We start from the raw sequence: 57671 nt of genomic DNA, 5'->3' as shown, positions 1-57671 counted from the left end.
GATGGCTGTGAGCATGAATCCCATGCACTGATTTTTGATTTTTGTCATATTGCTATATATTATTATATGTTTGTGCTTGCAAAGTTATAAAAATAATGATATAATTGATGTTTCGTATGTTCCTTAAATATATAGTTTTGTTACAAGTTTAAATTTGCGATGTTTTTGCAACATATAGAAAGGTGATCTATGTTAATGGTAAGATGGCAGGTCATCATGTTAGCGCTTTAGTCTTAGATGTTGACTTAATTGGGCAGTATTTATCATATTTTTGTTGATGTGGGAATGTACGCCAAAGTGTTTGGAACATGGAGAAAAGTTGTTCTTGGAGCAAAGTTGTACCTTTGCATAAAAAAGGGAATAGGTGGGGCAATCCCCTTCTTCTCTATTTTTCATAATTTCTCTATTTTAATAATATTACAGTATGAAATTTCAAATGAAGATCAACTTTCCATGGTCAAGGCCTCTCTTAGCCTGTTGTTTTGTGATGTTTGCTCTCACTGCAATGGCTGATTCCTTTATCAGCTTCCGACAGCAAGGGGGAGCATTCCCTATTTCCACCGCCTCTCAGATGTCTGGTATCTGTATGGATGCTCACGAAAAACAAGGTGTGAAAAGAGCAGCGGAAGACCTGCGTAAGGATATCTATACCGTGTCGGGTCGTTCACCCAGAGTGTGCTGCCAGGGCGAGGATGTGGTGCGTTATCCCATCCTCATTGGCACATACGGAGTGAGTGAAGCTATTACTCGCCTTGCCAAGAAAGGCATCTTGCCAGAGCGTTCGCTCAAGGGCAAGTGGGAGAGCTTTGTCATCAAGACCATTGATCATCCTGCCAAGGGTATGGAGCGTGCCTTGGTGGTGGCTGGTAGCGATATGCGTGGCACCATCTATGGCATTTACGAGATTTCCCGACAGATGGGGGTGTCGCCTTGGTATTGGTGGGCGGATGCGCCGATAGCCAAGCATGAGGAGGTCTTTGCCAAGCCATGCTCTGTGGAGAGTGGAGAGCCGAAGGTGAAATATCGTGGTTTCTTCATCAATGATGAGTTCCCTTGTATGACCACCTGGGCTAGAAATAAGTTTGGGGGCATGAACAGCCAGATGTATGCCCATGTCTTCGAACTCCTTCTTCGCCTCAAGGCAAACTGCCTCTGGCCTGCCATGTGGGGCTCGTTCAAGGAATACAAGCCTTTGGTACCTATCTTGAAGGATGAGAACGGACTGTATGAGGGCAACTGCTTCAATGAGGATGATTCGGAGAATGCCCGACTGGCTGATGAATATGGCATCGTGATGGGTACCTCGCATCATGAGCCGATGCAACGCTCGCAGCAAGAGTGGATTCGACATAAGAAGAACTATGGCAATGGTGAATGGAACTGGTTGACCAACAAGAATGCCATCAAGCGTTTCTTCCGAGAGGGAATCGAGAATAGCAAGGGTTACGACAAGCTCGTGACCATCGGTATGAGAGGTGACGAAGACCGTCCGATGACCGATGCAGGTAGTAGAGAGGCTAACTTCCAGCTGATGGAACAAATCATTTCGGAACAGCGAAAAATCATAGCTGATGTCACCAGGAAACCAGCCTCCGAGACCCCACAGGTCTGGACACTCTACAGTGAGGTGCTCGATTATTATGACCAGGGACTCAAGGTGCCCGATGATGTCATCGTGATGCTTTGCGATGACAACTTCGGTCATGTGCGCCGACTTCCTGATAGAAAGAAAAATTTCCACAAGGGCGGCTATGGTATGTATTATCACGTGGGCTATTATGGTGCCCCAAGAGCCAGCAAGTGGCTCACCATGTCGCATATCGCCGAGATGTGGGAGCAGTTGCAAGCCACTTATCAACATGGTGTGGATAAACTCTGGATGCTCAATGTCGGTGATATCAAACCCCATGAGTTTGCCATCGACTTTTTTATGAACATGGCATGGAATCCTGATGCCTTCGATGCCAGCAACCTGGAGCAATATGCACAGGAATTCTGTGCCCAGCAGTTTGGTGATAAAGAAGCGAAAGAGGCTGCTCGTCTCTTGATGAGCTATGGAAGATATGCGTCTAGGGTGCAAGCCGAATTGCTGGATGACAAGACATACAATTTGCAGACGGGAGAGTTTAAGGGCGTACGGGATGAATTCCTGGCCTTGGAGGCACGAGCCCTGCGTCAGTATATCACCCTGGATGAAACTGCGAAGGATGCCTATCAAGAGTTGGTTCTCTTCCCAATACAAGGCATGGCAAATCTCTATGATATGTATTACTCTTTGGCGATGAACAAGCAACTCTATCGTGAGGGACGTATTGAGGCTAATTCATGGGCAGATAGGGTGGAGGAATGTTACAAGAGAGACTCCTTGCTCTGCGGTAATTATAATCACCATATCGCCAATGGCAAGTGGAATCACATGATGGATCAAGTGCATATCGGCTATCAAAACTGGCATGCCCCGCAGCATCAAGTTATGCCTATGGTATATCGCATTCAGCAGAGTACCCCTTTTGCCGTTACGCAGCCTAGTACAGGCTACGTGTTCGAGCAAGATGGCGGCATGGTGGTGATGGAGGCAGAGCATCTCTTCTCACTGACACCTGCTGAATCAGAGAAGTCGCAGTGGAGACTCATCCCTGGTTTAGGACGAACGAAGTCGGGTATAGCTCTCTTTCCATATACCCAGCCAACAGCAGGAGCGTATCTTACCTATAAGATGAGATTTAAGGCAGATATGGATTCGGTGGATGTACATCTTATTACCGATGCAGTGATGCCATTTGTGCTGGGCGGTCATTATGTGGCAGTGTCGCTGGATGGTGGCAAGGAAGAGATTGTAGGGCTGAATCAGAATCTGAACTGGGAGCATAAGTACGACTTGATGTATCCTACAGCCGCATCGCGCATCATCGAGAAGAAGGTGAGGATGGCTGTAGGAAACACGGGGAAGGCAGAACATACCTTGAGGCTTCGTCCTATGCAGCCTGGTATTGTATTTGAGAAAATACTCATCAATCTTGGTGGGTATAAACCTACTCATCTAGGAATGCTAGAGAGTCCTTACGTGAAGTAAGGGCGCTTCGGGCAAAACTTGTAGGTAAAGATGTAAAACGGTGTGTTTCTTTTGAAATGCACCGTTTTTTTTCTTACACTATGGTTGATTTGCCAAAGTATTTGTAACATACAGCAAAGTAAAATGTCTGTTTTATTGCTATCTTTGCACTCAAAAATAGAAACTAATAATTTTAGATAAACAATGAACAATAAGTTTTTGCTAGCTTCGGCTTTGTGTATGAGTATGAGCGCAACGATGAATGCGCAGAATCCTATCGTGCAAACACAGTTAACTACCGACCCCGCACCTCTGGTTGTCGGAGACCGTCTCTATGTATATACCGGTCATGATGAAGATAAGGCTGACTTCTTCTGGATGAACGAATGGCGTGTGTATTCCACCAAGGATATGGTGAACTGGACAGACCATGGCTCTCCGCTCGACCTCAGTTCTTTTTCCTGGGCTGACGACCGTGCCTGGGCAGCACAGACTATCGAACGTAATGGTAAGTATTACTGGTATATCTGTGCGCACTCTAAACTGACGGGCGGAATGGCTATCGGCGTAGCTGTGGCTGATTCTCCTACCGGTCCGTTCAAGGATGCGTTGGGCAAACCGCTTTTCGATAATGGAAATTGGGACAATATCGACCCTACCGTCTGGATGGATGAGGATGGTCAGGCTTATCTCTATTGGGGTAATCCGCATCTTTACTATGCCAAACTGAATAAAGATATGATCAGCTTCAAGGGTGGTATAGATGCTAAGGCAGCTGTTGATGAAAAGCGTGAAGTGGGCAGAATCGTGATGACTGAGGAGGGATTCGGTTCGCCTGACGTGGAGAAGCGCGATTCTACCCGAAAATATAAAGATTGCTACACAGAGGGACCTTGGTTCATGAAGCGTGGCAAGAACTATTATATGCTTTATGCTGCAGGTGGAGTGCCTGAGCATATCGCTTATTCCATGAGCAAGAAGCCTTTCGGACCATGGAAGTATATGGGCGAAATCATGCCATTGGAAGATACGGGTTCCTTTACTAACCATTGCGGTGTGACCGACTTCAAGGGCAAGTCTTATTTCTTCTATCATACGGGTAAACTGGGTGGCGGATTCGGACGCAGTGTGGCTGTGGAAGAATTCAAATATAATGCTGACGGTACCTTCCCAATCATCCATCATACCCAGGAAGGAGTGGCTCCTATCGCAACCCTCAATCCTTACAAGCGCCAGGAAGCAGAAACCATCGCTTTCTCTAAGGGAGTGAAGTCGGAGCAGACCGACGAGACGGGTGTTTATATCTCAGAAATTCATACAGGCGATTATATCAAGGTACGCGAGGTGGATTTCGGAAATGAGAGTCCGGATGCATTTGCCATCTCTGCTGCGTGCTCATCGCTCGGCGGTTCATTGGAGGTTCATCTCGATAAGGAAGATGGCGAACTGATAGCTAAACTTGATGTTACCAAGACTGGTGGCTGGGAAAAGTGGAAGACTTTCTCGGCACAAATGCTAAAGAAAGTGACAGGAAAGCATGATATATACTTCGTGTTCAAGGGATTGAAGGGAAGCAAACTCTTCAATTTCGACTGGTGGAAGTTTGAGAAGAATTTCGCCAATCCTGTGGTTTGGGCTGATGTGCCTGATGTGGATGTAATCCGTGTGGGTGACAGCTTCTATATGGTAAGCACCACCATGCATCTGATGCCGGGTGCGCCTATCATGAAATCGAAGGATTTGGTGAACTGGGAAACCGTGAACTATATCTTCCCTAAACTTACTGATTCACCTAAGTATGACATGAAGGAGGGTACGGTGTATGGTCGTGGTCAGTGGGCCACTTCGCTGCAGTATCATCGTGGCAAGTTCTATGCGCTCTTTGCTCCAAACGATAATCCTGGTGGAGAGACTTATATCTGTACAGCCGATGATATTGAGGGCAAATGGACTATCCACAGCCGTTTGCAGCATTTCCATGATGCCGCTCTCTTCTTCGATGACGACGATAAGGCATACGTGGTTTATGGAACGGGAGAGATGGTGCAGCTGAATGCAGACCTGACGGATGTGGTGCCTGGCAGCCATCGTAAACTCTTTGAGCGTGATGCTGATGAAACGGGTTTGCTCGAAGGCTCCCGCATGATCAAGCACAACGGCAAGTATTATCTCCTGATGATTTCGTGGCCTCAGGGACATCCTCGTCGTGAGGTTTGTTATCGTGCAGATCACATTCAGGGCCCTTACGAAAAGAAGGTGATTCTGGAAACGGAGTTTGCCGGATTCAACGGCGTGGGACAAGGTACGATTGTAGATGATAAGTATGGCAACTGGTATGGCATCGTATTCCAAGACCGTGGTGGTGTGGGCAGAGTGCTCACGCTGGAGCCATGTACCTGGAAGGACGGATGGCCTATACTGACCGATGAGAAGGGCAATATTCCTGCCGAGATGCAGAAGCCTGTATTGGGATATGACGGTAAGGGACTCGTGTATAGCGACGATTTCTCGAAGGATAAACTGGAATTGCAGTGGCAGTGGAACCACAATCCTGTGGATAATGCCTGGTCGCTCACAGAGCGCAAGGGCTGGCTCCGCCTGAAGACATCCCGTATTGTTCCTAACATCTTCCTGGCTCCCAATACCATCAGTACCCGTACCGAAGGACCAACCTGCGAGGGAATCATCAAGATGGATGTAAACAAGATGAAGGATGGCGATGTGGCTGGTCTGTCAGCCTTCCAGGGTGATGCAGCCCTGCTTTCTATCGTAAAGGAAGGCAAGAAACTCTTTGTGGTAGGTACCAAGGAGAGTGTAGCTTTGACTGAAAAGGAAAAGGCAGTGACTGATGTGAAACGTGAGGAGGTTTATCGCCAGCCTTTGAATCTGAAGCAGGATAAGGCAACGAAATCAAGCATCATCTATCTGAAGATGAGCTGCGATTTCCGTCTTCATCAGGATCTCGCCTCCTTATTATATAGTATAGACGGCAAGACCTGGATTCCTGCCATCAAGGATTTCAAGATGCAGTATGATTATCGCCGTCTCTTTATGGGAACCCGTATCGCCATCTATAACTATGCCACAAAGGCTGCTGGTGGATATGTGGATATTGATTCTTTTGAATATTTGAAAGAGAAATAAAGTTTAAGATTGTTTTGTTTGTAATTTGACGGCACAAAGTGATGGAAACTTAAAAAGTTTTCTTATCTTTGTGCCGTCTTTTTAAACTAATCGGTAATATTGATTTTATGAACAGAAATAAAATGATTTTGGGAGCAGTGGTGCTGGCACTGTCGCTTCCCTTGCAGATGAGGGCAAAGGCTAGCTGCTCTGATAATAGCACACGACTTTGGTATAATGCCCCAGCCCAGCAGTGGCTGGAGGCTCTGCCTATCGGAAACTCTCATCTGGGAGGTATGGTGTATGGCGGAACCACGGACGAGAATATCCAGTTGAATGAGGAGACTTTCTGGAGTGGCGGTCCTCATAACAACAATAGCAAGAAATCCTTAGAGAATCTGCCAAAGGTGAGGGAACTCATCTTCAATGGCAGGGAAGAGGAGGCAGCGGCTCTCATCAACCAAACCTTCATCCCAGGACCTCATGGCATGCGCTTCCTGCCGATGGCAAATCTGCATATCAGCATGAAGAACCAGGGAAAGACTGAGCTGTTTGTGCGCAACCTGGATTTGAAGAAGGCGATTGCCACGACTTCTTTCGTGATGGATGGCGTAAGATATACCCGTACCACCTTTGCTTCGCTGGCTGATGGCGTCATCGTTTGCCACATTAAGGCGAGTAGAAAGGGTGCCCTGAATATCGATGTTACCCTGGATTCGCCTTTTGAACATCAAGTTCAGAAAACGCCTTCAGGTGTTATGCTGAAGGTGAAGGGACAAGACCAGGAAGGCATCAAGGCGGCTCTCACTGCCGAATGCGTGGCAGATGTAAAGACAGATGGCACCGAGGCAACCATCATTGTGAGTGCTGCCACCAATTTTGTGAACTATCACGATGTGTCGGGCAATGCAGCCCAACGCAATGCCGACTATATAAATAAGGTGAAACTGATGAGCTATGCACAGTTGGAGAAACGCCATGTGGAGGCTTACCAGAAGCAGTTCGCTACTTCTTCTCTGATTTTGCCAACCGATATCAATGCTTCGTTGCCTACTAACCTGCGCCTGGAGAAATTTGCAGGCAGCAAGGATATGGCGATGGTGGCACTGATGTATAACTATGGTCGCTATCTGCTCATTTCCTCTTCCCAGCCTGGTGGACAGGCGGCAAACTTGCAGGGCGTTTGGAATGACAGTAAGAATGCGCCTTGGGACAGCAAATACACAATCAACATCAATACGGAGATGAACTACTGGCCTGCCGAGGTAACGAATCTCGGTAACACCACGGAGCCTCTGTATTCGCTGATTAAGGATTTGAGTGTAACGGGAGCACAGACGGCTAGGGAAATGTATGGTTGTCGTGGCTGGATGGCACATCATAACACCGATATCTGGCGCATAGCAGGTCCGGTGGACGGTGCGCAGTGGGGCATGTTTCCGAATGGCGGAGCCTGGCTCACCACTCATCTCTGGCAGCATTATCTCTATACGGGTGACAAGGCTTTCCTCAAGCAGTGGTATCCGGTAATAAAAGGTGCTGCTGAGTTCTATCTCGACTATATGCAGAAGTTGCCGGGCACCGAATGGAAGGTAACCGTGCCGTCGGTGAGTCCGGAACAGGGACCTAAGGGTAAGAGAACTGCCGTAACGGCTGGTTGCACGATGGATAACCAGATAGCCTTCGATGCCTTGAGCAGTGCTGTGAAGGCTTCTGAAATATTAGGGGTTGATGAGGCTGAGCGCAAGGCGATGCAGCAGCTGATTTCTCAGATTCCGCCGATGCAGATAGGAAAGTACGGACAGTTGCAGGAGTGGCTTGTGGATGCGGATGATCCGAAGAATGAGCATCGCCATATCTCGCATCTCTATGGATTGTATCCATCTAATCAGATTTCTCCTTTCTCTCATCCGGAACTGTTCCATGCCGCAGCCACCACCCTGAAGCATCGTGGCGACCAGGCTACGGGCTGGAGTCTGGGTTGGAAGACGAATTTCTGGGCACGCATGCTCGATGGCAATCATGCTTTCAGAATCATCAGCAATATGCTTCGCCTGTTGCCATCTGATGCCCAGGCAAATGAGTATCCTGAGGGAAGAACCTATCCGAATCTCTTTGATGCCCATCCACCATTCCAAATTGATGGTAACTTCGGAGTAACAGCCGGCATCGCAGAGATGCTCCTGCAGAGTCATGATGGAGCCGTGCATCTCTTGCCAGCCTTGCCTGATGCCTGGAAAGAAGGAAGTGTAAAGGGACTTCGTGCCCGTGGCGGCTTTGTGGTGGATATGGACTGGAAGAATGGAAAACTGAAGCAGGCGAAGATTCGCTCCACCATTGGAGGCATCCTGCGTCTTCGCTCATACGTACCGCTGAAGGCGAAAAAACTGAAGAAGGCAGAAGGAAAATGTCCAAATATCCTTTTTGCATCTGCAGAAGTGAAGCCTGTAATGGAACAGCATCGGATAGCAGAAGGAGTGAAGGTTCCTATTCCTGACGTATATGAATATGACTTGGAAACAGAACCAGGAAAGACTTATCTGATTAAATAATGTCCTATAATCACATTTGTTGCCATAAAAGTATCATTTTGTCCACCTCTGGTTGGATAATTATTCGTACTTTTGTGGCAACATTTTTTATAATAATCTTTTAGACCTATAAATAGAATGAAGAAATTATTATTTGCAACCTGTTGCATTGCTTTTTTGAGCGGTTCTTTGGGAGCTGCGGCGCAGAAAAAATCTGCGGCCAAGAATGTTCTGACACAGACTTTGAAAGGGAAGTTTTGGTCGGCTGATAATGGTAATGGTACCTTTACAAACCCTTTGTTTTATGATGAGTTTTCTGACCCTGATATTATCAGAGTGGGGGAGGATTACTATCTGGCGGGTACCACGATGCACAGTGTTCCGGGACTGGTGGTTCTCCATTCCAAGGATCTCGTAAATTGGGAGTTCTCTTCCTATTGTTTCGACCGCTTTGATGATTCTGATGATTTCAATCTCCGCAATGACAAGGAGGCTTACGGACAGGGTATCTGGGCGCCTGCCATCCGATATCATAACGGCAAGTTCTATATCTTCTCCAATATCAACGGACATGGATTGCAGGTGTATATCTCGGACAGTGCCAAGGGACCTTGGACGCATCATAAAGTTAATGGCGATATCTACGACCTTTCTGTGCTCTTCGATGAGGATGGTAAGATTTATGCCGTGCACAAGTATGGCAACGTGACCGTTACGGAGTTGAAGCCCGATTTGAGCGGTCCGGTAGAGGGCAGCAGCAAGGTGGTGATTCCTGAAGGCAATGCGATGGGTGAGGGACATCATGTTTATAAAATCAATGGTATGTACTACATCCTCTCTGCCGATTATTCGCCGATGGGTCGTATGCAGTGCGCCCGAAGCAAGAGCATTTGGGGACCTTATGAAACTTGCGTAATTAGCGAGCGCGAATCGTATGGTTATGCTGCTGGATGGAGCGTAGGTAACATGGGAATCGGTCGGCCTTTGCCGGAAGATGGTTTTAAATTCCAAAACAACCAACCGAATGGCTTGAACCTGGGCTGTGCTACGATTCATCAGGGTGGCATCGTGCAGGCTCCTGACGGGAAATGGTGGGGCGTTTCGATGCAAGACTTCAATGCCGTGGGCAGAACCGTATGCCTGTCGCCTATCACTTGGGTTGACGGCTGGCCTTATTTCGGATTGGAGAAGAACCTGGGACGTTCGCCTCGCACCTGGTTTAAGCCTAACGATGTGGTGAAGACACCTCAGGCACCATACGAAAGATGTGATGATTTCTCTGGCAAGACCTTCAAACCAGTTTGGCAATGGAATCATAATCCGAACGACAAGATGTGGTCGCTGAATAAGGAGCGAAAGGGATGGCTCCGTTTGCATTCGATGCCTGCCAAGCAACTGCTCTGGGCAAAGAATACATTGACGCAGCGTGCCATCGGACCAGTATCTTATACATCTGTAAAACTGGATGCATCCCGCTTAAAGGTTGGTGATGAGGCTGGTTTGGGTGCCATCAATACGCCATACGCTTCATTGGGCGTTGTCAAGACGGATAAGGGGTTGAACTTGAGATGTTATGACCAGAATACCAACAAGGAAGTGTTGAAACCGTTGGCTAAAAGCAAGGTAGTATGGTTGCGCCTTTGGGGTGATTATGACAAGAGCCAGTTGCAATATTCCTATTCTCTGGATGGCAAGACCTGGGAGAATATCGGCGAGCAGATGCTTTCGCCTTATCAGTTGAAGACCTTCCAGGGGGTACGTGTGGCACTTTATGCTTTCAACAAGAAGGAAGTGAATGGCGGTGTGGCTGAGTTCGATGATTTCATGGTAGTGGAGCCGATGGCTGACAGAACAGCCAATCTGCCTATCGGAAAGACCATAAGATTCTTTAATCTCGCTGATGGTAGTCTGATGGATGCTACCGGACATGGATTGATGCATAGTTCCGGTAACCGAAAGGACATGAGAAATCAGGTGAAGTTTGTTGTGGAGGATAGAGGTAAGGGAAAGATTGCTTTGAAGACGGCTGACGGACGATATGTTTATATAGCTGGTGCTGGTTTATCTGGTGATGTTCGTCTGACTTCCGACTCTTCCAAGGCAGAGGAGTTCTTATGGCAGGATATGCTTTATAACCGCTGCATGCTTCTTTCTCTGAAAACGCAGCGCTATGTGGGCAAGAATCCTGTGGATGGTAGTCCTTATTCTGCTGATTTTCAGGGTGCTGATGCAGGAATGAAAAATGGGTGTGTCTTCTCGCGGGAGATTGTAGAGTAATCTATTATTGGAAATATATAAAAAGAGCTTGACTCGTTTGGGTAGGAGTCAAGCTCTTCTTGTTTATCTTTTGTTTTATTTTTCTTACGTTCTATTCAAAATAGAAAGTCAATGCAATCATCTTGCTATGAGCACTTTTTGCCGCCTTCGTATAAGGCAACATGCTTTTGTCTTTCACTTTATTGATATAATTCTTGTCGTATGAGTCTATTAATCCATACATGAACTTAAGTTCTGGTCTGAGCTTAAAGAATGGTAGGTAGAAATCGCATCCGGCACCAATTTCGAGGAACATTTCAGACTTCTTCAGTTTGATGTAATCATCGTTGTTTCCGCTAAGATTGATCATCGGATTCAATCCTGCCATGATGTAAGGTCGATGATTGTTAAATCTCTGTGCGCCAAAAATGAGATTAAAAGCTGAAGAAATATATGCCGTTTTCATTTCCTGCTTTTCTTCTATGGGATTTCCTATACCATCTTTTTCCATCAGATTATGGAATGTGAGATGTCTCGTACCGAAGTACATGGCCGGAGCAATACGAAACTGGAAGTGGCTGTTTAGGCGGAATTCTCCCAAAACTCCTACCGTAAATCCCGCATCCCATCTGTCTTGATCTACCGTAACATTGGATTCTTTCTCATTACCATCTGCATCTCTATAAGAAGTTAGTCCTGTATTCGTAAATTCTAAGTCTTGGAAGTGGGTTCCAACCATAACGCCAAAATGGAATGGGCGCAAATCAGTATAAGGACGGTTTTCTACAGTCCTTTCTTGTGCCATGATTACTATGCTTATAGTCATGACTGCTAATATGGTCATTATCAATCTTTTCATATTATTATTAACGGATAAGTTGTCTACTTATTGTTTCTTTCTCTATTTCGATAATGTATAAATTGAAGTTTTCCCTTAAAAAACTTATACCTATTTGTAGGTATTCCGAAAAATATTATTATCTTTGCACCATCTAATTTAGGTATTATACTATTGAAGAGAATATATATTATTAACATTATAAAACATTAAGAATTATGGCATACGTAATTGGTGAAGATTGTATCGCTTGCGGTACATGTATCGATGAGTGCCCATCAGGTGCAATCTCTGAGGGCGAGAAGTATTCTATCAATCCAGACCTCTGCACAGAGTGTGGTACTTGCGCAGATGTTTGCCCTAATGAGGCAATTAGTCTTCCTTAATTTTTAAGGATAGATACTTTTAGTTACATAAAACATTGAGAGCGGTTCCTTTGGAATCGCTCTTTTCTGTTATATGGATTTTGATTCACCCTTTTTCCTTACTTTGTGTAGAAAAACGGCTGTTTGCCGTCAGCAAGTATGGAGGTTTATACAATTATTATGTTGTTATATAATGTATCGAAAAAGGCGATGAAGCTAAATACTTCACCGCCTTATATTTTTTCTAATCAAGAATTCTGTTATAGAATTCTCTTGAGAAATTTCATATTACTGAGCTGCTTCCTCTTCAAGACCCAAAGCCTTCTTTGCAAGAGAGTTGTTTGGATCAAGCTTAATCAACTTCTCGAAGTATGGTCTAGCAGTGTCTAAGTCTTTCTTAGAACCCCAGTAGATGTAACCTGCATTCTTGTATGCCTGCATCAAGTAACCCTTTTCATCCTCATCATACTGCTTGCTTTCGAGTTCCTTGATTACCTTTTCATAGTTCTCAAGTGCCTTGTCGTCCAACTCATTCTGGAATGCGATGTTAGCAGCCTGCAAGTCAGCGTATGCCTTAATCTGTGGATACTTTTCAGCGAAGATGTTGTAAATACCGATAGCCTTGTCTACCCATACAGCCTTATCTGTGCCACCCTTCTGAGCTTTAGCATTGTAAATCTCAGCCATCTTAACGAAGTCAGAAGGAGCAGCGTTAGGGTTCTTCTCCATATAAGTCTGAGCGAACTCGATAGCCTTATCTTCGTTGCCCATAGCCTTGTATGTTTCAGAAATGTACTGGTAAGGCTTAACGTCTTCCTTATTCATTTCCAATGCCTTGTTGTACTGCTCCAAAGCCTGATCATACTTCTTGTTGCCAGCAAGGGCCAAACCGTAGTATGAATAGATACTAGAGTTCTTCTTTACATCAGCGTTGTTGATGATAGCTGTTGCATAATTCAATGCATCCTCGAAGTTCTGTGTATCTACAGCTGAACGCATTGCCAAAATCTGGAATGCTGTATCCTTTGGATATTTCTGCATACCTTCTTTGCACAACTGAAGTGCCTCATCCTTCTTGTTCAAAATGTAAGCAGTGAAGCAGTATTCATAGAAGATATACTCTTCCATGGTGCTATGATTTGCTTTTGAGAAATTCTCATAAGCCTTCTCATAATTACCATTAGCATAGAATGTATGACCTGTTTCTGCCTCTACAGGATAGTCTGGATTGATTGTCTTCAATTTCTGCAAAGCTTCTGCGCTACCATTTGGGTCAATTTTCTGGTATACACGAGCATAGCTGATATAACCCTGAGGATTCTTTGGATCCATAATCATACACTGCTTGTACCAGCTAGCAGCCTCACCACCGTTGTCCTGCATGGCGAAGATATCACCTTTCAAGATATATGCATCACCATAATTCTTGAATTTAGCGATAACAGCATCTGCTACAGCATTGCCTTCAGTATACTTCTTGTTGATAACAAGGGCATTACCCAATGCAACAAGAGCCTTAGGATCTTTTTTGAAGGTCTTCTGATAGACCTTAACTTCCTTAGCAAATTCTTTAGCATCAACGTTGCCTGCTTTCAATGTAGTCTCAATTGGCTTAAGTGCATCCTTATAGTTCACATCCTGAGCCATTGCAGGAGCTGCCAAACCCATGACGAGCAAACCTGCTACTAAATATTTAACTGCTTTCATAATTCTATTTTTAAATACTTTCCTTTATCAAAATATGCTTTGACTCCAGTTAGTAAGTTTTATTTTAATTTTATCGTATATTTTCTTCGTTTTCTTTATCTTGTCTTGTTACCGTTTTACGTTAACAGTTCTTATAGTGATGTCACCTCTGTATGGCAGTAAACCCGACTTGAACACAATAAGCTGTCCTTTAGGGTTGGAAATGTAGTTGGCAAAACTCCAAGGCAAAGCCTTATGAGGGTCTACTACAATAGCATATATAGTTCTGACGAACGGATATCTTCCATCCAACAAGTATGCCTGATAAGGTTGCCAGCTATTTGAAGGCTTTGCCTCATCTTTCACGGATACTCTCATGACATGAATATTCTTTTTGAATGTGGTATTGGTTGAATCTCTACGATCATTTAACCAATTAGAACCAATCACACCAATAGACCCAGGATTTTGATCAACAAAGTCAATCACCTGTTTACTGGTTTTGGCAGCCATGATTTTGGCTCCCATTTTAGCTCCATGTAATACAGAATCTACCACGTAGTTAGTAGTAGCTGATCGGGTGTTGTCGAAAATGACTTCGATATCACCTCTTTTAGAGCCTGGTCTAATATCACTCCATTTTGTAACCTTTCCCGTTAAGATGTTCTTGATTTCATTTACTGTAATACAAGTATCCGTATTGTTCTTGTTTACAATGAATGCCAAACCATCGTAACCGATAGGGAATACAGAAGGAATAACATTACTTTTAGATTTCAAGTATGCTATTTCACTATCTTTCAAATTTCTTGTTGTGAATAATAGGGCAGTTTTGAAATCTTTAATCATCTGAAGTCCTGTGACTTCATCAGTATATTTTGCTTTGAGTTTGGCTTTTGGAAATTCAAACTCAAATTGACTCCTTTCTTCCTCAATGATAGGACTCAAACTTTCGTCAGCCACAAATTCTATTGTGCCTGAAGTAGGAGTGTCAGTTCTACCATCTTTGGCTTTCTTCTCGCCACAAGACGAGAAGAAAGCCATTGATAGTACTGTTAATCCTATATAAATATAAGATATTCTTTTCATTCTATTACTGCAATCTAAATACAACTGGTACAGTATATTTAACACGTACAGTCTGACCATTCTGCTTACCAGGAGTCCATCTAGGCATGCTCTTAACAACACGCTGTGCCTCGCGGTCGAGTGAAGGGTCAACTGAGCGTGCAACCCTAACATCAGAGATAGAACCATCGCGCTCTACCACGAATGATATGATTACTTTGCCCTGTACGCCATTTTCCTGTGCTACAACAGGATACTTCGTATTGCCATTGAGGTAAGACATCAAAGCTCCATTTCCACCAGGGAATGAAGGCATCTCCTCTACAACATCGAAGACCTTAGTTGCAACCTCAGGTTTTGGAGCTGGTGGTGGAGGTGGGGCTGCTACTGTAATCTCACTTCTTACAGCTTCCACTGTACGGTCCTTCACACCTTCCTTGTCTTCAGTACCTATAGCTACCTTATCGTCCAGTTTATCCATCTGCTTAACCTGGTTTTCCTCTTTTACGAGTTCATCCTTCTTGATGACAGGTGCAGTAAACTTCTGAGTTTCGCGAGCCACAGGTATCTCCTTCTTAGGTTCAATCTTTGGCTTCACTGGCTCCTTCTTCTTTTCTTCCTTCTTAGCCTGCTGCTGGAGTTCAGCCAACTTCATAGCTTCCATATATGCCTGCTGTTCTTCGGCCTGTTTCTGTTCGATGACTTTCCAAGCCAAGAATCCACCCACGAGAGCTGCAGCAATGACCAAGATCAGAAGAGCCTTGATGTTTCGACCAGAAGTACCCTTACGGAGCTGGTATGCACCATACTCCTTGTTCTTTCCGGCGAAAACCATATCGACCCATTTAGGATCGTAAAGATCTATTTTTGCCATTTCTTTCTTGTTTAAAATTGTTTGTTACTCATCTTACATCTTAACGTTTCTAGACTTGAGAAGTTTCTCGTCGTCTGCGTTAATCTTATCGATGACGTAAGTACCAATGTTTGAAATCTGCATTTCGTCGAGAGCGTCAACCATATTCTTGTAAGAAGCGTTGTCGGTAGGCTTGATGACGATGGTAAGAGTAGGAATCTTGCCATCCTTCAAATTACCTGCCTTCAAATCACTAAGTTTCTTCTGATAGATGCTATCAGGATACTGCTTAGGATTCTTCTGACGATCCATGTTCAACTCCTTAACTGCGAGCGAAATTCTTTCTACTGGTCTTGTACCATTCTCTGTAGCGTGCTCTCTCAAGACCTTACGGATTCCTTGGCTGCCCCATGTAGTCTCCTTGATCCATGTAGGATCATTGTAATTAGGGATACCAGCACCATAGTAAATCTTGTTGTCAGCTGTTACATAGAGGGTAATAGTCTCAGAAGCTTTCGCCTCGGTCTTCTTGTCCTCTGGTTGGTTGTCTTCATTACTTGGCATAGTCAGCTCCATAGTCTGAGGTTTGCTCAATGATGTACACAGCATGAAGAACGTGATAAGCAGCATGAGCATATCCACCATAGGCGTAAAGTCTACGCGGACATTCATTTTCTTTTGTTTGCTTTCTTTCTTTGCCATTTATTCGTCCCCCTGTTTTTTTAACTGTGTAATCATATAGTAATGACTCTCGTCCATATCCTGGAGTTCGTTCATTACTCTCTTAACGGTCTTGTAAGGTGTAGAAGCGTCTGCCTTCAGGGCAATCTTGATGTCCTCGTTTACGTTACGAGCTGCGTCAACCCACTGCTGGAACTCGCTCATACCACCCTTGATACTGTCGAGAGGAATACCCTTAGTCTGGAGATACTGTGGACGCTTTGCAGCGTTCATAGACAAGTAAGTGCTCATGTCACTCATAGAAACACCGAACGTACCCTCGCTCTTGAAAGTTTCAATCTGCTTAGGAGTCAATGATACGCCGAAGTTGCCTGTCATTGTGTTCAGTGTTGCTCCCAACTGATCGGTATTATCAATACTCATAAATACTTGGCCCTCGCCGGTTGGTTTACCAGCCTTGTCCTTTTCAGGACTTACCAAGATAGTCAAGACGCCGTTCTCTGGCACCTTAATCTCAGACACAGATCCTGGTGTGTTAACCTTTACAGGCTCATTCTTTACGAATGTAGAAGTGAGCATGAAGAAGGTAAGCAACAGGGTCATAACGTCTGACATAGGAGTCATATCGATCCAGACGTCACTCTTCTTAATTTTTACTTTACCCATAGCGATAAAATTTTAAAGGGTTAGCAAAAATTAAGCCTCTTCTGCGTGGTTAGCTTCGTATGTCTGAGCAATTGAGTAACCTACCTCGTCGAGTGCGTATGTCAACTTATCAACCTTGTTTGTAAATGTGTTGTAAGATACTACAGCACACCAAGATGTCAAAATACCGAATGCGGTGTTGATCAACGCCTCAGAAATACCTACAGAAAGTGCTGCTGAGTCAGCGCCACCACCTTCACCCATGGCCTGGAATGACTTGATCATACCGGTTACAGTACCGAGAAGACCTGTCAATGTACCGAGAGTTACGATTGTAGCGATGATAGGCAAGTTCATTGTCAAAGTTGGCATCTCCAACTGAGTTGCCTCCTCGTGAGCCTGCTGGATCTTAGCTACCTTCTGAGCCTTCTTCAAAGATGCGTTAGCACCAGACTCCATAGACTTGTAAGCGTTCAAAGAAGCCAAAACAACGTTAGCTACTGTACCGCGCTGCTTGTTGCAGAGCTGCTCAGCCTTAGCGAAATCGTTAGCGTTCAAAGCTGCCTTGATGTTTGCAACGAACTTAGGAAGAGCACCTTTACCTGTAGCGGTCTTAAGAGCCAACCAACGCTCGATTGTCATAGCCAACACTGTGAGCAACAAAGTGTGGATAACAGGTACGATAACACCACCCTTGTAGATAGTACCCCAAATGTCTGCTGGGTGATCCTGTACACCAGGATCCTGGAAGTGCATGTCATTTCCGAACCATGTGAAGAACAATGTGAATGCGATGATAGCACAAACCACGATGATCCAGAATGCGCCTCTTACTCCCTGAAAGCCCTCAGACTTCTTAGCTGGGGCTGCTTGTTTTGTAGTTGCCATAATTTTACTTTTTTAAATTATTAGTTAATAAATTATTAATATTTTCTTGTTTTCTTGGTTGCTTTGTAGACCTTGTATGTGTTGTTGTCACGAAACACAGTCGGTTATTCAAATTCCAATGGCAAAGATAATAATTATTGGTTAACTATCACCCTAATTAAGAAGTTTTAACGAGATATTGACGCATTTTTTGTCAATATCTCGCTTTTTTCTTACAAAATTGCCAATATTTGGACGTTTTTTGCTCTTCTTACTTGAGCTTAGCCAAAGCTTCCTTGATGCGTCGGATTGCTTCAACGATGTTCTCATCGCTAGTAGCATAACTCATGCGGAAACAGTCTGGGTCTCCAAATGCATCACCGCCTACAGTAGCTACATGTGCCTCTTCCAAGAGATACATGGCGAAGTCTGTAGAATTATTGATGGTGTGAGTACCGTTGCTCTTGCCGAAATAGCTGTTGCACTTAGGGAAGAGATAGAACGCTCCCTGTGGCATGTTGACTTCGAGTCCTGGTACTTCCTTTGCCAATTTTACAATCAGATTGCGACGGCGCTCAAATGCCTGGCGCATTTCTTCTACTGCAGTCTGGTCGAGTGTATAGGCAGCCTCTGCAGCCTTCTGGCTAACAGAACATGTGCCACTGGTGTATTGACCCTGGAGCTTGTTGCAGCCCTTGATGATCCATTCAGGACCAGCCAGGAAACCGATTCTCCATCCTGTCATGGCGTATGCTTTAGATACACCGTTGGCAATGATGACCTGTTCTTTCATGCCTGGTTCCTGAGCAATGCTGTGGTGCTTGCCTATATAATTAATGTGTTCGTAGATTTCATCTGCCAACACGAAAACCTCAGGGTGTTTTCTGAGAACTTCTGCCAATGCAGCCAATTCTTCCTTGGAATATACGCTACCAGTAGGATTGCTTGGAGAGCAGAGGATGAGCATCTTGGTCTTGTCTGTGATGGCATTTTCCAATTGTTCCGCTGTCATCTTGAAGTCCTGGTCGAATCCTGCGTTTACGATAACAGGAGTACCACCTGCCAATTTTACCATCTGTGGGTAGCTTACCCAATAAGGAGCAGGGATGATAACCTCGTCGCCTGGATTAACGAGAGCAAGGACAGCGTTGCAGACACACTGCTTGCCGCCGGTACCTACAATTACCTCATTGGTTGTATATTCTAAGCCGTTCTCGTTTTTCAATTTGGCAACAATCGCTTTTCGCAAGTCTGGATAACCAGGGACTGGTGAGTAACGGGAGAAATTCTCGTCAATAGCTTTCTTTGCTGCCTGTTTAATGTTGTCAGGAGTGTTGAAGTCTGGTTCACCTACGCTCATGTTGATAACATCAATACCTTGAGCTTTCATTTCACTACTCTTCTGTGACATCGCCAGCGTTGCTGATGGTGCCAATCTGTTTAAACGATCAGATAATTGTGCCATAATTCTTTTTACTATTTGTTTATCGTGTGCAAAATTAAGCAAATTATTTCTTTCTCGGAAGAAAAATGAGCATTATTTTACGTATTGTACCGAAATAATAACATAATTTTCATTATCCGAGGTGCAGAGTGTGCCCCATGCGGTCTCTCTTGGTCTTGAGATAACGTTCGTTGTACTCGTTTGGTGTTACTTCTATAGCTACGTTTTCTACAATTTCCAAGCCGTATGCTTCCAGTCCTACACGTTTCACGGGATTGTTGGTAAGCAATCTCATCTTGTGTACGCCGAGGTGGCGGAGCATCTGTGCGCCGCAGCCGTAGTCGCGCTCGTCTGGCTTGAAGCCAAGGTGGGTATTGGCGTCTACGGTGTCGTATCCTTCTTCCTGTAATTTATATGCGGCAATCTTGTTCATGAGTCCTATGCCTCGTCCTTCCTGCTGCATATAGATAACAACACCCTTGCCTGCTTTTTCGATGGCTTGCATAGCTTTGTGCAGCTGCTGTCCGCAATCGCATCGCTTGCTTCCCAGAATGTCGCCGGTAGCGCATGATGAATGAACGCGAACCAGGATAGGTTCATCTTCCTTCCATTCGCCTTTGATAAGAGCCATGTGCTCGAGTCCATTGCTAGCCTGACGGAAAGGAATGAGGCGGAAGTGTCCGTATTCTGTTGGCATATCTACCTCTTCACCCACTTCGATGAGTGATTCCTTCTTGAGGCGGTATTCTATCATATCTTTAATGGAAATCACCTTGAGGTGCCATTCTTTTGCCATCTCCATCAACTGTGGAAGTCGTGCCATGGTTCCATCTTCGTTCATGATTTCCATGAGTGCACCTGCTGGGTAGAGACCTGCCATTCTGCAGAGGTCAATGGCTGCTTCTGTATGTCCGCTTCTTCTCAACACACCGTTGTCTTGTGCATAGAGTGGGTTGATGTGACCAGGACGGCCGAATGTCTGTGGGGTTGATGCCGGATCAGCTAGCGCCTTGATGGTCTCTGCGCGGTCGTGAGCAGAAACTCCTGTTGTACATCCCTCCAGCTTGTCTACGGTTACGGTGAATGGAGTACCGAGCATGGAAGTGTTGTCTGATACCTGATGAGGCAGGTCGAGTTCGTCGCATCTACTGAGGGTGATAGGTGCGCAAAGTACGCCTCTTGCATTTTTGAGCATGAAGTTTACCTTTTCTGCGTCTATCTTTTCTGCAGCGATGATGAGGTCGCCTTCGTTTTCGCGATCTTCGTCATCTACAACAATGACAAATTTACCTTCCTTGAAATCCTTGATTGCATCTTCGATGCTGTTTAACTTATATTCTCCCATGTTTGTGATACTTTTTTATAGTTACATTTCTTTTATTCTTCTAATGATGTTGTCGTTGGTCTGAAGAATGAGCTTCAGGTCGCGATACAGTCGCATTCTGCAACGCCACATTCTCAGATACAGTCCCGTTCCGATAGGGAAGAGAATGGCTGCAGTGATGTTGAGCCATTTCTTTTCGAATGGTCGGGTATGTGCCTTGGTAGACAGGATAGGGTATTGGTTGATGGAATGGAGAAGATATTTGTCCTTCGTGTTGCTGAGGTCTTCAATGATTTTCTCCAGTTCGTTACTGATACGTTCTATCTCATGGTCTGGCTGGTACTTGAAGAATACGTTGATGAAGTTTGGCAGTCTTCTCAGTCTATGCACCTTATTATATATAGTAATGTCATTTGAGATTTGTGCCAAAGCTTCTGCGTCCTTCCGGTAATCCGGGTCTTCGATGATTACTTCTTTACCAAAGATGTGTCGTTTCATTCGCAGGCCGAATAGATGCATGAAGAAATCGCGGTATGCTTCTATCTTGAATACGGCAGAATCGTTGGTGGCTTTGTAAGTCACGAAGATTGCCAGTGGTGATAGAACGGCAGGAGCAAGTCCCATGCCGAACCATACTGCCCACATTCCGCCTCGTGCCATTCTGAATCCAGTGTTGTCAAGGATGAAGAAGGCAATAAATACCAATACCGATATGATGACAGGTATACCCAATCCTCCCTTTCTGATGATGGCTCCTAATGGAGCACCGATAAAGAAGAATATCAGGCAGGAGAGAGCGAGCGTGAACTTGCGGATTGCCTCGATATCGTGTTGCCTGATAATATAGTCGGCATCGTTGGTCATCATCGACTTGAAGTCCAAATCCGACAGCTCTTGCTGTACGGTCGACAAGGCATCGTTGGTTACGATTAACTTTCTGTCGCTAGGCAGTTTGTTGTAAATCGTGTCGAAGTTGACTTTGTCACCCTCCTTGATAGCCTTCAATGAATCAGCCTTGTTGTTAAGTCGTGCCAGATTGTAGTATCTGACGTTGTATTCTTTCAAGTAACTTCTGCTGATGGAGTCATAGGTGTGATTGATAGAGTCTACATCGTGTTTGATTTTGGACAGACTCTTTGCCTTTGCATTATTGGATAAAGAAGAAGCATCTGTCAAGTTGAAGCCACCGTCAAAGTCGAGAATGATTTTCTTGGATACAAATGTTTCTCGGCGATAAGGCACAGCTGCACTGTTTCCCAATTCGCTGCTTTGCATATTCTCAAACCATTCTCCGCTATACAGACTAAGCACCAGGTGTTTTTTTTCTGCAGTACTTTGCAGCATACCCGAGTCGGCAAGGATGATGGCGGCATCTTCGTAGCTGTCGGTCATACGGTAAATCATGATACCGTAGAGTTTGCCTGTCTTCAGGTCTTTCTTCTGCACATAGAGGTTGCAGTTAGGAATGCCATCATAGAAGATACCTTCAGGAATTTCGAGTTCCGGGCTCTTCTGCTTCATGGAGATGAGCAGTTGGGCAAGTTTCTGGTTGGAATCAGGCCCCACGTTGTTCTGAAAATAGAAAGAGCCAAACATGATGATGAAGGTGATGACGATGAGAGACCGGAACGCCTGCATCAAAGAAATGCCGGCAGCCTTGATGGCTGTAAGCTCTGAACTTTCGCCCAGGTTTCCGAAAGTCATGAGCGAGGCAAGGAGGATTGCCAATGGCAAAGCCTGTGGAACCAGCATGAGTCCCATATACCAGAAGAACTGTGCCATGACGTCAATCGTGAGTCCTTTGCCGATCAAGTCATCAATGTATCTCCACAAGAACTGCATCATCAGCACAAACTGGCAGATGAAGAAGGTTCCCAGGAAGAGCAGGCCAAATTGCTTGGCGATGAATATGTCTAATTTTTTAATTCTAAGCATTTTTATAATTGTCGTTCTGTGCCTTTATCCATGAATTGGAATGAAGTGCATATTATTTCAGAGTGCAAAGGTAACACAAAAAAATAAGAATCTCTTCATTTTTCGTTTTTTTATATTAATAATAGGTGAAAAAAGGTGATGAATGCGATGTGAAATAAGAAAAAACAACTTTTTTTGAAAATTTCTTCGAAAAAATTTGTTCAATTCAAATAAATGTATTACCTTTGCACCCGCAAATCAGAAATGACTTGTAAGGATGGCGGGATAGCTCAGCTGGTTAGAGCGTCGGATTCATAATCCGGAGGTCGAGGGATCGTGGCCCCCTCCCGCTACTTCATGAGACACTAACTTTTTAGTTAGTGTCTTTTTTATGCTCTGAACTTTTCTGCACTTTTCCACAAATGTCTTTATAAAAGTTATCAACAGGATGTTGATAAGTGTGGATAACTATCTTAACTTTTTGATATTCAGTAGATATTTGGTTTGAAAACTATTGTTGATAACATTTGGATATCAAGTTCTTTACATTTTTTATCCCTTTTTCTATTGTCCTTTTCAAAATAAAATAGTAAATTTGTGCCCAACTAAAAATATGGGTCTAATGAAGCAGCAAGTATATAATTTAAAGGAGTTTGCAGCTCGACACCATCTTGAAAGCATATTTGGGGCTTATGCCGCACACATTCATATAGACGATTTATGCGAAAAGGATTTTATAGAGATGGCTCTAGAGCGCACCTTGTTCACTAAACTGATGTTGGTGAATAGGGGAAGTATCAGAATGGGTATTCTTCAGCATGGGGTTGAAACGGAAAAATCCGACAGAATGCTTTCGGCCAGCGAATTGCTGGTCGTATCACCCAAGCATATCGTTACTTTTTCTGATATGTCTGATGATTTTGAGGCAGAAATCATCTTTGTGGACGAGGAGATTGCGGCCGATGTTGTGTATCAGTTATCTGATGACAAACTGAAGTCTGCACTTGATATCTTCCACATGATTGGCGACATTGTGCGTCATCAACATATTAATAAGGTGGAGATGATACAGTCGATGGTAAATGTTTTAAAGCTTTTGGTATCAGAATTACCTTACGAGAATGTTACCATCACCCGTGATTTGAAGCATAAGAAAGATGTTTATGAGATATTTCTGCATCTCTTGTATCGACATTTCAGAACAGAGCGGCAGATTCGGTTTTATGCTGATAAGTTGAATGTTTCTGCTCCTTATCTCTCGAGAATGATAAAGGATATCTCGGGTACTACGGTGAATGATCATATCTCTTCCTTACTTTACAAGGAGATATGTAATCTCTTGCACCAGACGGATATGTCGATGGGAGAGATATCTACCTATCTGAATTTCAGCGATCAGAGTGCGATGACGAATTTCTTTAAGATTCGTGCCGGGATGACCCCGTTAGCGTATCGTAATCAATTATAAAGAGTAAATGTTAGAATGATAGCATAAAAATAGCCTGTAAGCATTATTCCCAAAAAGGAATACGCTTACAGGTTTTTGTATTGTCAACTAATCAGCTGACTTGGTTATGGAAAAATTTATTTCAGTGTAAACTTGTGTGACTGCAACATCTCCTTAGGATCGAGCGCCTTGTCAAGCTCTTCCTTGCTCAGAATGCCCTGCTCGATGACGATATCGTATACCGAACGTCCGGTTGCGTGAGCTTCCTTAGCTACCTTAGAACTCTTCTTGTAACCGATGATAGGATTGAGGGCAGTAACGATACCGATACTGTTCTTTACCATTTCGTAGCAACGCTCCTTATTGACTGTGATGCCGAGGATACACTCAGATGTCAAAGTCTCGATAGCATTCTTCAACCATGTCAAGCTCTCGAAGAGACTCTCTGTGATGATTGGCTCCATTACGTTCAGCTCCAACTGTCCTGCCTCTGCTGCGAAGCTTACGGTAGCATCGTTACCGATTACCTTGAAGCAAACTTGGTTAGTTACCTCAGGGATAACTGGGTTTACCTTACCTGGCATGATAGAAGAACCTGGTGCCTTAGGAGGAAGGTTGATTTCATTCAAGCCGCAACGAGGACCGGAAGCCATCAGACGGAGGTCGTTGCAGATCTTTGACAACTTGATAGCCAAGCGCTTCAAAGCAGAAGAGTAGCTTACGTAAGCACCTGTATCAGGTGTAGCCTCTACCAGGTCGGTTGCTGTCTCGAAGTTTTCGCCAGTCAGTTTGCTGAGGTTAGCTGCGCAGAGCTTAGCGAAGCCAGGAACAGCGTTCAGACCTGTACCGATGGCTGTACCACCCATATTGATTTCGTGTAAGAGTTTCACGTTACGCTCCAAATTGAGGATTTCCTCCTCCAGGTTGTTGGCATAAGCATTGAACTCCTGACCGAAAGACATAGGAACAGCATCCTGTAACTGGGTACGTCCCATCTTGATAACGTCTGCATATTCGTCTGCCTTATAGCGGAATGCGCTGATTAAACCAGTCAAGGCACCTACCAGATGGGTATTCATGCGAATCAAAGCCAGGCGGATAGAAGTTGGGTAAACGTCGTTGGTGCTCTGACCGCAGTTGCAATGGTCGTTAGGAGAACAGAATTGATAATCAGCCTTCTCGTGACCCATAATCTCGAGGGCACGGTTAGCGATTACCTCGTTGGCGTTCATGTTGACAGATGTACCAGCACCACCCTGTACCATGTCGATAGGGAAGTTCTCGTGCCACTTGCCTTCGATGATTTCACGGCAAGCCTGAGAGATTGCACCTGAAATTTCATCATTGATAACACCGAGAGTATGGTTTGTCTCGATAGCAGCCAACTTCACGTAAGCGATAGCGATGATGAAGTCAGGATAGCTGCACATTGTCTTGCGTGAGATGTGATAGTTATTGATACCGCGCTGTGTTTGTATACCATAAAGTGCTCCAGCAGGAACTTTGAGTTCACCTAAAAGGTCAGACTCTACTCTAAATTTTTTCTCTTCAGCCATAATATTGTTAGTTTTGATGTTAATATTCTTGTTATTACTATTCTTGTTTTTCTGAAGAAGGAGTAGTTTCCTTTATCCGCTGCAAAGATACGATGTTTTTTGTATATTTCATTTATAAAATTCTGACTAAGATTTGTAAAAAACGAACCAAAAGTAAATAATTTCAAAAAAAAATTGTAAATTTGCACCGGAAAGTCTGATTTTTAGATTTCTTCAAGGTGAACAATCTTTTAAATGTCAAAAATAGATAGATAAGTAAGTATGAAACGATATCTATACCTTTATATATATATAGTGTTTGGGATGTTGCTGACCGGTTGTCATCAGCAGCCAAAGAAGTTTGTCATTGGTGTATCACAATGTTCTGAGGACATTTGGCGTGATAAACTCAATGACGAACTTAAGATGGGTGAATATCTCAACGATTCCATTATTGTGAAGCTTGCTTCTGCCAACGATGATAATGTGTTGCAGAATAAGCAAGTTAACCAGTTTATCGATGAGGGCGTAGATCTGCTTATCGTATCTCCTAATCAGCTGAGTGCTATATCCAAGTCGGTAGAGCGTGCTTACGATAAAGGTATTCCTGTGATTCTCTATGACAGGAAGACCAATTCTGATAAGTATACGGCATTTATCGGCTGCGATAACTATACGATTGGTAAATCGATGGGAACTTTTATCGCCCAGCAGCTTCAGGGAAAGGGCCGCATCGTTGAAATCAGCGGTTTGGAGGGCTCTTCGCCTGCTTTGGAGCGTCATCGTGGTTTTATGGATGCTATCAAGCCTTATCCTGGGTTACAGGTTGTAGCCTCGGAGGAAGGAAACTGGAAAGAAGAGGGTGGAATCCAGGCGATGAAACGCATATTGAAACAGACACAGGACTTTGATTATGTCTTTGCCCATAATGACTGTCTTGCCTGGGGAGCTTATGAGGCTGCCCGGAAGGTGGGGTTGCAGCATCGATATAAATTTGCAGGTATTGACGGAATGGCTACCAAGGGAGGGGGCCTGGAACTGGTACGTGATGGCATCTTTGAGGCATCTTATCTTTATCCAACCAAGGGAGATGAAGTTATAGCCTTGGCTATGAAGATTTTAAAACACCAGCCATATAAGAGGGACAACTATCTGAGCACCTCCATCATTACCAAGGCAAATGCAGAGCTCACCTTGATGGAAGCTCTCGATGCTGAACGTCAGGCGAATAATCTGAAGTTGTTGCACAAGCAGGTAGACCGATACCTTGCTGATTATAACTCTCAGAAAATCATGCTGATAGGTTTGGCTCTATTCCTTCTGGTATGTATTGCTGCTGCTGCTATGATATTCCGGGGTTATGTAGTCAAGGTGAAGCTGAACGAGGAATTGGCTAAGACCAATGGGGAATTGAAGAGAGTGAATGAGGAATTGGAAGATAAGAACGGCGAGTTGAAGCGATTGAATGAGGAGGTTTTGGAGCTGACTCATTCCCGTCTGGTGTTCTTTACGAATATCAGTCATGAGCTTCGTACCCCGTTAACCCTGATAGCTGACCCGGTAGAGATGCTTCTGGAAGATAGTAGCATCAAGGGCAAGACTCGCGAACTCTTGAAGATGGTGCAGCGCAATGCCGTTGCTCTCCAGCAGCTGGTTGGTAGTATTCTCGATTTCCGCAAGATACAGAATGGCAAGATGGATTTGCAGCTTTATCGCTTTGATATTGTGAAAGCCCTGGAGGTTTGGGTGGGCGATTTCCAGCTCACAGCCGAGCGCAAGCAAATCAAACTCCATTGGGATATGACAGAGTTCTCGGGTAGTCATGAGGTGGTTGCTGATAAGGAGAAGATAGCCCGAGTGGTATTCAATCTCCTGAGCAATGCCTTGAAATATACTCCTGTGGGCGGTGATATCTTTGTTTCTCTGAAGGATGAAGCGGAAAGACTGCGTCTTGATGTCCGGGATACCGGCAAGGGAATTTCTCAGGATGAAGCGACTAAGATTTTCGAACGTTTCTTCCAGGCTAAGGGTGCAGCCAGCGGAACTGGAATCGGTTTGGCATTGGTCAAATCGTTTGTAGAATTGCATCATGGAGAGGCTTGGGTTGAGAGCGAGCTTGGCAAGGGTTCCGATTTTGTCGTGGTGATTCCGCGCCAGCAGGAGGGAGATTCACAAGTTATCCACACTGATGTGGTAAATGTGGATAACTCTGTAAGTGATTCTCTGTCAGGTGATAATCATGTGATAAACGAGTCTGATTTGCAATATATCGACGATGGAGAGCGGAAAAGTGGAAAAGTTCAGCAATTGGTTAGCGAGACAACCAATAAACCTACTATCTTAGTCATAGATGATAACAATGATATTCGCCAGTATGAGCATACTCTCTTGCAGGATGAATATATCGTCCTGGAAGCTGTCGACGGTAAGGAAGGATTGGAGATAGCCAAAAAGGAAGTTCCCGATTTGGTGATTTGTGATGTGATGATGCCGGTGATGGATGGATTGGAGTTCACAGAAAAATTGAAGACAGGCACGGCAACCTCTCATATTCCAGTCATCATGCTAACTGCCAAGAATCTGGAGGAACATCGTGCCGAGGGTTATGAACATGGTGCCGATTCTTATATAACAAAACCATTCCACAGTAAGGTACTCCTTGCTCGTATTGAAAACCTGTTGAAGCAGCGGAAGCTTCTGAAGAAACTGTTCCAAGGTTCTCAAGAGGCAGAGCAGGAGATTGCAGAATCTCATCTTGAAGATCGTGATAAGCAGTTCCTCAAGCAACTTCATGCCATCATTCAGCAGAATCTTTCGGATAGTGAGTTCAGTGTAGAGGATATCGGTAAGCAGATAGGCTTGAGTAGAGTTCAGCTTTATCGTAAGGTGAAGGCGATGACGGGTTCTTCTGTCGTTGACTTGCTCCGTAAGGCTCGTTTGGCTAAGGCTAAGCGTTTGCTCGAAACTCGCAGTATGAGTGTTTCTGAGGTTGCTTACGATGTCGGTTTTTCTGCGCCTTCTTACTTCACGAAATGTTTCAAAGAAGAATACGGAATATTGCCGGGCGACGTTGGAAATAATTAAGCTGTCGGAAATTATTGATGAGGAAACAATACTTATTTTCTAAAAATATAGTAGAATTGATGTAAAAAATGCGATAAGAAGGATAAAAATCGTTCATTTTTTAACATAAAAGGGACATTGTATCATTTTTGTCACTGTTTGAACGATAATTGTCCAAGGGTTTCGAAAAAACTTTGTACTTTTGCACCAGAGTTTAAAAGTTAAATAATTGTTTCGTGCATTAGTTGTTGCATTTTAATAGGTTTATGTTTTTAGGTTATAAGATTGAGTTTCAAGCGGTAAGTAGTTTTCTTTAAGGTAAAAAGTTAGTTTTGGGAAATATAGTAAAATCAGGAAAAGCAGCTGGGGCAAAATGCCGTCAGCTGCTTTCTTTTTATCTCTCCCAATCCTTAAACTCCAGTTCAAGCTCTTTGTATTCAGGCTTTTGTGTACTGTTTTCTTTATCCTCCATCCTTGCTTCTTCGGATGTAGCATTGCTTACGGATAGACCGATAAGACGGATGGGATGGATTGAAGAGTAATCTACCTGTTGCAGTAAACGCTTCGCCAGGGGCAGGATGTCTTCCTTCTTTTTCAGAATCTTTTCTTGCGAAATGCTGCGGGTAATCTGAGTGAAATCGGCAAACTTTATCTTTAAGGTTAAGGTTCTCCCTTCGAACCCACTCTTCTCGATACGTCCTGCTAGTTCAAGAACTGCGTGATATAGTTCGATAACTACCGCCGATTTGGTATAGATGTCTTCCAGGAAGGTCTGCTCGCAGCCTACCGATTTGCGTTCCCGATAGGTGACGACGGGGCGTTCGTCTATTCCTCTGGCAAAATTGTAGAAGATGTGTCCGGCTTTCCCGAATACTTCAACAAGGTGTTCTTCGGACACTTTCCTCAAGTCATCACCGTTATAGATGCCCATGAAATGCATCTTTTGAAGGGTTTTCTTGCCAACGCCCCAGAAATCCTCTACCGGAAGTTTGGCGATAAAATCGAGTGCCTTATCGGGATGAATGGTACAGATTCCATCGGGTTTCCGGTAATCGGATGCCACTTTGGCTAGAAACTTGCAGTAGCTGATTCCTGCCGAGGCGGTGAGCCCGGTTGTTTCCTTGATGCGAGTCTTGATTTCCCTGGCAATGTCAACCGCTAGGGAAATGTTCTTTTTATTGTGTGTCACATCGAGAAAGGCTTCATCTATGGAGATGGGTTCGATGAGGTCTGTATATTCCTGGAAGATGTGATGTATCTGCTGCGATATTTCTGCATAATAATCATGTCGGCAGGGTACGATGATGAGATTAGGGCAGCGTTTTTTGGCTTGAACGATGGATTGTGCCGAATGAACGCCCCATTTTCGAGCTTCATAGCTGGCTGTAGAAACCACACCGCGAGGACCGTCGAAGCCTACCGCTACCGGTTTGCTCCGAAGTTCCGGATTGTCTCTCTGCTCTACAGCCGCAAAGAAGGCATCCATGTCGATATGTATGATTTTGCGCTCTATCATTGTTTGATATATTATGCTCTTTTTATTAAAAGCCTGTTTTATGTATCTGCAAAATTACGAATTATTTCTTTTTTATGCAAATCTTTCTTCTTGTTCTTGATAATAATCGTTCATCAGCTAGTAATTATGTTGCAATGAACGTTTTTTTTTATTTAATGATATGAATTTTAAAGCCTTTGATGATACTATTATATAATTTTGCAGCAGAAATAAAAAATAACGCTAACAAATTAAACATTTAAAGTATGAACAACTTTTTAAATGGAAAGAGCGCAGCCATGATGCTTGCACTTTCATTGGTAAATGTTACAGCAGCTTTTGCACAGGATGATAATTCAAGTGCTAAGGAAGAGGGTAATCGTAATGTGATGCTCAATGCAGCCAGTGCGAATGGTCCCCGTGAGATTCAGATCGGCTTGCCTTCTGCCGATGTCAACGTTTTGGAGAATGGTTTGCCTGTTACTTACGCTACCAATCCTCATTCTGTCAATACCATCTGGCGTGGTGATGCAAGTTTGAGCCATCAGGGATTGCTCAAGATTGCAGAGACAGCTATCACTACCGGTAATATCGGTTATGCCGTGAACTCTTTCACCCAGAAGGGTCAGAAAGGATTCAATGGTACTCTGAACTATAAGAGCAATCATTTCGGATTGCAGGAATTCTCTTTGAATATGAATGGCGATTTGGGAAGCGACTGGTATTACAGCTTTAATATGTATCAGGATTTCGACCCGGGAACCTTCAAGATTAAGTCTACTCCTTATCAGGACCGTACTCAGATTTACAAGGCTCTCCTCACCAAGAAGTATAACGGCAACCGTGGTGAATTCACAGCCATGTATAAGTATGCCAATAGCCACAACGTGTATAACTACGCAACCCAGAGTGCTCCATTCATTTATGTAGGCGATGGAAGCGTGAAGGAGTATGGCGACTTCAAGCTCGGTACCACCTCTTATCTTCCTATCGATAATGAGATGACTTATCGCAATATGCGTACCGGCAAGTTGGAGCAGACTTCTCTCTACGATGCCTGCCTGAACAAGGCAAGCGAGGTATCCCTGATGAACAACTACCGTTTTGACAACGGTTTGAACTGGAAGGCTACCTTGAAGTACGATCATTCCCGTGGTGCGATGGTTTACCAGACTCCAATGTCTATCATCGATTTGAAGAGCGAGGCTAACAAGGGCGTATATAATTATATGTATCGTGACATCGACGGACAGACTAAGGCTTACGATGGTCAGTATGTCCAGACCCGTATGTCATGTCTCAATGCCGGTAAGATTGATGAGGCTCTTTTCACCACCGAGCTCAGCAAGAAATTCAGTACTTCCACCTTCCGTCTTGGCGTGAATGAGTGGTTCTACCATATCGATTATTGCTCAAATACAACCATGTATGACCAGAGTGTTCCTGCAGATGGCAATTATGCCTTGCGAGTTTGGGATGCCAACCAGCGCACCGGCTATTTCTATGATTTCAACAAGAACGCCTCTGAGTATTATAAGGGAAGCGAAAACAAGCTGGCTCTCTACTTCACTCACGATTGGGATGTCACCAATAAGTTGAACCTCTACTATGGTGCTCGTCTGGAGTGGCAGAAGCTGAAGGGTGAAAACGCAGCAGTGAAGAATGCAAAGGGTGAATTCGTAGGCCGTTTTGCCGATTACTATCTCGGTGCTACGGCACCAGATAAGACTAAGATTGCTCCGGCAGACTTGAGTTACAACTGGTTGAATTACGATTTCTCTGTTGCAGCAACTTATAAGTTAACCGACAATTTCGGCTTCACTGGCGATTTCACTTACATCGTTCAGCATCCTAAGTTCGAGGCTTTTGCCCCAGCTACATTGCCAAATACGGATAAGATTTCTGTGCCACTCGGTCGTGCAGGTATCTACTACAATAACTCATGGTTGAGTTTGACATCGTTGTTCTCTTACATCTCAAAGACCAACAACAACTCAACTCTGAATTTGCAGCATGGCAGTGAGATCAAGGCAGCTCCTTTGACTTACGATATCCAGACATGGGGTTGGACAACCGATGCTGTGGCTCATCCTTTCAAGGGATTCGATTTCCACTTCCTCTTCACTTATCAGAAGCCAACTTACAAGAAGTATGAAACCAGCATCACCTTCAGCGATGGCTATGTTGGCAACATCAATGCCACAGGTAATATCGTAGCAGAGATTCCTCAGATTCTCATCGAGTTGGACCCAAGCTACATGATTACCAAGGACATCAAGCTCTGGACCAGCTTCCGTTACTTCAGTAAGACCTATGCCAACATCAACGAGGCATATTATTTCAACGGTCACTGGGAGACTTTCGGAGGTTTGAACTGGCAGGCAACCAAGCGTCTGGCTCTCGGCTGCACCGTAGTCAACTTCCTCAACCAGACTGGTGCCAAGGGTAGTATCGCAGGTGCCGAGCTGATTACCAAGGATGAGGCTAAGGGAATCAAGAATCAGATTATGACGGGTAGTTATCTCCGTCCATTCACTGTAGAATTCACAGCTTCGCTTAAATTCTAAGTGTTTTAATTCCAATACATATAATCGACAGCTCCTATATTTAATAAGGTATAGGGCTGTCGATAATAACGAAAACAATACTACATATCAATAGATATAAACAATAACAATTAACAATAGTTTTACAATGGAAACAAACAAGATGATAAAGGCTGCCTGCCTCATGTTGATGGCATCAGCTACCACTTCTGCCTTTGCACAGAAGATGAACATCGAACACAAGGGTGATACTACCATCGTCAAGGTGGAGAATCCTACCAAGTATCTTCTTCTCCCTATCCAGGAAGAGAAGGATGAGGCTCAGGTTTTGCTCGATACAGGTTCTAAGGATGATACCTGGATGGACGTTCGCCTGGCTCAGAATGGTTCTGATTACTTCGTGCCATTTGCCTTGGGTAAGGGTAAGACCGCTACCGTCAAGATTCTCGGTTTGAAGAAGGATGCTTTGGCTCTCAGCTTGCTCAAGCTCAGCAATACATTCGATACTACCAATACCGATTACTATCGTCCTTCTTATCATTTCACTCCGCTCTATGGTTGGATGAACGACCCTAACGGAATGGTGTATAAGGATGGTGAGTATCATCTTTACTTCCAGTATAACCCATACGGAAGCAAGTGGGGCAATATGCACTGGGGGCATGCCGTAAGCAAGGACCTGGTTCACTGGGAGCACCTCGATCCAGCCATCGCCCGCGACCCTGTAGGACATATCTTCTCTGGCAGTTCTGTTATCGACAAGAAGAATACCGCCGGTTTTGGCAAGAATGCCATCATCGCCATCTATACCAACAACAGTGTAAATCACGATGAGGTGCAGTGCCTCGCCTACAGCAACGACAACGGTCGTACCTTTACCAAGTACGAGGGCAACCCAGTGTTGACTCCATTCGACGGTCTGAAGGACTTCCGCGACCCTAAGGTATTCTGGTATGAGAAGGGAAAGTGCTGGTATATGATTGTTTCTGCCGATAAGGAGATGCGTTTGTACAAGTCAAAGAATCTCAAGAAGTGGAATTATGTAAGTGCCTTCGGTAAAGGTATAGGTCAGCAGCCATGTCAGTATGAGTGTCCAGACTTCTTCCAGTTGCCTGTAAATGGTGATAAGAAGAAGATGAAGTGGGTGATGACGATGAATATCAACCCTGGCTGCTGGTTTGGTGGTAGCGCTACCGAGTATTTCGTAGGCGATTTCGACGGCAAGAAGTTTACTTGTCCTGATGCCAACGAAGTAAAGTGGCTCGATTGGGGTAAGGATCACTATGCTACCGTTACCTTCTCAAACACAGGCGACCGAGTTCTGGGTATCACCTGGATGAGCAACTGGCAGTATGCCAACCTTACTCCGTTCAAGCAGAACCGTGGTGCCAATGGTTTGCCTCGTGAGTTGAAGCTTTACGAGAATAACGGCAAGTATTATGTTTCAGAGAATGTAGCTCCTGAAGTATATGCCTTGAGAAAGGATACCAAGAATCTGGCAGATGCTTCTGTAGCCGATGCCAAGGATTTGAAGGGTGTTGCAGCCAATATGGAAGGTGCATTCGAGATTGAGGCTGATGTTACTCCAGATGCCAACGGCATTGCAGGTATCGAGATTTCAAACAACAAGCGTGAGCGCACCATGATTTACTTCGATATGAAGCAGGGCAAGGTGGTAATGGATAGAACAGAGAGCGGTTTGACCGATTTCGGCAAGCAGGCTGTTCCTCACGATATCGAGTTGGCTTGGGATAAGCAGCGTGCAGCAGAAGGCAAGGAGCCTGCCCGCATTGCCAACTCCATCAACTACAAGAACGATTTCGCTCTGGCTACCTGGGCTCCGTTGAGTCTTTGCGAGGATGGCAAGAAGACCTATCATGTTGATATTTTCGTAGATAAGTCATCTGTAGAGCTCTTCGTAGATGGCGGTCGCATCGCCATGACCAACCTCGTCTTCCCTGTAGCTCCATACGAGAATGTGAAGCTCTACACCCAGGATGGCAAGGCTGAATTCAAGAATCTGAAGGTTCACAAACTTGGTTTGTAATCACGTAGATATTGTATGGTCGAATTGTAGGCTTAAATGTAAATAGTAATGAGTCGCAACCTGATAAGATTTTAGGTTGCGACTCTTTTTTGGGGCTCAGGGGAGATTGTCCGTGGATAAAACAACCTCTGTTTCTTATTTACCGGTTTGCTGTTTCATTCCTTCAAAAAACTTTTGCTGCAATTGTTTGGCCAGTTGATTATCAGGGTTGAGTTTGAGAGCTTTCTCGTAATCCTGCATCACTTCCAGATAATAGCGTTGACCGTTTTGCCCAGGATTCTGTACGATGCGTACCATATAGAGAAAACCGCGAAGGGTACAGATGTCAGACGGGTCAGCATGCTTTATATTCTCCATCTTGGCAATAGTTTCTTCTGTCTCTTTTAGAAGATTTTCTGTTTGTGGAGCATGCGGATTCATCACGGAATAATTGAGACTTTGCAAAGCTATCTGAAACTTGGGCTGGATGCTATCAGGAAACATATCATCAATACGCTTCATCTCTGCAATACAATTAAGTATGCTCTCTGATGTCGGTTGCTGAAGTTTAGCAAGCGACTGTCCGATAAGCCTCTGCATTGTGGATTGCTGGGCATAGATAACTACAGATGTTGTCATGAAGAAGACAGACATCAATACGAATCGTTTAAAAGTTTGAAATGTCATATGCTTTATTATTTTTAAGTGAAACAAATATGCCTATATATAAAAATCTGTCTCTAGAAGGAACTATCGAACGTCCGTTAGTATTATATCCGAAAATGTTTGTACGGCCGAGGATGTTGTTCAGAGAAGAATAGATAATGACCTTGGGACTTAGCAGATAAGTAAGGTTTATATCTACGCTATTATAATGTGGTGTCTTGCCAATCAGAAAATGACGTCCGCTTGCATACGATTCAGTCAGCCCAATGATTGCTTTGCCGAATGAATATTTTGCTGTCAATCTCAGATTATGCCTTGAGGCGTAGTCAGGTATTCGCTCTTCTGTGTATTCGTGATAGAATCGCTTGGAATCGTTGTAGGAATATGAAAATGCTGTGGTCAGATGTATGAAAAGCGAATGCTCTTCTACAAAAATGTCTATACCTTTACTCTTTCCATATCCTTTCGGTTGGTAAATACCCTTTTCCCATAAAGGCAATCGCTGATATTTTTTCCAGTAGGGTTCTATTCGTAGGAATGTACCAGGCGACTTATATTGTATGGATAGGATAGCATGATCTGCCGTACTTTGTCCAAGAGATTTCTTGTTTGTTGCAAGATAGTCATCTTCTGGAGTCTGGCTATATCGACCGGTAGCAAATGAAAGCTGAAAATTCTTGTTAGGAATATAACATAGTGTAGCCCTTGGCATAAACAGCCAGTTGGCATGAGCCATATATTCTGTCCTTGTCGAAATATTCAGGAACAAATGGGGCATCATCCTCCATTGGGCATCAATATGAGCAGCAAGAATATTATAATCCAACTTGTAGCAATCGTTTTTGTACTCCATGAGGCTGTTTCGCTGATAGTCCTCCATTCCTGCCGATATTTTTAGTGCATCCGAGCAAATTTTGCGTATTTCTGTTTTCAGATGTATCTCATTCCTGAAGTTGTAATATCGGTCACCAGAAATCTTCGCATCTTCTATATCGTTGAATACCGATGAGCTTGCCATACCACAAAAGAGCGTGTAGCTAGCACCCCACTGTGCCTTATAGGTTGTGTTGGCATAGATATTATTCTCTTTGAGCGAAAGGTTTTGGTTGTCTATATGCTGTCCTACAGATGTAAAATCATAGCCAACGTATGTTTTCAATATTCCGGCATTTCGGAACTCATTCTTGTATTGTGATTCGCCAGATAGTTTTAGATAAGGCTTGTTGAAATCAAGCCTTTCTGAAAATAACTGATTGTAGATTCCCAAACTTGTCAGTGCGGCATTAAAGGATAAGCTGCTGTGGGAATATGCCTTGGTGCCACCGATGTTCCAGTCAACCAATGATGCGCTGACTCCATATTTGTCACTTGTTGCAGCATCTGATGTTTCCATAGGGAGAACGGAGGAAAGTGCTTGTCCATATTCTCCGCTATATCCACCAAGAGAAAAGTTGATACCTTTAAATATAAAAGGAGAGAATCGTCCACGTACAGCAGTATTTTCTGTGTTTGTACTATATGGAACAAGGACGTGCATTCCGTTAATGAAAGTCTGGCATTCTTCACTTTCTCCACCACGGACATAGAGCTTTCCATTTTCTCCCACTTTTTGAGTGCCGGGTAAAGTTTGCAGGGCTGCAACAATGTCCCCGCATGAATTACCTGCCATCACAACATCTAAGGCATCCATAGTCTTGAAGTTGTCACTTTTCCCGAAACTGTAAGTGCTGGCAGATATTACAACTTCTTGGATTGCCGTAGCTTTTTCTTTCATTTGGATAGAAAGATTATGTAACTTGCAGGCATCTGTAGTCTGCATATATTCTTCAAAACCAATCATGGTAATCTTGATAGACGCTTCTCCGGTTTTTGATGTGGAAAAGGAAAACCTGCCCAGAGAATCTGTCAGGCATCCATCAATTGTGCCCATGATGAAAACATTGGCACCAGCAAGCGGATCCTGACCGCTTTTTACCATGCCTGATATGATGGTCTGTGCAGCCAGGTTGCAGACTGAAGTCAGCAGCAATGCGATATGTATTATTCGATGTTTCATGCCGCAAAGATACTGCATGAAACTGGAGTTGCCAAATTCTTAGGATATACAACTAAAACTTATGATAGAAAGCTAGTTAAGATGCCGAATAACTAAGTTGAAGGACAAATAACTATGTAAGATAAGTCTTTAACTTGGGCACAAATCTTCGGGAAACGGGTATGATGTTTGTGCAATTTCCGAGAGTCAGTTGATAACCATTTGAGTTGCCTCGTGCCGAAGTGATATTATTCACATTGACAGCAAAAGAACGGTGACATTGGAAAATGTTCTCAAACTCTTTCAACTCTTCAAGAGCATGGGTTAGTGTTGTATGGATATCAACAGCAACAACATTACCTTCTTTTAGAAAACAGACGGATACATTGTTTTTCTGTGCTTCCATATAAAGTAGATCGTTGATGGCAATCGACAGATCGTTTCCTCTTACGTTAGTATCATGGATGGTAATAGATACTTCTTCCTGTTCCTTTGTTGTATTGCGCAACAACTCTTCCATTCTCTCTCGTAATGTTCTATTGTATTGCATTCCGATAGATAATGTCGTAAGAAATATGCCTATGATAATAGTCCAATTTAGAAACAAGAGAAACAGACTGAATGTAATCGTATAGTGAAACAAGTATGAGAATAGGAGGAAATTACCGAAGGCAATGATGAAAATCAGTCCGAGTATAGCTACTCCTTCATGCCAGATACGCCAGGGCTTGATAGTTTGATGCAAATACTTCAATATCGTTGCAGCGTATGTTATGTGGCATCCAAAAGTTACCAGTCCGAATAATGTAGCAACAAAGCATTTGTTACCTTGATATAAGCAGAGTCCAAATGGCTGCAGAAAATATAAAATTACCCAAATGATGAAGCCAAAGATGCTACTATCTTTTAGCAAGTGTTTACTCTGTTTAAAAGGATATGTTCGAGTTAGAAACGACATGTTGAATCTGATTTATTTAATTAACGCAGCACTATCATTTATCTTCTTTATCAGGGTGTACCTAAGCTACTCTGTTGGTGCACCGGGATGCTTGCCATATCCAGACATTTTGTTTATTATCGTGCTGTAAAAATAAAACAAAGTTCTGAATGACACTGCAAAAGTACAAATAAAATTTGAGAAACGCACTTTTGGAGACGTTTATTTTGGTAATGAAGCATCAATCCTACTCTGTTCGACCTCTCGGGAAGAAAAGTCCTTGTGCCACAAAAAGGACACATTTATATTATGGGCAACAAGAAAGTCGTATGGTAGGAACGTGTGTTTCGGATAAAATATAATAAAAGCCGCAGTTTGTAAACGCAAACTGTGGCTTTTTCGTTTTTTTATGCTATCTTTGCACACAGATAGTGTTTTTAAGGATAGATCATGATGGAACAGCAAGTTAAACAAGTACCTTATGGGGTGGCTGATTTTGCTACGGTAATAGAGCAGAATCTATATTATGTGGATAAGACGATGTTTATCCCGGAGCTGGAGAAGCAGCCTCGCAATCTCTTCTTCATCCGTCCTCGTCGTTTTGGTAAGAGCATATTCTTGAGTATGCTCTATTCTTACTATGACTGTACGCAGAGCCATAAGTTCCAGAGTCTTTTTGGAAATCTGTGGATAGGCCAGCATCCTACACCTTTGCAGGGAAAGTATCAGGTGCTGTTCCTAGATTTCTCCCAGATTACGGGTAATATCGACAAGCTTGAGACTAAGTTTAATTCTTATCTCAGCATCAACCTTGATGCTTTTGTCCGTCAATACTCAGAATATTATCAGGTAGAGATGGAAGAAATCCTGGCGCAGGAAGATTTCGAGGAAAAGATGGAACTGATATTCAAGGCTGCCAAGGCGCACCAGTATCATCTGTATCTCATCATCGATGAGTATGACAACTTCACGAATGTCATACTCAACGAACGTGGTGAGAATGTGTATCATGCGATTACCCATGCTGACGGCTTTTATCGTGATGTCTTCAAAAAGTTCAAGGGTAATTTTGAGCGTATCTTCATGATGGGTGTGAGCCCTGTAACCCTGGATGATGTGACGAGTGGATTCAATATAGGTTGGAACATTTCTATCAAGCCGGAGTTTGATGAGATGCTGGGCTTCTCTACCACTGATGTGGTGGAGATGTTTACCTATTATAAAGAACATGGTAGTATTCCTGCCGATAGTGATATTGATGCCATCGTCAATGATATGAAGCCATGGTATGATAACTATTGCTTTGCAGAAGAAGCTTTGAAGAAGAAAACTCGTATGTTTAATTGTGATATGGTTCTTTATTACCTTCGTAATTACATGGATAACGGATGTTCTCCTCGTCAGATGATAGACCCGAATACCCGTACCGATTACGGCAAGATGAAGAAACTCTTGCAGTTTGACAAGCTGGATGGAGAGCGTAAGGGCATTATCCGCAAGATAGCAGAAGAGGAGCAGATTGTTACCCAGCTTTATGAGTCGTTTTCTGCGTATCAGATTCCAAAGGCAGAGATATTCCCAAGTCTTCTGTTCTATTATGGCATGTTGACCATCAAGGGAACTCGTGGCTCCAAGCTCATTCTGGGCATTCCAAACAATAATGTCCGCAAGCAGTATTATGGTTATCTGGAAGAGGAGTATCAGGCAAAGGCTTATGTGGATGTCAACCAGCTCACCGATTACTATTATGACATGGCATACGATGGTAAGTGGGAAGAAGGATTGCGCTTTATGGCGGATGCCTATGCCAAGGTTTCTTCGGTGCGTGATGGCATTGAGGCTGAGCGAAACCTGCAGGGATTCTTTATGGCTTATCTGAATCTGAATGATTATTATATCACGGCTCCAGAGTTGGAGTTGAATCATGGCTATTGTGATTTCTTCCTTTTGCCAGACCTTACCCATTATGCCAGTCAGCATAGCTACATTCTGGAGTTGAAGGTTCTTTCGAAGAAAGATTTCTCTGCGATAGTTGAAGGTGAGTTCACGGAAGATGGCAAGCCTATGACCAAGGCAGAGAAACAGTGGCGTGAGGCTCTAGATCAGATTCATCGATATGCCGAGGCTCCAAGGGTTGAGGCTTTGCGCCAAGGTACAAAACTCCATCTCATCATCATGCAGTTTGAGGGGTGGGAACTTAAACGGATGGAAGAAGTATAAAATCAATGAAAAGAATCAATATTATCTTAATAGTACTACTTAGTAGTATGCTTCTTCTAGGTTCTTGCACCCAGAAGAAGATGGTGATAGGTGTGTCGCAATGTTGTGGCGGAGCTTGGCGCGAGAAGGTGAATAATGAGATGCGACTGGCGCAGTATCAATATAAGAATGTGGATTTGCTGTTTACTACTGCAGAGAATGACGGGCAACGTCAGGCTCGCCAGATAGACAATATGATAGCCAAGAAGGTAGATTTGATCGTTGTTGCCCCTGATAACGTGAATGATGTAACACCTGCCATCGAGCGAGCTTATCGTGCTCATATCCCGGTTATTCTCTTCGACAGAAAGGTAAAGACATCCCATTATACAGCTTCCATCGGTGGCGATAATGTAGAAGCGGGTAGGGAAGTAGCCCGCTTTCTTGTCAGGAAACTGGATGGAAAAGGTACCGTTGTTGAGATTACGGGCTTGAAAGATGCTTCTCCTGTCATTGAGCGCCATCGTGGTTTCTACGAGGTGATGAAGAATTATCCGGGAATCAAGGTGGTTACTCTGGACAGTAACTGGAAGATGGAGCGTGCCCAGGAGTTGATGAAACAATATCTGGATAAGGGCGGACATGCGGATGGCGTGTTTGGACATAGCGACCTAGGTGCCATAGGAGCCTTTCTGGAAGCAGAGAGACGAGGCATTGATAAGCAGATGCTGATAGTAGGCATTGATGGATTGCCTGGAGAATGGGAAGGAGTGGATAGAGTGAAGAGAGGACAGTTTGCTGCTTCTTATGTCTATCCTACCCAGGGCGAGAAGATTATGGAATTGGCGATGAATGTCCTTCAGGGTAAACCCTATAAGAAGGATAATGTGATGAAATCATTCCTTGCTACCTCAGAAAACTGTGATGCCATCGCCCTACAATATCAGGATTTGGAAGTCAAGATGAAGAATCTGGATCAGATTTCGGACAGTCTTGATTCTTATTCAGAGGTATTCCGCATCCAGCAATGGATGATTATTGTTGCCGTCGTTATCGTCTTAGTTCTGCTCATTGTCATCTTCTATATATATAAGGTATATAGAAAGAAGCTGCAGAAACAGAAAGCCGTGGCTCGTGGATTCATAGAGAACAAGGAGGGCTGGGCTGCTGAACTGAATCACTTGGATGAGAGTGATCGTTATTTCATGGACCGTTTCAAGAAGAAGATTCTTGCGAATATGGGCAATGCTGATATGAAGATGGATGATTTGGGAGCCGAGATGCAGTTGAGTAAAGTACAGCTCTATCGCAAGGTGAAGGCTATGACAGGAAAAACGCCTGTCGAGCTCCTGAAAGAGATGCGTCTGCAGAGAGCCTATATGCTCCTGATGCAGACTGATAAGACTGTAGCTGAAGTCTCGGCAGAAGTAGGCTTTGCGTTACCGGGCTATTTCTCTTCATGCTTCAGGAAGCAGTTTGGCGTTCTTCCTACCGATTTCAGAAATAAACAGTTATCTAAAAGAAAATAGTTTTTTAACTCCTTTAAAATAAGTACTTTAAAATCTTAGCAAAAGATAAGAAAATCGTTTCATGTAACATAATTATTGTTGCAGGAACGATTTTTTTTATTTATATAACAGTCTTTTCCCTAATTTTGCGGCAGAATCAAACAATGACAATTTTTGAAACTTAAAATATTATAATAGTATGAACAATCTTTCAAGATTACTAATGAGCTCTGCGCTCTGTGCTGTTTGCACCGTAGCTAGTGCACAACAGGTAAATGTAAATGGCATCGTAAAGGATGCTGCCGGTGAGACAGTCATTGGTGCATCTGTTATGGTGAAAGGCACAAAGACTGGTACTGTTACCGACTTTGATGGTAACTTCCATGTAGAATGTGCTCCTGGTTCCACACTTGTTATATCTTATATTGGATATAAGACGCAAGAAGTAAAGGCTTCAGACAATATGGAGGTAACACTTCAGGAAGATGCCAACGACTTGCAGGAAGTGGTTGTAACAGGTTATACCACTCAGCGAAAGGCCGATTTGACCGGTTCCGTGGCTGTAGTTTCAACCAAGAACCTGAAGACAAACTCAGAGACTGACCCGATGCGCGCTTTGCAGGGTCGTGTTCCTGGTATGACTGTTACTACCGATGGTTCTCCTATTGGTTCAGGAACCGTGCGTATTCGTGGTATCGGTTCTTTCAACTCTTCTCAGGATCCACTTTATATCATAGATGGTGTACCTACCACTATGGCATTGAATACCCTCAATACAAATGATATAGAGAGTATGCAGGTTTTGAAGGATGCCGCTTCAGCTTCTATCTATGGTTCCCGTGCATCGAATGGTGTCATCATCATCACCACCAAGAAAGGTAAGAAGGGTAGCAAGGTTGCTGTTGACTTCTCTGCCAACCTGACTGCACAGTTCTATTCCAACCAGTCGAAGATGAAGCTGATGAACTCCAGCCAGTATGCTACTGCGATGGCTCAGGCAGCCCTGAACGATGGACTCGATCCTGTGGCTTATGCTGCCAACTACGGCATCGACTTGAATGCAGCCTCTGGAACTCCAATCACCGTTTGGAATCCTGCTACCAACCAGTATCAGAACTATACTATCAATGGTCGATATGATGGCTACATCAATGCCAAGAAGACCATGCGATTCTCCGACACCGACTGGCTCGATGAAATCTCTCGCACAGGTTTCTCGCAGAACTACGACCTCTCTGTATCTCATGCTAATGACAAGCATAGCGCTATGTTCTCCTTGGGATACAAGAACAATGAGGGTGTCTTGAAATATACCGACTTCGAGAATATCTCAGCTCGTTTGAATACTTCTTGGAATTTAAACAAGATCGTAACCGTAGGCGAGAATGTAACATTGACTTATACCTCTCAGGTAGATTGCCATCCGATGGAGAATGCCTTGAAGATGCCTTCCATTGTTCCGGTTTACGAAGAAGATGGCAAGACCTTCGCTGGTCCAGTGGGTAGTATGGCCGACCGTCAGAACCCTTGTCGTGAGCAGTATCAGAACCGTAACAACCACCTCGACTACTGGCGCATCTTCGGTAATGCTTTCGTAGAATTGAAGCCTGTCAAGGGATTGACTCTGCGTTCTAACTTCGGTTTGGATTTCAAGACATCGTTTATCAATTCGATGACGAATACTTATCATTCCGATATTGTCAACAATGACATCGCCAAGACAACGCTCTCGAATAACAATGAGACTAACTGGACATGGTCTAACACAGCCCAGTACGTTACCCAGATTGGCAAGCACAACATCGATGTACTCGGTGGTATGGAAGTTTCCAAGCAGTCGGTTATCGATTTCTCTGCCTATTCAGAAGGCTATGCGCTGGAAGATGTAGATTACATGTGGCCAAATGCTGCCACGGGAACGATGCGTAACTCGGGTGCAAAGGTAGGTTATCGCCTGGCTTCTTTCTTCGGAAAGGTGAACTACAACTGGGATGATCTCCTCTTGGCTTCCTTTACTATCCGTCATGATGGTTCATCACGTTTCGGTAAGGCTCATCGCTGGGGTACTTTCCCTGCTGCATCACTCGGCTTCAGATTCTCTAATCTCCTGAAGAAGGATTGGTTGGATGATGCCAAGTTGCGACTCTCTTGGGGTCAGACAGGTAACCAGGCTATCGACAACAATGCACAGTTTGGTCTTTATGTAGTGGATTACGGATTAGACCGTGTAACCTCTACAGCATACGATCTCTTCCTGCAAGGTTCAGGTACCTTCCCTTCTGGCTATCGTGCCACACAGTTGGCTAACCCTAACTTGAAATGGGAGGCTGCTACCCAGTACAACGTAGGTTTGGATTACACCCTGTTTGGCAACACCCTCTATGGTACAGTGGATGCCTATATTAAGAATGTAAAGGATATGTTGATTAATCCTGCTTATCTGGGTGCAACTGGTGAAGGTGGAAATTCATGGCAGAATGGTCCTTCGCTCCGCAACTGGGGTATGGAGTTCACCGTGGGTTATCGCAAGACCTTGGCTAATGGACTTGGCATCGATGTGAACGGCAATCTGGATTTCTTCCGCAATAAGGTTACTTATTTGCCAGCAACAACAACAGGTGCTTACGCTCACACATCTACGGAAAACCTGGTGCAGAGTGGCAAGTCATACGGTTCTATCGTAGGTTATGTAGCCGATGGAATTTTCCAGAATCAGGCAGAAGTAGATAAGTCTGGACAGCCAAACGCACGTGTCGGTGGATTGAAATACAAGGACTTAGATGGTAAAAATGGAATTACTTCAGATGACCAGACTTGGATTTTCGACCCTGTGCCAGCCTTCTCTTATGGTTTGAATATTGCTCTCAACTACAAGGGCTTTGATTTCAGTATGTTCTGGCAGGGTGTCTATGACCAGGATGTGTATAACAACCAAAAGTTCCAGACCGACTTCTGGGCTATTACTGATAGTGGTTCTAACAAGGGTACCCGTTTGCTCGATGCCTGGAATACCAACAATACCGGTTCTTCCATCCCACGCTTGAGCACCATGAACACAGCCGATGAGGGTCGTGCTTCCTCTTACTACGTTGAGAATGGATCTTACTTGAAGTTGCGCACCTTGCAGGTGGGTTACACTATCCCAAGCAGCATCCTCTCTAAGTTGAAGATGACCAGTGCCCGTGTCTATCTCTCAGGTCAGAATCTTTTGACCCTCAAGAGCAATAGCCTGACCTGTTCAGACCCAGAGAATCCAAACTGGAACTATCCACTTTCAACATCCGTATCATTCGGACTTCAGGTAGGTTTCTAAAATGTTTCATATTTTTAAAGAGAATTCTAAGATGAAAAAGTTATATACAATGGTGCTTGCAGCAGCACTGGTAGGAACATTCACCAGTTGTGATGATTTCCTGGATTACAAGCCAACAGCTGTGGTTGATGAAGATAAGGCTTTCAACGAGCCAGACAAGATGGTAAACAGTGCCTATGCGATGTTGGGCGACTGTTGGTATTCTTACCCATTCAACCTTTGGCCATACGGTGACCTTTCTTCAGACGATTGTTTGAAGGGCGGTGGTGGTACCGGTGACACCGGTTATCACGATGTGGAGATCTGGAGTACCTTGACCTCTACTAAGGGCGAACTCGACGAGTTATGGTATCGTCTCTATTGTGCCGTTTCCCGTTGCAACCGTGCCTTGGTTTCTTTGCAGCAGAATGGTGAGAGCACACTGGGTGCTGAGCTAACCAAGCAGCGTGAGGCTGAGGTTCGCTTTCTCCGTGCTCATTTCTATTTCAAGTTACTTACCATGTATCGTCAGATTCCTTGGATAGACGAGAAGGTTTATGAGGATAAAGCAACAGAGAGCACATCAAACACTCAGTTTACTTACGAGGAATTGTGGCAGAAGGTGATAGCCGACTTCCAGACAGCATACGATGTACTTCCTGCTAAGCAGAAGGATGGCGGTCGTGTCAACAAGATTGCAGCCGCAGGTTATCTGGCTAAGTGTTATCTTACCATTGCCTGGGGTGATGGCTATGAGGCAACCGATGGTGTTGACCATATTAATAAGGAGTATATGCAGAAGGTTGTCGAATATACTGATGTGGTGAAGAATTCAGACTATGGTTACATGGCAGACTTCGGCGACATCTTCCTGCCTGACAATAAGAACAGCAAGGAGTCAGTTTTTGCTGTCCAGGCTTCCGACTATAGCGAGGACCATACTACCTTCGGACGTGGCAACTGGTCTAACGTGCTGAATGGCTGTTGGGGTATGTGGTCTTGCGGATGGGATTTCCACAAGCCTTCACAGGACCTGGTGAATGCCTTCAAGACCAAGAACGGACTTCCTGAGTTTGATGACTACGACAAGACTTGTGATTATCCTGTAAACGGTAAGCCTAATAGTCAGAAATGGGATCCACGTTTGTTCCATACCGTTGGTATGCCTACCTTCCCATATAAATATGAGTCAGAATACACGATGACTACAGCCAACTCTCGTACACCAAACGTTTACGGTTACTATACCTCTCTGAAGGAAGTACCACAGCGTTCTAAGGGTGAAACTTTCAATGGCTCTTGGCAGGCGTTTGCGATGAACGACTATGTGCTCCGTTATAGCGACATTATGTTGATGCGTGCTGAGGCTTTGATAGAGTTGAACCGTCTGGCTGAGGCTCGTACCATCATCAACGATATCCGTAAGAGAGCCAAGAATTCTGTGGATAAGCATATTGAATATGCCAAGGATCAATGTGATATAGCCCTCTATCCAGAGTCTTATTTCCAGGATAAGGAGACAGCAAGAAAGTGCCTGCGCTGGGAGCGTCGTCTGGAAATGGCTATGGAGAACGGCCGCTTCTTCGACTTGCGCCGCTGGGGCATTGCTTCTAAGACACTGAACAAGTATTTTGCATCAGAGCAGACCGATAAGTATGGAGAGCAGACATACGCTCAATACCTGAAGGATGCCAAGTTTACTCCAGGCAAGAACGAGTTCTATCCGGTTCCATATAACCAGCTGTATTACATTCCTGGTCTTTATAAGCAGAATAAGGGATACGAGTAATTACCATCGGTATTTTTAGATAATTAGATAATTAGACAATGAAAAAGATATTTATTTCAGCGCTTGTCGCTCTTTGCGGTTTCACCGCCAGTTATGCCCAGCAGGCTTCTTTCTTGAGCAATAACCACTGTCTCTATCGCATCAGCCAGGAGAGTCAGAACCAGAAGTGTCTCTTGCTCCCTGTGCAGGAGAATGCGGAGATAGCCAATATTAAGGTGATTGCTGACAACAAACAGGTGAAAGCCATCAATGTGAAGTTGGCTAAAGACTACGTAGATTATTACGTGCCTCTCTATATGAATGAGTTTGCCGGTTTGAAGGGCCTGGCTCTCGATATCCATGTCAATGGCGATTATAACAAGGAAGGACTGAATGCCCTCACTTGCTGGAAGGAGATGAAGTTCTCTGATTCTTTCGATATGAAGAATCGTGAACAGTATCGCCCAGTTTTCCATCACACTCCTGTTTACGGATGGATGAACGACCCAAATGGTATGTTCTATAAGGATGGCGTATGGAATCTCTACTTCCAGTATAATCCTTACGGATCACAGTGGGAGAATATGACCTGGGGACATTCTACATCTACCGACTTGGTACATTGGAAGTTCCAGGGTGCCCCTATCCAGCCAGATGCAATTGGTACCATTTTCAGCGGTTCTGCCGTTGTGGATAAGAATAATACCGCTGGTTTGGGCAAGGGTGCTGTTGTGGCTCTCTACACTTCGGCTGGTGAGAACCAGACACAGAGCATGGCTTACAGCACAGATAATGGCAAGACCTTTACCAAATATGAGGGAAATCCGATTATCACCAGTAATGTGCCTGATTTCCGTGATCCTCACATGTTCTGGAACGAGGACATCAAGAAATGGAATATGATCATGGCGGTTGGTCAGCACATGGAAATCTATTCTTCAGATAACTTGAAGGACTGGAAATACGAAAGCTCTTTTGGTGAGAAGTATGGCAACCATGGCGGTGTCTGGGAATGCCCAGACTTGATGAAGATGAAGGTTCGTGGCACCGGTAAGGAGAAGTGGATGCTTATCTGCAACATCAATCCTGGTGGACCTTCCGGAGGTTCTGCTACCCAGTATTTCATCGGTGATTTCGACGGTCATAAGTTTACTTGCGACAGTAAGCCTGAGGTTACCAAGTGGATGGATTACGGTAAGGACCACTATGCCACAGTTTCCTTTGATAATGCTCCAAACGGTCGCCGTGTGGCTATCGCCTGGATGAGCAACTGGCAGTATGCCAACCAGGTTCCTACCCAGCAGTACCGTTCAGGCAACTCTATTCCTCGCGACTTAGGTCTCTTCGAGTATAAGGGTGAAACTTATTGCAGCGTGGTTCCATCTCCAGAGATGACAGCGGCAAGAAGCAAGAAGGCAGGCAAGAAACTTACAGCATCTTGCGAGATGGTAGTGAATCTGAAGGGAAATGCTACTATCACTTTGAGCAACGACAAGGGCGAGAAGGTAGTGATGAACTACGATGCCAAGGCAGAGACTTTCTCAATGGATAGAACCAAGAGCGGTAAGATGGATTTCAGCAAGGACTTCGCTGCAGTCACCAAGGCTCCAACCTATGGCAATATCAGCCAGCTGCGCATCTTCATCGACAAGAGCAGCATCGAGGCACTGGATGCCGATGGCAAGATGTCCATGACCAATCTCGTGTTCCCAAGCAAGCCTTACAATAAGGTTACTGTAAAGGGAAAGGGTAAGTATCAGATTTACGACATCAAGTAACCTCATCTGTTAAGAACTGAATCTATAAGATAATTGTTTCTAAGAGTGTTACTGATGTAACAATGCAACATAAATGGTAGCCGATGAACGATATTTTATGATATATTGTATCGTTTGTCGCTACCTTTGCACCTGTAAAAAGAAGCAATAACGCTAACAATTATGAATAAGTCGTCAAAATTATCAATCATCCCGGTGATGCTCTGTTTCTTCGCCATGGGATTTGTAGATTTGGTAGGTATCGCCTCCAACTACGTAAAGGAAGATCTCAACCTCAATGATGCAACAGCCAATCTGTTCCCTTCATTGGTATTCTTCTGGTTTCTCATCTTCTCGGTTCCTACGGGAATCCTGATGAATAAGATAGGTAGAAAAAAGACAGTACTCCTGTCTTTGATCGTAACCGTTATCTCACTCCTTTTGCCCATCTTCGGCGAAAACTTCGAAATGATGCTCGTGTCATTCTCTTTGCTCGGTATCGGAAATGCATTGATGCAGACATCCTTGAACCCGCTGGTTTCAGTGGTGACATCAGGTAAGAACCTGGCTTCTACTTTGACCTTCGGTCAGTTTGTCAAGGCCATCGCTTCCTTCCTGGCTCCATATATCGCTATGTGGGGTGCCATGGCAAGCATTCCAACCTTCGGCTTGGGCTGGAGAGTTCTCTTCCCAATCTATATGGTTATCGGAATTGCAGCTACCTTCTTCCTGGCAGGTACACCTATCGAGGAAGAGAAGAACGAGGGTAAGGCTTCCGGTTTTGGTGAGTGCTTCAAGTTGCTCGGCAAACCTATCGTGTTGCTTTCCTTCATCGGTATCATGTGCCATGTGGGCATCGATGTGGGTACCAACACCACTGCTCCTAAGATTCTGATGGAGCGTCTGGGATGGAGCCTGAATGATGCTGCCTTCGCCACATCACTCTACTTCATCTTCCGTACTATCGGATGTTTCACCGGTACAGTCTTTCTCCGTATGATGAAGACCCGCACTTTCTTCGTCATCAGCGTAGTGATGATGGCTCTGAGTATGATTGGTATGTGGTTAGGAGAGAGCAAGACAATGCTTTACATCGCCATCGCCCTGGTGGGATATGGCAATTCTAACGTATTCTCCATGATTTTCTCTCAGGCTCTGCTTGCTATGCCTGACAAGAAGAACGAGGTGAGTGGATTGATGATCATGGGACTCTTCGGTGGTACCATCTTCCCTTTGATTATGGGATTCGCCAGCGATGCTATGGCCAGGCTGGTGCTGTAGCTGTCATGGCAGTAGGTGTAGCTTATCTCTTCACTTATATCCGCAAGTTATAATCTGCAAGTTATAATAAAAATCGTTCACTATCGTTTATAACGTATATATATAATAAGGTGTAATTATGGAAACAAAGAATTTAGATACAAAATATTGCGTAGGTTTGGGTGAGATTCTTTTTGATGTTCTCCCTACTGGTTCTCAACTCGGTGGTGCTCCTGCCAACTTCGCTTACCACGCAGGTCAGCATGGTCTGCATTCTGTAGCAGTCAGTGCTGTGGGCAAGGATGTTCTGGGCGATACTGCTCTCCGCCTGCTCGATGAGAAGAAGCTCAAGTATGTGATGCCTGAGGTAGAATTCCCTACAGGTACCGTTCAGGTGCAGCTCGACAAGGAGGGTGTTCCTACATACGATATCAAGCAGAATGTGGCTTGGGACAATATCCCATTCACCGATGATATCAAGGAGATTGCTGCCAATGCCGGTGCTGTTTGCTGGGGCTCTCTGGCTCAGCGCAGTGAGGTCAGCCGCAAGACCATCTATACGTTCCTCGATCATACTCCAGAGGATTGTCTGAAGATTTTCGACATCAATCTTCGTCAGAACTTCTATACTACTGAGGTGATTACCGAGAGCTTGAAGCGCTGCAATGTGTTGAAGATCAACGATGAGGAGTTGATTACCATCGGCCGCCTCTTCGGTTATCCTGGTTTGGATATCGAGAACAAGTGCTGGTTGATTCTCGGCAAGTACAATCTTGATATGCTCGTATTGACCTGCGGTGTAAACGGCAGCTATGTCTTCGCTCCGGGTGTGAAGTCATTCCAGGAGACTCCAAAGGTTGAGGTGGCTGATACCGTAGGTGCAGGCGATAGCTTCACCGGTACTTTCTGTGCCAGCATTCTGAAGGGTAAGAGCATCCAGGAGGCACACGAGCTTGCCGTTAAGGTAAGTGCATACGTTTGTACCCAGAATGGTGCAATGCCTCAGATTCCTGAGGAATATACATTGTAAGGCTCCCCATTTGGTCAGTAAGTATTAGTTTTGAATTGTTGGTTTTTAGTGAATAGTTGATATATAGGTTTAATGTTGATTGATTAGCTGCTATCTGCTTGTGAAGAGTAGATAGCAGCTCTATTTTTTTTAGGAAAAACATGGGATGTTGATAAAGCAGTTTATCAGTGAAGAATAATTTAAAGGTAAAAAAGTAAAAAGGTAAAAGGATCTTTAAAAGAAATACAGATAAAGAAAAAAGCTCAAGGCCAATGGCCCTGAGCTTTTTTATATTATTGATGTCTGTATCATTACTTCTGGCATTCCTTGCAAGGAGTCCAAGGCTTCAACTGCTTGAAGAAGTCGTTGCCCTTGTCATCTACGAGGATGAATGCAGGGAAGTCCTCTACGGTAATCTTCCAGATAGCCTCCATACCGAGCTCTGGGTACTCTACGCACTCGATGCTCTTGATAGAACTCTGAGAGAGAACGGCAGCTACACCACCGATAGTACCGAGGTAGAAACCACCGTGCTTCTTGCAAGCCTCTGTAACAACATCGCCGCGGTTACCCTTGGCAATCATTACCAAGCTAGCGCCGTGATCCTGGAACTCATCTACGTATGGGTCCATACGGTTGGCTGTGGTAGGTCCCATAGAGCCACATGGATAACCCTCTGGAGTCTTGGCTGGACCAGCATAGAGGATAGGGTGGTTCTTGAAGTACTCTGGCATCTCCTCGCCAGCATCCAAGCGAGCCTTGAGCTTAGCGTGAGCGATGTCACGAGCCACGATGATGGTACCCTTCAGGTTGACACGGGTGCTTACAGGATACTTGCTCAACTCGGCACGAACTGCGTCGATACCCTTGTCGAGGTCGATCTCGATACCCTTTGTACCCTCACCTGGGTTGCGGAGCTCCTCAGGAATCAGCTCTGTTGGGTTCTCGTCCATCTTCTCCAACCAGATACCGTCCTTGTTGATCTTAGCCTTGATGTTACGGTCGGCAGAGCAGCTTACACCCATACCGATAGGGCAGCTTGCACCATGGCGAGGCAAACGGATGACACGGATATCGTGAGCGAGATACTTACCGCCGAACTGTGCACCCAGACCAATCTTGTGAGCCTCTTCGAGGAGCTTGTTCTCCAAGTCGATGTCACGGAAAGCACGACCAGTCTCATCACCTGTTGTAGGCAACTCATCGTAGTACTTGATAGAAGCCAACTTCACGGTAAGGAGGTTCTTCTCGGCAGAAGTACCACCGATAACGAAGGCGATGTGGTAAGGAGGACATGCAGCTGTACCCAGGCTCTTCATCTTCTCTACGAGGAATGGGAGGAGTGTGCCCTCATTCTGGATAGTAGCCTTGGTCATAGGGTAGAAGTAGGTCTTGTTGGCAGAGCCACCACCCTTGGCAACCATTACGAAGCGATACTCGTCGCCCTCTGTAGCCTCGATATCAATCTGAGCAGGAAGGTTGCAACGGGTGTTCACCTCATCATACATATTGAGAGGAGCGTTCTGAGAATAGCGGAGGTTGTCCTGTGTGTAGGTGTTGTAAACACCCAGGCTCAAAGCCTCTTCGTCCTCGAAGTCAGTCCATACGCGCTGACCCTTCTCACCGTGGATGATAGCAGTACCTGTATCCTGGCAGAATGGGAGAATGCCCTTAACGGCAGTCTCTGCATTGCGGAGGAACTGGAGTGCTACGTACTTGTCGTTCTCTGAAGCCTCTGGGTCGCTGAGAATCTTAGCCACCTGGAGGTTGTGCTCACGACGGAGCATGAACTCTACGTCGTGGAAACCCTGCTGTGCCAGCAAAGTAAGAGCTTCCTTGGAAACCTTGAGGATAGTCTTACCCTCGAACTCTGCTGTGCTTACGCCTTCCTTAGAGATAAGGCGATACTCTGTCTTGTCCTCTCCAATCTGGAACATTGGAGCATACTTAAAATCTGGAGTTTTTGCCATAATGTTTTTTTGTTATTTTAAACTGTTGAAATATTCAATATATTCTTTTTCCTATTTAATAGCCGAAGATTTCCTCTTGAGAGAGACGCTTGATTGGCGCAATCTTCTCCAGGCTCTTCATATCGAGATTCTTCTCATCACCGAGGATCACCATGCGGTATGGCTTGCCTACGATATTCTGCTTCTCGAAGTTCGTGATGTCCTGCAGGGTGAGTGAAGGGAGCTGCTCGTAATAGAGCTTGGTTACATCATAGTCGATGCCCATCAGCTTGGCATTGAAGTATGCGTTGATGACGCCAGCCTTGGTAACGCGACGGCTCTGGATAGACTTCATCAGGTTCTGCTTGGCAAGATTGAAGGAAGCCTCGTTCTGTGGGAGATTGTTGGTAATCTCGTCAAATACGTGGATGCAGTCCATCATCTTGTCATTCTGGGTGATGATGTGACGCATGAAGTAATCCTTCTCGTCCTTGCGAACTGGAGTGTAGTAGGCAGCACCGGCATTGTAAGCCAGACCGCGGGTCTCACGAAGTTCCTGGAAGACGATGGTATTCATGCCGCCACCATAATACTCATTGAAGAGAGAAATCAGGGCACCATCCTTCACATCGCTCTTCTTTCCGGTGTTCTGGTAAGAACGCAGATAGATGTTCTTGGCATCGTAAGGAGCGATATAAATCTCGTTCTGCTTGATTTCTTCCATCTTGTACTCCTTGCCCTCAGGAACGGCAGCAAGCTTCTTGGCTGTCTTGTGCTCCTTGGCGAGCAGGGCGTTGAGCTGCTTCTCGCTGTAAGGACCGTAGTAAGCCACGGTATGCTCGATGTTGTTCAGTCCGCCCAGAAGATTGACGAGCTCCTGAGGATCCATCTTGCGCAGGTCAGCGGTCTTGATGGCGTTGCGGGTTGGGTTATAGGCACCGTAGGTGCTGTAGTCCCAGAGATAGCTGAAGTTTGACATCTGGTTGGTCTTGGCATCCTGCTGTTGCTTCTCGATGAGGTCGATGAACTGGTTCCATGAGGTCTTGTCTGCCTTGGCATGGTGCAGGATTTCCTCCGTCAGCCGGAGAGCTGCAGGAAGGTTCTCGTTCAGACCGTTGAGGCTGATCTGCAGAGTCTTGGAACTCTGGGCGATGCTGAAGTTGCAAGCCAGCTTGTAGAAAGCCTGCTTGATGGCAGAAACGCTCTTCTTGTCGGTTCCGATATAGTCGAGATACTGGGCTGCATAGCTGTAGCGGATATCATCCTCATCGCCGAACTCGTAGCGGAATACGAGGTTGAAGAGGTCGTCCTGGGTGTTCTGCTTGTAGACGAGAGGCAGCTTCCTGCTGGTCTTGCCTACGGTAAGGTCCTTCTTGAAATCGAGGAACTGAGGCTGGATTTCAGGCACCTGGGCGTTCTTGATTTCCTTGACGAATGCACTCTCATACTCGCGGTTTGCCGGAATAGGAGTGATGGCAGGCTTCTCAATCTTCTTCAGGGTAGTATCCTCGCCCATTTGCTTGTAGACGCAGATGAAGTTGTCATCGCGCAGATATTTGTTGGCGAAATCCACGATGTCCTGCTTGGTCAGCTTGCTCTGACGCTCCAGCTTGCCGGCTACGTCTTCCCATTTCTCATCGTTGATGAAGGCGTCTGCCATGATGCTGGCACGGTTGTCGTTGCTGTCGAGACCTCTGTAGAAGTTCAGCTTCTTGTTGGCGATGACCGAAGGCAGGAGGTCGTTGTCGAATTCTCCACGGCGCAGCTTCGCCATTTCCTGGAGCATGAGGCTGCGGACCTCTTCCAGCTTCTGACCCTTGTTAGGATTACCGGCAAGGATGAAGGCAGAATAGTCGTGCAGACCATAGACGAAGGCTCCGGCAGAAGCCAGCTTCATCTGCTGCTCCAGGTCAACTTCCATCAGTCCAGCCTTACCGTTGGAAAGCATGTCTTCGATGACATCGAGCACATCGCTCTCCTTGTCGTTGGCGCCCTTGAATTTCCATGCGAGCATCACGTTTTCAGCTTCCTTGCCCACTACGGCAGTATCCTTGACGGCAGTAATGTCCGGCTGCAGGCTGAACTCAGGACGGGTGAGGTTGTCGCTCTTCTTCCATGAACCGAAGTATTTGTCGATGATGGCAATGGTCTGGTCTGGATCAAAATCACCTGCCAGGCAGATAGCCACATTGTTAGGTACATAGTAGCGGTGGAAGTAGTTCTGGATGTTGATGATGCTAGGGTTCTTGAGATGTTCCTGCTCACCGATGGTGGTCTGGGTACCGTAAGGATGGGTAGGGGTGAGAAGCTTCCAGAGGGCAGCAAACTCCTTGTCGTTGTCGCTAGCCATAGAGATGTTCTTCTCCTCATATACAGCCTCCAGCTCGGTATGGAAACCGCGGATTACCATGTTCTGGAATCGGTCGCTCTGCACCTTAGCCCAATTCTCTATCTCGTTGTTCGGGATGTTCTCTACATAGCAGGTCACGTCGTTGGAAGTATAGGCGTTGGTGCCTTGGCTTCCGATGCTCGCCATCAGCTTGTCGTACTCGTTCGGGATGTTGTACTTGGCTGCCAGCTGCGAAACCGAGTCGATTTCGTGATAAGCCTGCTTGCGCTGTGCAGGGTCGGTCAGCTTGCGGTAGCTCTCATATCGGCGGGTGATTTCGTCGAGATAAGGCTTCTCCTTGGCGTGGTCGGTGGTGCCGAACTTCTGGGTTCCCTTAAACATCAGGTGCTCCAGATAGTGGGCAAGACCGGTTGTCTCGGCAGGGTCGTTTCTGGAACCTGTCTTGACGGCGATATTAGCCTGCAGACGAGGCTTTTCCTTGTTGACTGACATGTACACCGTCAGACCGTTGTCGAGGGTGTAGATGCGTGTCTTCATCGCATCACCGGGGATGGTGGTGTAATGATAATCCTTAGCTGTGGCGCTGATGCTGCCCATCAGGACAGCTGCCAGCAAAACGTGCTTGATCTTCATTTTAAATTATAAATTGTTAATTCTTCATTATGAATTAATTCTCGTAATCCACTTCCTGGTCCAGACTGTTGACGAAGTTTCTGTAAACCTCTTCCTCCACATCGCCCATGGCATACTCCTTCTCGGCATCCTTCTTGATTTCCGCAATCCAGGAGCGGCGTGCCTTGATGTAGTCCTCGTGGATGCGGTTGGCATCCTCCAGGGTAATCTCGGAGATGTGGTAGTAGTCGCAGATGATCTTGTAGGTCCATGCCCACTGGTATTCGCGATAGTTGGCATCAATCTCCTCGAAGCGTCTGATGAGCTCCTGGATGGTTTCTATGGTGCCATCCTTCAGGTCGGCGATGATGCGGTCTTCCTCGCTTACCGGCAGCAGGAGTCCTGAGAGGTCATCCCAGTCGCCCACGCCTGTCTGGGTAGATGGAGGGGTGATGGCAGGATCCCGTTTCAGCACTCGTTTCAGCACGGCACCCATATAGATGCGCAGGGCTATATCGTAGTATTTGATGCCCTTGTGGAGCGATGTGGCAGGGATGATGTACTCGTGATAGAGATACTGCGATACGTTGTCGCCCGTTACCTCGCGGAGACTCTCCAGAATCTTCTTGCCCTTCAGGATTTCGCCCACGGAGAAAGGAGAGAGCCAGTCGAAGTTCACGATGCTCTTGCGGTTTTCGGGAGCACGGAGATCTCGCTTCGGCCACTTTTTGATGTCGCGGTACAGACCCACGGTGGTGATGTTTCTGCCTGGGATGAGGAACATCTTGTCGCCATCGGCTATCAGATAGGCGAATGGCAGGTTGCGGGTGTTAGGGTGGTGCATCAGCTTGCCGAAGCATACTGAGAACGACCCCAGGGTGGCTGGCATCAGCAGGTAGGCACCGCTGGCTGTCTTCGAACCACGCTCCAGGATGCCCCAGTGCATAGGGCCCATCTTGTAGGCATGGTTGCTGAAGTTGGTGGCTGAACCGGCATTATAGAATGAGAACATTCCACCGATAAGCAGACTGCTCTTGTGATGCGATGCTGTGAATGGACCACAGAAGGCGGCGCACGCCTCACCGTTGCTCATATAGCTGTTGGCAAAGAATACGGAGGCTGAGGCTGTGAAACCGTTGCTCAGCTGGCAGGCTTCGCCCACGAAGCAGTCCTGTATCTTCACGCTGTTGATAACGCTGGAACCCTCGGCGATGATGGAGTTCTCGATGATGACTCCCGTGCCGATATATACGTTGCCGTGAACCGAACCGAGCAGCGTACAGTCGCTGAGTCGTGAGGCACCATTTACCTCGCAGAGGTCGTTGATCACGCAGTTGGTAATCTCCTTGGTGTTCACAATCTTCACGTTGCTGCCAATCTGTCCTCTTTCCGGCGCCTTGTTCTCGATGTCGGTCTTGATGAGCTGTCGGATGTTCTCCTTCAGTTCCTTGTCGGAGAAATGCTTCACCATGAAGGCAGCCAGCTGACTGTTGAGGTCGGAGAAGAGAATCACGTTTCCTTCGCCCACCTCGTTGAGCACGCTCACCAGGTTACCCTCGCCGAAGGTAGC

Annotated in this window: 34 protein-coding genes, 1 tRNA gene and 1 pseudogene (2 of these 36 cut by a window edge); 17 read left to right on the top strand and 19 right to left on the bottom strand. The window is 45.0% G+C overall.

Annotated elements, in window-relative coordinates; genetic code table 11:
- Window positions 1-24, bottom strand: partial view of a hypothetical protein gene (locus F7D73_RS10800; RefSeq protein WP_228114438.1) — the 5' end (the start) only. 1983 nt of this gene lie to the left of the window's left edge; the window shows 24 of its 2007 coding nt (coding positions 1-24); the start codon lies at window positions 22-24; the stop codon falls past the left edge of the window.
- Between the two features lie 412 nt (window positions 25-436).
- Between F7D73_RS10800 and F7D73_RS10795 the strand changes: the two genes are divergently transcribed.
- From F7D73_RS10795 to F7D73_RS10780, 4 genes are all read left to right on the top strand, one after another.
- On the top strand, window positions 437-3073 hold the full coding sequence (locus tag F7D73_RS10795; protein WP_228117712.1) for a glycosyl hydrolase 115 family protein: 2637 nt from the start codon (window positions 437-439) through the stop codon (window positions 3071-3073).
- Between the two features lie 183 nt (window positions 3074-3256).
- Complete coding sequence (locus F7D73_RS10790) at window positions 3257-6196, top strand: family 43 glycosylhydrolase (RefSeq protein ID WP_153124602.1); 2940 nt, start codon at window positions 3257-3259, stop codon at window positions 6194-6196.
- A gap of 107 nt (window positions 6197-6303) precedes the next feature.
- Window positions 6304-8727 carry a glycoside hydrolase family 95 protein gene (locus F7D73_RS10785; protein ID WP_153124600.1) on the top strand — a complete coding sequence of 808 codons (2424 nt, stop codon included), beginning with the start codon at window positions 6304-6306 and terminating at the stop codon, window positions 8725-8727.
- Window positions 8728-8844: 117 nt separating this feature from the next.
- On the top strand, window positions 8845-10983 hold the full coding sequence (locus tag F7D73_RS10780; RefSeq protein WP_153124598.1) for a family 43 glycosylhydrolase: 2139 nt from the start codon (window positions 8845-8847) through the stop codon (window positions 10981-10983).
- Between the two features lie 91 nt (window positions 10984-11074).
- On the opposite strand, the gene F7D73_RS10775 is transcribed toward F7D73_RS10780, so the two are convergent.
- Window positions 11075-11821, bottom strand: a complete 747-nt coding sequence (locus F7D73_RS10775; RefSeq protein WP_153124596.1) for a porin family protein — start codon at window positions 11819-11821, stop codon at window positions 11075-11077.
- A gap of 197 nt (window positions 11822-12018) precedes the next feature.
- Here F7D73_RS10775 and F7D73_RS10770 point away from each other — a divergent pair, with 197 nt between their 5' ends.
- Complete coding sequence (locus F7D73_RS10770; RefSeq protein WP_153124594.1) at window positions 12019-12186, top strand: 4Fe-4S binding protein; 168 nt, start codon at window positions 12019-12021, stop codon at window positions 12184-12186.
- Between the two features lie 267 nt (window positions 12187-12453).
- Here the strand turns inward: F7D73_RS10770 and F7D73_RS10765 are convergent, their stop codons facing one another.
- The 9 genes from F7D73_RS10765 to F7D73_RS10725 all read right to left on the bottom strand — a co-directional run bounded on the left by F7D73_RS10765 (window position 12454) and on the right by F7D73_RS10725 (window position 22668).
- Entirely contained in the window at window positions 12454-13872 is a 1419-nt protein-coding gene (locus F7D73_RS10765; protein ID WP_153124592.1) for a tetratricopeptide repeat protein, read from the bottom strand.
- A gap of 108 nt (window positions 13873-13980) precedes the next feature.
- Window positions 13981-14940: a PstS family phosphate ABC transporter substrate-binding protein gene (locus F7D73_RS10760; protein WP_153124590.1), complete on the bottom strand. Its 960-nt coding sequence runs from the start codon at window positions 14938-14940 to the stop codon at window positions 13981-13983.
- 4 nt (window positions 14941-14944) lie between these two features.
- Entirely contained in the window at window positions 14945-15793 is an 849-nt protein-coding gene (locus F7D73_RS10755; RefSeq protein ID WP_153124588.1) for an energy transducer TonB, read from the bottom strand.
- A 33-nt stretch (window positions 15794-15826) separates the two neighbouring features.
- Window positions 15827-16474, bottom strand: coding sequence for an ExbD/TolR family protein (locus F7D73_RS10750; RefSeq protein ID WP_153124586.1), 648 nt, complete (start codon window positions 16472-16474; stop codon window positions 15827-15829).
- Window positions 16475-17119: an ExbD/TolR family protein gene (locus tag F7D73_RS10745; RefSeq protein WP_153124585.1), complete on the bottom strand. Its 645-nt coding sequence runs from the start codon at window positions 17117-17119 to the stop codon at window positions 16475-16477.
- Window positions 17120-17149: 30 nt separating this feature from the next.
- Window positions 17150-17986, bottom strand: coding sequence for a MotA/TolQ/ExbB proton channel family protein (locus F7D73_RS10740; protein ID WP_153124583.1), 837 nt, complete (start codon window positions 17984-17986; stop codon window positions 17150-17152).
- Window positions 17987-18236: 250 nt separating this feature from the next.
- Window positions 18237-19430, bottom strand: coding sequence for a pyridoxal phosphate-dependent aminotransferase (locus F7D73_RS10735; RefSeq protein WP_153124581.1), 1194 nt, complete (start codon window positions 19428-19430; stop codon window positions 18237-18239).
- 112 nt (window positions 19431-19542) lie between these two features.
- Window positions 19543-20754 (bottom strand): bifunctional 3,4-dihydroxy-2-butanone-4-phosphate synthase/GTP cyclohydrolase II, encoded by a 1212-nt coding sequence (locus tag F7D73_RS10730; RefSeq protein WP_153124579.1) that lies wholly within the window; start codon window positions 20752-20754, stop codon window positions 19543-19545.
- A 21-nt stretch (window positions 20755-20775) separates the two neighbouring features.
- The gene (locus tag F7D73_RS10725; protein ID WP_153124576.1) at window positions 20776-22668 is read right to left on the bottom strand and encodes an LptF/LptG family permease; all 1893 of its coding nucleotides are present in this window, start codon (window positions 22666-22668) and stop codon (window positions 20776-20778) included.
- A 258-nt stretch (window positions 22669-22926) separates the two neighbouring features.
- Here F7D73_RS10725 and F7D73_RS10720 point away from each other — a divergent pair.
- Window positions 22927-23000 (top strand) — tRNA-Met (locus F7D73_RS10720).
- Between the two features lie 389 nt (window positions 23001-23389).
- Complete coding sequence (locus F7D73_RS10715; protein ID WP_194256897.1) at window positions 23390-24115, top strand: helix-turn-helix domain-containing protein; 726 nt, start codon at window positions 23390-23392, stop codon at window positions 24113-24115.
- Window positions 24116-24231: 116 nt separating this feature from the next.
- On the opposite strand, the gene F7D73_RS10710 is transcribed toward F7D73_RS10715, so the two are convergent.
- Complete coding sequence (locus F7D73_RS10710; protein WP_153124573.1) at window positions 24232-25650, bottom strand: aspartate ammonia-lyase; 1419 nt, start codon at window positions 25648-25650, stop codon at window positions 24232-24234.
- A 261-nt stretch (window positions 25651-25911) separates the two neighbouring features.
- Here F7D73_RS10710 and F7D73_RS10705 point away from each other — a divergent pair, with 261 nt between their 5' ends.
- Window positions 25912-28713 carry a hybrid sensor histidine kinase/response regulator transcription factor gene (locus tag F7D73_RS10705; RefSeq protein ID WP_153124571.1) on the top strand — a complete coding sequence of 934 codons (2802 nt, stop codon included), beginning with the start codon at window positions 25912-25914 and terminating at the stop codon, window positions 28711-28713.
- A 373-nt stretch (window positions 28714-29086) separates the two neighbouring features.
- Here F7D73_RS10705 and dinB read toward each other — a convergent pair whose 3' ends face one another.
- Complete coding sequence (gene dinB / locus F7D73_RS10700; RefSeq protein WP_153124568.1) at window positions 29087-30208, bottom strand: DNA polymerase IV; 1122 nt, start codon at window positions 30206-30208, stop codon at window positions 29087-29089.
- Between the two features lie 245 nt (window positions 30209-30453).
- On the opposite strand from dinB, the gene F7D73_RS10695 reads away from it, so the two are divergent.
- The gene (locus F7D73_RS10695; protein WP_153124566.1) at window positions 30454-32754 is read left to right on the top strand and encodes a TonB-dependent receptor; all 2301 of its coding nucleotides are present in this window, start codon (window positions 30454-30456) and stop codon (window positions 32752-32754) included.
- A gap of 127 nt (window positions 32755-32881) precedes the next feature.
- Window positions 32882-34780 (top strand): GH32 C-terminal domain-containing protein, encoded by a 1899-nt coding sequence (locus tag F7D73_RS10690; RefSeq protein WP_153124564.1) that lies wholly within the window; start codon window positions 32882-32884, stop codon window positions 34778-34780.
- Window positions 34781-34915: 135 nt separating this feature from the next.
- Here F7D73_RS10690 and F7D73_RS10685 read toward each other — a convergent pair whose 3' ends face one another.
- From F7D73_RS10685 to F7D73_RS16065, 3 genes are all read right to left on the bottom strand, one after another.
- Window positions 34916-35446, bottom strand: a complete 531-nt coding sequence (locus F7D73_RS10685; RefSeq protein ID WP_153096319.1) for a hypothetical protein — start codon at window positions 35444-35446, stop codon at window positions 34916-34918.
- Window positions 35427-37403 carry a TonB-dependent receptor gene (locus F7D73_RS10680; protein ID WP_194256896.1) on the bottom strand — a complete coding sequence of 659 codons (1977 nt, stop codon included), beginning with the start codon at window positions 37401-37403 and terminating at the stop codon, window positions 35427-35429. Before F7D73_RS10680 ends, F7D73_RS10685 begins: the two co-directional genes overlap by 20 nt.
- A 190-nt stretch (window positions 37404-37593) precedes the next feature.
- Complete coding sequence (locus F7D73_RS16065; RefSeq protein ID WP_181976471.1) at window positions 37594-37980, bottom strand: LytTR family DNA-binding domain-containing protein; 387 nt, start codon at window positions 37978-37980, stop codon at window positions 37594-37596.
- 870 nt (window positions 37981-38850) lie between these two features.
- Between F7D73_RS16065 and F7D73_RS10670 the strand changes: the two genes are divergently transcribed.
- From F7D73_RS10670 to F7D73_RS10640, 7 genes and pseudogenes are all read left to right on the top strand, one after another.
- Window positions 38851-40617 carry an ATP-binding protein gene (locus tag F7D73_RS10670; protein ID WP_194256294.1) on the top strand — a complete coding sequence of 589 codons (1767 nt, stop codon included), beginning with the start codon at window positions 38851-38853 and terminating at the stop codon, window positions 40615-40617.
- A gap of 5 nt (window positions 40618-40622) precedes the next feature.
- On the top strand, window positions 40623-42125 hold the full coding sequence (locus F7D73_RS10665; RefSeq protein ID WP_153096316.1) for an AraC family transcriptional regulator: 1503 nt from the start codon (window positions 40623-40625) through the stop codon (window positions 42123-42125).
- A 178-nt stretch (window positions 42126-42303) separates the two neighbouring features.
- Window positions 42304-45417, top strand: coding sequence for a SusC/RagA family TonB-linked outer membrane protein (locus tag F7D73_RS10660; RefSeq protein WP_153096315.1), 3114 nt, complete (start codon window positions 42304-42306; stop codon window positions 45415-45417).
- Window positions 45418-45448: 31 nt separating this feature from the next.
- Complete coding sequence (locus tag F7D73_RS10655; protein ID WP_153096314.1) at window positions 45449-47185, top strand: RagB/SusD family nutrient uptake outer membrane protein; 1737 nt, start codon at window positions 45449-45451, stop codon at window positions 47183-47185.
- A gap of 38 nt (window positions 47186-47223) precedes the next feature.
- Window positions 47224-48942 carry a DUF4980 domain-containing protein gene (locus tag F7D73_RS10650; RefSeq protein ID WP_153124561.1) on the top strand — a complete coding sequence of 573 codons (1719 nt, stop codon included), beginning with the start codon at window positions 47224-47226 and terminating at the stop codon, window positions 48940-48942.
- Between the two features lie 162 nt (window positions 48943-49104).
- A pseudogene (locus F7D73_RS10645) lies at window positions 49105-50255 on the top strand (MFS transporter).
- A 65-nt stretch (window positions 50256-50320) separates the two neighbouring features.
- Entirely contained in the window at window positions 50321-51211 is an 891-nt protein-coding gene (locus F7D73_RS10640; RefSeq protein WP_153096311.1) for a carbohydrate kinase family protein, read from the top strand.
- A 290-nt stretch (window positions 51212-51501) separates the two neighbouring features.
- On the opposite strand, the gene F7D73_RS10635 is transcribed toward F7D73_RS10640, so the two are convergent.
- The 3 genes in view from F7D73_RS10635 to F7D73_RS10625 are tightly spaced (at most 55 nt apart) and all read right to left on the bottom strand, a layout consistent with a single transcriptional unit that may run on beyond the window.
- Window positions 51502-53160, bottom strand: coding sequence for a fumarate hydratase (locus F7D73_RS10635; RefSeq protein ID WP_153091149.1), 1659 nt, complete (start codon window positions 53158-53160; stop codon window positions 51502-51504).
- Window positions 53161-53215: 55 nt separating this feature from the next.
- Complete coding sequence (locus F7D73_RS10630; RefSeq protein WP_153096310.1) at window positions 53216-56122, bottom strand: M16 family metallopeptidase; 2907 nt, start codon at window positions 56120-56122, stop codon at window positions 53216-53218.
- Between the two features lie 34 nt (window positions 56123-56156).
- Window positions 56157-57671, bottom strand: partial view of a DUF4954 family protein gene (locus tag F7D73_RS10625; protein ID WP_153096309.1) — the 3' portion only. Its footprint extends 342 nt past the window's final position; only the last 1515 of its 1857 coding nucleotides appear in the window; its start codon lies off the right edge, out of view; the stop codon is at window positions 56157-56159.

Origin of the sequence: Segatella copri (assembly GCF_009494395.1) — a bacterium.
In the GTDB taxonomy this organism is placed as follows: Bacteria; Bacteroidota; Bacteroidia; order Bacteroidales; family Bacteroidaceae; genus Prevotella.
Note: the sequence above shows the minus strand (reverse complement) of the source record. Positions and strands in the feature narration are given on the sequence as shown.

Coding starts and splice junctions, on each gene's coding strand:
- F7D73_RS10695 (WP_153124566.1), top strand. CDS start 30,454: ATGAACAACTTTTTAAATGGAAAGAGCGCAGCCATGATGCTTGCACTT.
- F7D73_RS10740 (WP_153124583.1), bottom strand. CDS start 17,986: ATGGCAACTACAAAACAAGCAGCCCCAGCTAAGAAGTCTGAGGGCTTT.
- F7D73_RS10640 (WP_153096311.1), top strand. CDS start 50,321: ATGGAAACAAAGAATTTAGATACAAAATATTGCGTAGGTTTGGGTGAG.
- F7D73_RS10680 (WP_194256896.1), bottom strand. CDS start 37,403: ATGGTAAAAAGCGGTCAGGATCCGCTTGCTGGTGCCAATGTTTTCATC.
- F7D73_RS10735 (WP_153124581.1), bottom strand. CDS start 19,430: ATGGCACAATTATCTGATCGTTTAAACAGATTGGCACCATCAGCAACG.
- F7D73_RS10665 (WP_153096316.1), top strand. CDS start 40,623: ATGAAAAGAATCAATATTATCTTAATAGTACTACTTAGTAGTATGCTT.
- F7D73_RS10745 (WP_153124585.1), bottom strand. CDS start 17,119: ATGGGTAAAGTAAAAATTAAGAAGAGTGACGTCTGGATCGATATGACT.
- F7D73_RS10790 (WP_153124602.1), top strand. CDS start 3,257: ATGAACAATAAGTTTTTGCTAGCTTCGGCTTTGTGTATGAGTATGAGC.
- F7D73_RS10730 (WP_153124579.1), bottom strand. CDS start 20,754: ATGGGAGAATATAAGTTAAACAGCATCGAAGATGCAATCAAGGATTTC.
- F7D73_RS10685 (WP_153096319.1), bottom strand. CDS start 35,446: ATGACATTTCAAACTTTTAAACGATTCGTATTGATGTCTGTCTTCTTC.
- F7D73_RS10785 (WP_153124600.1), top strand. CDS start 6,304: ATGAACAGAAATAAAATGATTTTGGGAGCAGTGGTGCTGGCACTGTCG.
- F7D73_RS10635 (WP_153091149.1), bottom strand. CDS start 53,160: ATGGCAAAAACTCCAGATTTTAAGTATGCTCCAATGTTCCAGATTGGA.
- F7D73_RS10630 (WP_153096310.1), bottom strand. CDS start 56,122: ATGAAGATCAAGCACGTTTTGCTGGCAGCTGTCCTGATGGGCAGCATC.
- F7D73_RS10670 (WP_194256294.1), top strand. CDS start 38,851: ATGGAACAGCAAGTTAAACAAGTACCTTATGGGGTGGCTGATTTTGCT.
- F7D73_RS10765 (WP_153124592.1), bottom strand. CDS start 13,872: ATGAAAGCAGTTAAATATTTAGTAGCAGGTTTGCTCGTCATGGGTTTG.
- F7D73_RS10725 (WP_153124576.1), bottom strand. CDS start 22,668: ATGCTTAGAATTAAAAAATTAGACATATTCATCGCCAAGCAATTTGGC.
- F7D73_RS10750 (WP_153124586.1), bottom strand. CDS start 16,474: ATGGCAAAGAAAGAAAGCAAACAAAAGAAAATGAATGTCCGCGTAGAC.
- F7D73_RS10715 (WP_194256897.1), top strand. CDS start 23,390: ATGGCTCTAGAGCGCACCTTGTTCACTAAACTGATGTTGGTGAATAGG.
- F7D73_RS10705 (WP_153124571.1), top strand. CDS start 25,912: ATGAAACGATATCTATACCTTTATATATATATAGTGTTTGGGATGTTG.
- F7D73_RS10690 (WP_153124564.1), top strand. CDS start 32,882: ATGGAAACAAACAAGATGATAAAGGCTGCCTGCCTCATGTTGATGGCA.
- F7D73_RS10755 (WP_153124588.1), bottom strand. CDS start 15,793: ATGGCAAAAATAGATCTTTACGATCCTAAATGGGTCGATATGGTTTTC.
- F7D73_RS10655 (WP_153096314.1), top strand. CDS start 45,449: ATGAAAAAGTTATATACAATGGTGCTTGCAGCAGCACTGGTAGGAACA.
- F7D73_RS10710 (WP_153124573.1), bottom strand. CDS start 25,650: ATGGCTGAAGAGAAAAAATTTAGAGTAGAGTCTGACCTTTTAGGTGAA.
- dinB (WP_153124568.1), bottom strand. CDS start 30,208: ATGATAGAGCGCAAAATCATACATATCGACATGGATGCCTTCTTTGCG.
- F7D73_RS10650 (WP_153124561.1), top strand. CDS start 47,224: ATGAAAAAGATATTTATTTCAGCGCTTGTCGCTCTTTGCGGTTTCACC.
- F7D73_RS10780 (WP_153124598.1), top strand. CDS start 8,845: ATGAAGAAATTATTATTTGCAACCTGTTGCATTGCTTTTTTGAGCGGT.
- F7D73_RS10760 (WP_153124590.1), bottom strand. CDS start 14,940: ATGAAAAGAATATCTTATATTTATATAGGATTAACAGTACTATCAATG.
- F7D73_RS16065 (WP_181976471.1), bottom strand. CDS start 37,980: ATGGAAGAGTTGTTGCGCAATACAACAAAGGAACAGGAAGAAGTATCT.
- F7D73_RS10770 (WP_153124594.1), top strand. CDS start 12,019: ATGGCATACGTAATTGGTGAAGATTGTATCGCTTGCGGTACATGTATC.
- F7D73_RS10660 (WP_153096315.1), top strand. CDS start 42,304: ATGAACAATCTTTCAAGATTACTAATGAGCTCTGCGCTCTGTGCTGTT.
- F7D73_RS10775 (WP_153124596.1), bottom strand. CDS start 11,821: ATGAAAAGATTGATAATGACCATATTAGCAGTCATGACTATAAGCATA.
- F7D73_RS10795 (WP_228117712.1), top strand. CDS start 437: ATGAAGATCAACTTTCCATGGTCAAGGCCTCTCTTAGCCTGTTGTTTT.